The organism is Mucilaginibacter sp. CSA2-8R, from assembly GCF_038806765.1.
Taxonomy (GTDB): Bacteria; Bacteroidota; Bacteroidia; order Sphingobacteriales; family Sphingobacteriaceae; genus Mucilaginibacter.
Window position 1 is genome coordinate 3,111,112 of the sequence record NZ_CP152389.1, and the last position, 56,871, is coordinate 3,167,982.

At 45.2% G+C, this 56,871-nt stretch carries 63 protein-coding genes (1 of these 63 only partly in view); 33 read left to right on the plus strand and 30 right to left on the minus strand.

The features are described 5' to 3' along the window. The 5 genes from AAGR14_RS13170 to AAGR14_RS13190 all read left to right on the plus strand — a co-directional run. Nucleotides 1–586, plus strand: the 3' portion of a protein-coding gene (locus tag AAGR14_RS13170) for a hypothetical protein (protein ID WP_342644682.1). Its footprint begins 20 nt before the window's first position; 586 of the gene's 606 nt are visible here — the last part of the coding sequence; the start codon falls outside the window, past its left edge; the stop codon is at nt 584–586. Nucleotides 587–909: 323 nt separating this feature from the next. Continuing rightward, nucleotides 910–2,103, plus strand: coding sequence for a hypothetical protein (locus tag AAGR14_RS13175; protein ID WP_342644683.1), 1,194 nt, complete (start codon nt 910–912; stop codon nt 2,101–2,103). A 563-nt stretch (nt 2,104–2,666) separates the two neighbouring features. Then, nucleotides 2,667–3,620, plus strand: a complete 954-nt coding sequence (locus AAGR14_RS13180) for a hypothetical protein (protein WP_342644684.1) — start codon at nt 2,667–2,669, stop codon at nt 3,618–3,620. Further along, nucleotides 3,554–4,192, plus strand: coding sequence for a hypothetical protein (locus tag AAGR14_RS13185; RefSeq protein ID WP_342644685.1), 639 nt, complete (start codon nt 3,554–3,556; stop codon nt 4,190–4,192). Before AAGR14_RS13180 ends, AAGR14_RS13185 begins: the two co-directional genes overlap by 67 nt. Nucleotides 4,193–4,371: 179 nt before the next feature. Continuing rightward, a complete protein-coding gene (locus tag AAGR14_RS13190; protein WP_342644686.1) occupies nt 4,372–4,599 on the plus strand; it encodes a hypothetical protein in 228 nt (75 codons plus the stop codon). Nucleotides 4,600–4,629: 30 nt separating this feature from the next. Here AAGR14_RS13190 and AAGR14_RS13195 read toward each other — a convergent pair whose 3' ends face one another. Next, nucleotides 4,630–4,788 (minus strand): hypothetical protein, encoded by a 159-nt coding sequence (locus tag AAGR14_RS13195; RefSeq protein WP_342644687.1) that lies wholly within the window; start codon nt 4,786–4,788, stop codon nt 4,630–4,632. A 78-nt stretch (nt 4,789–4,866) separates the two neighbouring features. Here AAGR14_RS13195 and tcmP point away from each other — a divergent pair, with 78 nt between their 5' ends. Together tcmP and AAGR14_RS13205 are read left to right on the plus strand one after the other, a co-directional pair. Beyond that, nucleotides 4,867–5,985: a three-Cys-motif partner protein TcmP gene (gene tcmP / locus AAGR14_RS13200; protein ID WP_342644688.1), complete on the plus strand. Its 1,119-nt coding sequence runs from the start codon at nt 4,867–4,869 to the stop codon at nt 5,983–5,985. 49 nt (nt 5,986–6,034) lie between these two features. Beyond that, on the plus strand, nt 6,035–6,814 hold the full coding sequence (locus AAGR14_RS13205; protein WP_342644689.1) for a phage Gp37/Gp68 family protein: 780 nt from the start codon (nt 6,035–6,037) through the stop codon (nt 6,812–6,814). 447 nt (nt 6,815–7,261) lie between these two features. Here the strand turns inward: AAGR14_RS13205 and AAGR14_RS13210 are convergent, their stop codons facing one another. The 4 genes from AAGR14_RS13210 to AAGR14_RS13225 all read right to left on the minus strand — a co-directional run bounded on the left by AAGR14_RS13210 (nt 7,262) and on the right by AAGR14_RS13225 (nt 9,623). Beyond that, complete coding sequence (locus tag AAGR14_RS13210) at nt 7,262–7,447, minus strand: hypothetical protein (protein ID WP_342644690.1); 186 nt, start codon at nt 7,445–7,447, stop codon at nt 7,262–7,264. Between the two features lie 200 nt (nt 7,448–7,647). Then, nucleotides 7,648–8,064, minus strand: a complete 417-nt coding sequence (locus AAGR14_RS13215) for a hypothetical protein (protein WP_342644691.1) — start codon at nt 8,062–8,064, stop codon at nt 7,648–7,650. A 439-nt stretch (nt 8,065–8,503) separates the two neighbouring features. Further along, nucleotides 8,504–8,971 (minus strand): hypothetical protein, encoded by a 468-nt coding sequence (locus AAGR14_RS13220; RefSeq protein ID WP_342644692.1) that lies wholly within the window; start codon nt 8,969–8,971, stop codon nt 8,504–8,506. A gap of 244 nt (nt 8,972–9,215) precedes the next feature. Next, nucleotides 9,216–9,623 (minus strand): hypothetical protein, encoded by a 408-nt coding sequence (locus AAGR14_RS13225; RefSeq protein ID WP_342644693.1) that lies wholly within the window; start codon nt 9,621–9,623, stop codon nt 9,216–9,218. A gap of 464 nt (nt 9,624–10,087) precedes the next feature. On the opposite strand from AAGR14_RS13225, the gene AAGR14_RS13230 reads away from it, so the two are divergent. From AAGR14_RS13230 to AAGR14_RS13275, 10 genes are all read left to right on the plus strand, one after another. Continuing rightward, nucleotides 10,088–10,924, plus strand: coding sequence for a hypothetical protein (locus AAGR14_RS13230; protein ID WP_342644694.1), 837 nt, complete (start codon nt 10,088–10,090; stop codon nt 10,922–10,924). Nucleotides 10,925–11,295: 371 nt separating this feature from the next. Beyond that, nucleotides 11,296–11,706 (plus strand): nuclear transport factor 2 family protein, encoded by a 411-nt coding sequence (locus AAGR14_RS13235; RefSeq protein WP_342644695.1) that lies wholly within the window; start codon nt 11,296–11,298, stop codon nt 11,704–11,706. Between the two features lie 384 nt (nt 11,707–12,090). After that, nucleotides 12,091–12,519 (plus strand): helix-turn-helix domain-containing protein, encoded by a 429-nt coding sequence (locus AAGR14_RS13240; RefSeq protein WP_342644696.1) that lies wholly within the window; start codon nt 12,091–12,093, stop codon nt 12,517–12,519. Between the two features lie 16 nt (nt 12,520–12,535). Next, complete coding sequence (locus AAGR14_RS13245) at nt 12,536–13,411, plus strand: aldo/keto reductase (protein ID WP_342644697.1); 876 nt, start codon at nt 12,536–12,538, stop codon at nt 13,409–13,411. Nucleotides 13,412–14,063: 652 nt separating this feature from the next. Then, nucleotides 14,064–14,510, plus strand: coding sequence for a hypothetical protein (locus AAGR14_RS13250; protein WP_342644698.1), 447 nt, complete (start codon nt 14,064–14,066; stop codon nt 14,508–14,510). Nucleotides 14,511–14,564: 54 nt separating this feature from the next. Next, nucleotides 14,565–14,714: a hypothetical protein gene (locus AAGR14_RS13255; RefSeq protein WP_342644699.1), complete on the plus strand. Its 150-nt coding sequence runs from the start codon at nt 14,565–14,567 to the stop codon at nt 14,712–14,714. Between the two features lie 214 nt (nt 14,715–14,928). Then, nucleotides 14,929–15,369 carry a hypothetical protein gene (locus AAGR14_RS13260; protein WP_342644700.1) on the plus strand — a complete coding sequence of 147 codons (441 nt, stop codon included), beginning with the start codon at nt 14,929–14,931 and terminating at the stop codon, nt 15,367–15,369. A gap of 254 nt (nt 15,370–15,623) precedes the next feature. Beyond that, nucleotides 15,624–15,797 (plus strand): hypothetical protein, encoded by a 174-nt coding sequence (locus AAGR14_RS13265; protein WP_342644701.1) that lies wholly within the window; start codon nt 15,624–15,626, stop codon nt 15,795–15,797. Nucleotides 15,798–16,028: 231 nt separating this feature from the next. Beyond that, a complete protein-coding gene (locus AAGR14_RS13270; RefSeq protein WP_342644702.1) occupies nt 16,029–16,457 on the plus strand; it encodes a hypothetical protein in 429 nt (142 codons plus the stop codon). Between the two features lie 35 nt (nt 16,458–16,492). Beyond that, nucleotides 16,493–16,729, plus strand: a complete 237-nt coding sequence (locus AAGR14_RS13275; RefSeq protein WP_342648699.1) for an SMI1/KNR4 family protein — start codon at nt 16,493–16,495, stop codon at nt 16,727–16,729. 284 nt (nt 16,730–17,013) lie between these two features. On the opposite strand, the gene AAGR14_RS13280 is transcribed toward AAGR14_RS13275, so the two are convergent. The 3 genes from AAGR14_RS13280 to AAGR14_RS13290 form a co-directional block, all read right to left on the minus strand. Then, entirely contained in the window at nt 17,014–17,418 is a 405-nt protein-coding gene (locus tag AAGR14_RS13280; protein ID WP_342644703.1) for a hypothetical protein, read from the minus strand. 239 nt (nt 17,419–17,657) lie between these two features. Next, entirely contained in the window at nt 17,658–17,966 is a 309-nt protein-coding gene (locus tag AAGR14_RS13285; protein WP_342644704.1) for a hypothetical protein, read from the minus strand. Nucleotides 17,967–18,275: 309 nt separating this feature from the next. Further along, nucleotides 18,276–18,926, minus strand: coding sequence for a hypothetical protein (locus AAGR14_RS13290; protein WP_342644705.1), 651 nt, complete (start codon nt 18,924–18,926; stop codon nt 18,276–18,278). 786 nt (nt 18,927–19,712) lie between these two features. Between AAGR14_RS13290 and AAGR14_RS13295 the strand changes: the two genes are divergently transcribed. The 5 genes from AAGR14_RS13295 (at nt 19,713) to AAGR14_RS13315 (ending at nt 23,917) form a co-directional block, all read left to right on the plus strand. After that, complete coding sequence (locus AAGR14_RS13295; RefSeq protein WP_342644706.1) at nt 19,713–20,585, plus strand: hypothetical protein; 873 nt, start codon at nt 19,713–19,715, stop codon at nt 20,583–20,585. A gap of 3 nt (nt 20,586–20,588) precedes the next feature. Further along, nucleotides 20,589–21,263 (plus strand): hypothetical protein, encoded by a 675-nt coding sequence (locus AAGR14_RS13300; RefSeq protein ID WP_342644707.1) that lies wholly within the window; start codon nt 20,589–20,591, stop codon nt 21,261–21,263. Nucleotides 21,264–21,353: 90 nt separating this feature from the next. After that, nucleotides 21,354–21,953: a carboxypeptidase-like regulatory domain-containing protein gene (locus AAGR14_RS13305; protein WP_342644708.1), complete on the plus strand. Its 600-nt coding sequence runs from the start codon at nt 21,354–21,356 to the stop codon at nt 21,951–21,953. 194 nt (nt 21,954–22,147) lie between these two features. Further along, the gene (locus AAGR14_RS13310; protein WP_342644709.1) at nt 22,148–22,348 is read left to right on the plus strand and encodes a hypothetical protein; all 201 of its coding nucleotides are present in this window, start codon (nt 22,148–22,150) and stop codon (nt 22,346–22,348) included. 240 nt (nt 22,349–22,588) lie between these two features. Beyond that, complete coding sequence (locus tag AAGR14_RS13315) at nt 22,589–23,917, plus strand: alpha/beta hydrolase-fold protein (protein WP_342644710.1); 1,329 nt, start codon at nt 22,589–22,591, stop codon at nt 23,915–23,917. 203 nt (nt 23,918–24,120) lie between these two features. Here the strand turns inward: AAGR14_RS13315 and AAGR14_RS13320 are convergent, their stop codons facing one another. Together AAGR14_RS13320 and AAGR14_RS13325 are read right to left on the minus strand one after the other, a co-directional pair. Further along, the gene (locus tag AAGR14_RS13320; protein WP_342644711.1) at nt 24,121–24,468 is read right to left on the minus strand and encodes a hypothetical protein; all 348 of its coding nucleotides are present in this window, start codon (nt 24,466–24,468) and stop codon (nt 24,121–24,123) included. 296 nt (nt 24,469–24,764) lie between these two features. Next, complete coding sequence (locus AAGR14_RS13325) at nt 24,765–25,217, minus strand: macro domain-containing protein (RefSeq protein ID WP_342644712.1); 453 nt, start codon at nt 25,215–25,217, stop codon at nt 24,765–24,767. A 463-nt stretch (nt 25,218–25,680) separates the two neighbouring features. Here AAGR14_RS13325 and AAGR14_RS13330 point away from each other — a divergent pair, with 463 nt between their 5' ends. Beyond that, on the plus strand, nt 25,681–26,592 hold the full coding sequence (locus AAGR14_RS13330) for a hypothetical protein (protein ID WP_342644713.1): 912 nt from the start codon (nt 25,681–25,683) through the stop codon (nt 26,590–26,592). Nucleotides 26,593–26,605: 13 nt separating this feature from the next. Here the strand turns inward: AAGR14_RS13330 and AAGR14_RS13335 are convergent, their stop codons facing one another. Then, the gene (locus tag AAGR14_RS13335; RefSeq protein WP_342644714.1) at nt 26,606–26,743 is read right to left on the minus strand and encodes a hypothetical protein; all 138 of its coding nucleotides are present in this window, start codon (nt 26,741–26,743) and stop codon (nt 26,606–26,608) included. 115 nt (nt 26,744–26,858) lie between these two features. Between AAGR14_RS13335 and AAGR14_RS13340 the strand changes: the two genes are divergently transcribed. Beyond that, nucleotides 26,859–27,299: a hypothetical protein gene (locus tag AAGR14_RS13340; protein WP_342644715.1), complete on the plus strand. Its 441-nt coding sequence runs from the start codon at nt 26,859–26,861 to the stop codon at nt 27,297–27,299. Nucleotides 27,300–27,676: 377 nt separating this feature from the next. On the opposite strand, the gene AAGR14_RS13345 is transcribed toward AAGR14_RS13340, so the two are convergent. Continuing rightward, entirely contained in the window at nt 27,677–28,066 is a 390-nt protein-coding gene (locus AAGR14_RS13345) for a hypothetical protein (RefSeq protein WP_342644716.1), read from the minus strand. A 180-nt stretch (nt 28,067–28,246) separates the two neighbouring features. Next, entirely contained in the window at nt 28,247–28,750 is a 504-nt protein-coding gene (locus AAGR14_RS13350; RefSeq protein ID WP_342644717.1) for a hypothetical protein, read from the minus strand. Nucleotides 28,751–28,815: 65 nt separating this feature from the next. On the opposite strand from AAGR14_RS13350, the gene AAGR14_RS13355 reads away from it, so the two are divergent. Beyond that, entirely contained in the window at nt 28,816–28,995 is a 180-nt protein-coding gene (locus AAGR14_RS13355) for a hypothetical protein (protein ID WP_342644718.1), read from the plus strand. A 22-nt stretch (nt 28,996–29,017) separates the two neighbouring features. On the opposite strand, the gene AAGR14_RS13360 is transcribed toward AAGR14_RS13355, so the two are convergent. Further along, on the minus strand, nt 29,018–29,578 hold the full coding sequence (locus AAGR14_RS13360; protein WP_342644719.1) for a transposase: 561 nt from the start codon (nt 29,576–29,578) through the stop codon (nt 29,018–29,020). Between the two features lie 323 nt (nt 29,579–29,901). Next, on the minus strand, nt 29,902–30,276 hold the full coding sequence (locus tag AAGR14_RS13365; protein WP_342644720.1) for a hypothetical protein: 375 nt from the start codon (nt 30,274–30,276) through the stop codon (nt 29,902–29,904). Between the two features lie 395 nt (nt 30,277–30,671). Between AAGR14_RS13365 and AAGR14_RS13370 the strand changes: the two genes are divergently transcribed. Then, the gene (locus tag AAGR14_RS13370) at nt 30,672–32,216 is read left to right on the plus strand and encodes an RNA-directed DNA polymerase (protein WP_342644721.1); all 1,545 of its coding nucleotides are present in this window, start codon (nt 30,672–30,674) and stop codon (nt 32,214–32,216) included. A gap of 509 nt (nt 32,217–32,725) precedes the next feature. Here the strand turns inward: AAGR14_RS13370 and AAGR14_RS13375 are convergent. From AAGR14_RS13375 to AAGR14_RS13400, 6 genes are all read right to left on the minus strand, one after another. Next, nucleotides 32,726–33,649: an ATP-binding protein gene (locus tag AAGR14_RS13375; protein WP_342644722.1), complete on the minus strand. Its 924-nt coding sequence runs from the start codon at nt 33,647–33,649 to the stop codon at nt 32,726–32,728. A 77-nt stretch (nt 33,650–33,726) separates the two neighbouring features. Further along, the gene (locus AAGR14_RS13380) at nt 33,727–35,457 is read right to left on the minus strand and encodes a bifunctional DNA primase/helicase (protein ID WP_342644723.1); all 1,731 of its coding nucleotides are present in this window, start codon (nt 35,455–35,457) and stop codon (nt 33,727–33,729) included. After that, on the minus strand, nt 35,454–36,755 hold the full coding sequence (locus AAGR14_RS13385) for a hypothetical protein (protein WP_342644724.1): 1,302 nt from the start codon (nt 36,753–36,755) through the stop codon (nt 35,454–35,456). Before AAGR14_RS13385 ends, AAGR14_RS13380 begins: the two co-directional genes overlap by 4 nt. A gap of 1,677 nt (nt 36,756–38,432) precedes the next feature. Next, a complete protein-coding gene (locus tag AAGR14_RS13390; protein WP_342644725.1) occupies nt 38,433–38,660 on the minus strand; it encodes a hypothetical protein in 228 nt (75 codons plus the stop codon). A 4-nt stretch (nt 38,661–38,664) separates the two neighbouring features. Beyond that, nucleotides 38,665–38,883, minus strand: coding sequence for a hypothetical protein (locus AAGR14_RS13395; RefSeq protein ID WP_342644726.1), 219 nt, complete (start codon nt 38,881–38,883; stop codon nt 38,665–38,667). Nucleotides 38,884–39,364: 481 nt separating this feature from the next. Beyond that, nucleotides 39,365–39,640 (minus strand): hypothetical protein, encoded by a 276-nt coding sequence (locus tag AAGR14_RS13400; RefSeq protein ID WP_342644727.1) that lies wholly within the window; start codon nt 39,638–39,640, stop codon nt 39,365–39,367. 469 nt (nt 39,641–40,109) lie between these two features. Here AAGR14_RS13400 and AAGR14_RS13405 point away from each other — a divergent pair, with 469 nt between their 5' ends. Together AAGR14_RS13405 and AAGR14_RS13410 are read left to right on the plus strand one after the other, a co-directional pair. Further along, on the plus strand, nt 40,110–40,850 hold the full coding sequence (locus tag AAGR14_RS13405) for a hypothetical protein (protein WP_342644728.1): 741 nt from the start codon (nt 40,110–40,112) through the stop codon (nt 40,848–40,850). Nucleotides 40,851–41,590: 740 nt separating this feature from the next. Beyond that, entirely contained in the window at nt 41,591–42,148 is a 558-nt protein-coding gene (locus AAGR14_RS13410; protein WP_342644729.1) for a PPC domain-containing DNA-binding protein, read from the plus strand. Nucleotides 42,149–42,452: 304 nt separating this feature from the next. Here AAGR14_RS13410 and AAGR14_RS13415 read toward each other — a convergent pair whose 3' ends face one another. The 4 genes from AAGR14_RS13415 to AAGR14_RS13430 all read right to left on the minus strand — a co-directional run bounded on the left by AAGR14_RS13415 (nt 42,453) and on the right by AAGR14_RS13430 (nt 46,386). Next, on the minus strand, nt 42,453–43,220 hold the full coding sequence (locus AAGR14_RS13415) for a hypothetical protein (protein WP_342644730.1): 768 nt from the start codon (nt 43,218–43,220) through the stop codon (nt 42,453–42,455). Between the two features lie 710 nt (nt 43,221–43,930). Beyond that, on the minus strand, nt 43,931–44,440 hold the full coding sequence (locus AAGR14_RS13420; protein ID WP_342644731.1) for a hypothetical protein: 510 nt from the start codon (nt 44,438–44,440) through the stop codon (nt 43,931–43,933). A 31-nt stretch (nt 44,441–44,471) separates the two neighbouring features. Next, nucleotides 44,472–44,795: a hypothetical protein gene (locus AAGR14_RS13425; protein ID WP_342644732.1), complete on the minus strand. Its 324-nt coding sequence runs from the start codon at nt 44,793–44,795 to the stop codon at nt 44,472–44,474. Between the two features lie 244 nt (nt 44,796–45,039). After that, on the minus strand, nt 45,040–46,386 hold the full coding sequence (locus tag AAGR14_RS13430) for a putative sensor domain DACNV-containing protein (protein ID WP_342644733.1): 1,347 nt from the start codon (nt 46,384–46,386) through the stop codon (nt 45,040–45,042). A gap of 854 nt (nt 46,387–47,240) precedes the next feature. Here AAGR14_RS13430 and AAGR14_RS13435 point away from each other — a divergent pair. Both AAGR14_RS13435 and AAGR14_RS13440 read left to right on the plus strand, forming a co-directional pair. Beyond that, on the plus strand, nt 47,241–48,644 hold the full coding sequence (locus tag AAGR14_RS13435) for a TlpA disulfide reductase family protein (RefSeq protein ID WP_342644734.1): 1,404 nt from the start codon (nt 47,241–47,243) through the stop codon (nt 48,642–48,644). Nucleotides 48,645–48,833: 189 nt separating this feature from the next. Next, nucleotides 48,834–49,988, plus strand: coding sequence for a Gfo/Idh/MocA family oxidoreductase (locus tag AAGR14_RS13440; RefSeq protein WP_342644735.1), 1,155 nt, complete (start codon nt 48,834–48,836; stop codon nt 49,986–49,988). Nucleotides 49,989–50,274: 286 nt separating this feature from the next. Here the strand turns inward: AAGR14_RS13440 and AAGR14_RS13445 are convergent, their stop codons facing one another. The 3 genes from AAGR14_RS13445 to AAGR14_RS13455 form a co-directional block, all read right to left on the minus strand. After that, complete coding sequence (locus AAGR14_RS13445; protein WP_342644736.1) at nt 50,275–51,741, minus strand: TlpA disulfide reductase family protein; 1,467 nt, start codon at nt 51,739–51,741, stop codon at nt 50,275–50,277. Nucleotides 51,742–52,061: 320 nt separating this feature from the next. Continuing rightward, the gene (locus AAGR14_RS13450; protein ID WP_342644737.1) at nt 52,062–52,856 is read right to left on the minus strand and encodes an SDR family oxidoreductase; all 795 of its coding nucleotides are present in this window, start codon (nt 52,854–52,856) and stop codon (nt 52,062–52,064) included. Between the two features lie 116 nt (nt 52,857–52,972). Then, nucleotides 52,973–53,551 carry a TetR/AcrR family transcriptional regulator gene (locus AAGR14_RS13455; RefSeq protein ID WP_342644738.1) on the minus strand — a complete coding sequence of 193 codons (579 nt, stop codon included), beginning with the start codon at nt 53,549–53,551 and terminating at the stop codon, nt 52,973–52,975. 444 nt (nt 53,552–53,995) lie between these two features. Between AAGR14_RS13455 and AAGR14_RS13460 the strand changes: the two genes are divergently transcribed. The 3 genes from AAGR14_RS13460 (at nt 53,996) to AAGR14_RS13470 (ending at nt 56,050) form a co-directional block, all read left to right on the plus strand. Next, on the plus strand, nt 53,996–54,349 hold the full coding sequence (locus AAGR14_RS13460) for a hypothetical protein (RefSeq protein ID WP_342644739.1): 354 nt from the start codon (nt 53,996–53,998) through the stop codon (nt 54,347–54,349). A gap of 104 nt (nt 54,350–54,453) precedes the next feature. Continuing rightward, a complete protein-coding gene (locus tag AAGR14_RS13465) occupies nt 54,454–54,861 on the plus strand; it encodes a hypothetical protein (protein WP_342644740.1) in 408 nt (135 codons plus the stop codon). A 559-nt stretch (nt 54,862–55,420) separates the two neighbouring features. After that, on the plus strand, nt 55,421–56,050 hold the full coding sequence (locus tag AAGR14_RS13470; RefSeq protein ID WP_342644741.1) for a hypothetical protein: 630 nt from the start codon (nt 55,421–55,423) through the stop codon (nt 56,048–56,050). 15 nt (nt 56,051–56,065) lie between these two features. Here AAGR14_RS13470 and AAGR14_RS13475 read toward each other — a convergent pair whose 3' ends face one another. Next, a complete protein-coding gene (locus AAGR14_RS13475; protein WP_342644742.1) occupies nt 56,066–56,365 on the minus strand; it encodes a HigA family addiction module antitoxin in 300 nt (99 codons plus the stop codon). 12 nt (nt 56,366–56,377) lie between these two features. Further along, complete coding sequence (locus AAGR14_RS13480; protein WP_342644743.1) at nt 56,378–56,656, minus strand: type II toxin-antitoxin system RelE/ParE family toxin; 279 nt, start codon at nt 56,654–56,656, stop codon at nt 56,378–56,380. Nucleotides 56,657–56,871: the final 215 nt, after the last annotated feature.

Below are 56,871 nucleotides of genomic sequence, written 5' to 3' on the forward strand. Positions count from 1 at the left end.
CACCTTAGTCATTATCGCCATAACTTTTAGCCACCTGGCCTGGGGGCAGCAGGTTTACCGGCAAGAACGGTCTACTTTGGATATTACCTCGTCGGTGGGCTTTGCCGACAAACAAACGCGCGACCATTTTGGTACTGCGTTTGCCGCCGGGTTGCGTAAAGAATGGTCGCTCGGTAAGTTGGTTTCGTTAAATGCAGCGGCCGATTATCAAACGCTGTCGGGCAAAAACAGTGCGCCCTCGCTTAACCTGGTAAGCCTTGGTGGTGGTATTACCTTTTACCCCAACTACCTGGTAGCGCTGATACTGAAACAGAATTACGACGAAGAAACCGCCCGCAAGGACGGCTTTTATCTCGACGAAACTTTTTTGTGGAACCTGAACAGCAACGCCTACGGCAGAGGCGGCAACATGCCTACCTTTAAAATTATGGCCAACTTTGACCGTTACCGGCTAAACGACGGGCTGGCCATATCGCCCAAACTGGGTGCGCAGTCGGTATTTTTAAACCGGATCGGCTCGGCCCACAACAGCTTTAGTTACCTTTTAGTGGGTGTTGGTCTGAATTTTGGTCGGTTTAAAAGGTAACGTCGCACGGCGCCCTCCTACTGTCTATTGAGCTAAGCATTGCGGTTATTTAGTGCACCATGATTTTGCGTGACACTGCTTAACCAAGCTTTTTCGCTACAAACTGCCAACAACTCTAAACACCGGTGCAACTCTGCTGCAAGCCTTTGGCTTGTGGTGTGGCCGTTGGGTTAATTTATAAGTAGCCATGTAAATTAACAACCCAACCTATGATCTTACATGTTCAAATACTTTAAAATAAAATAAATTATAAATCATTAATAGCCCGTAACATTAGCTTAACATTTACGTAACAGGCCATAATTTAAACTATTAATTGATTTATGAAATTAACTTTACGTATTAAGTCGTATGCAATGATCTGTGCTGTTGCGGCTATTAGTTTTACTTCTTGCCAAAAAGGCGACATCGGAATGCAGGGTATCCCGGGTACTGCTGGTGTGCAGGGCATACAGGGAGTGGCTGGCCTAGATGGCAAAACCATTTTGTCGGGTACTTCGGGTGCACCTTCAAGTGCAGTAGGTAGTGCAGGCGACTTTTACATGGACTTAAGCACTTCAAATTTTTACGGTCCTAAAACCAGTGCAGGCTGGGGACAGCCCATCAGCATTAAAGGCATGACCGGCGCTACAGGCGCAACCGGTGCTACAGGCGCAACTGGTGCTACAGGTGCCACAGGCGCAACCGGTGCTACAGGAGCAACAGGTGCTACGGGTGCTACAGGTGCAACCGGAGCGCAAGGTGCACAAGGTGTTCAGGGTGCAACAGGTGCTACGGGCGCTACAGGTGCAACCGGAGCCACAGGTGCACAGGGTGCCACAGGAGCGCAGGGCGCACAAGGTGTTCAGGGTGCTACCGGAGCTACAGGTGCTACAGGAGCAACCGGCGCTGCTGGTGCAAACGGCTCGCAATTGTTAAGCGGTACAGGTGTACCAAGCAACGGTTTAGGGGCAGCTGGCGATTATTACATCAATACAGCTACAGCCGAAATGTATGGCCCTAAAAATGTAAATGGTTGGGGTGCTGCCATTAGCTTTGCTGGTTCATTGTCATCTACGGCACAAACTTACTTAGTTAAAGGCCTAAAGTTTAATGACATTTCCGACCAGGGAGAAGCCAACTATTATTTTTTCACGGGCAATGTTACCTTGGGTGCGAAATTCTCTCAAATGGATGATGACAAAGTTGTACTTTACTACATCAGAGCGGCAAACAACACTGAAGCTACCTGGCGTACACTTAACGAAAACTCTTGGGGTGGATATCCAACCTTATTGTTAGGCGACCCTAATTACAACAACGGCAACCAGGTTTTCACTTATCTTTATTCAGTGATCATCAATAAAGACAACATTAAGTTTAATGGCCAGTCTTACAATACCGATAAAAGCGTTCTTGACAATGGTTATGACATCCGTGTGGTAGTAATTACCTCATCCGTGGTGAAATCGTTAGCCTCAAGACACGTTGATACTAAAGATTTTGCAGCTGTGCAACAAGCGCTTAGCATCAAGTAATTAAGTTTTTATATTATTTAAACGCCCATTTACGCTGGTAAATGGGCGTTTTGTTTTTAAGCGAAACTCATAAAGCCATCAAAACTTACAAATACCGTTGTAAAAAAAGTGCGGTCGGCCCTGCCCTAAAGGGATCGCATTTTGGTGAGTTTCCTTTTCTGCTTAGCTGGCTCATTTTCGCAACTCCACTTATGATGCCTCGCAGCAACATCACAACGGTTTTTTGCATGGCAGCCTAAAAGCCACACAACAGCATTGAAGTAGCTTAATAAAACAGTTTGCCCGTAAGGTTGGCCATAACTGGTAGATTTTTACTGCACTTACCTGATTACTATTTTCACCACCCGGCGCCAGTACATTTAAAATGGCATCGGAGGGGAAGGCTTTTAAGGGGTAAGCTTTAGGCAAGCTATTGATGGCAGTAGTATCTAACGCTCCCGTTACTTAACGCAATTAGTATATTTAAACCGGACCGGCGCTGCCCACAACAGCTTCAATTACTTTTTAGCGGGGGTGGGTTTAAACTTTGGCCGGTTTAAAAAGTAACAGTGCCACTATCAATCATGAAATTTAATATTACCCATGGCACGGGCCAGATTACGGTGGCCGTGAGCAGTGTGGGGTGTTACCTCAAAATTAACAGGCCGGTGTCCATGGTTTGGCCGGACCATGGCGGCTCGGTGGCCGAGTTTCTTTGCATGATGCCAATCTCGTGGGCCGAACGCGAGGAACTGCATGCCCGGATTACGGCTAATTTGTATAACGATTTTACCGACCGCGAACAGGACTTGTACGAGTTATTGAAGCCGCTGCTGGGTTTGTTTGCCAACGGCGAGTACGAGCTGCACTTTAGGGCCAGCAAAACCAGCGAAGAGCTGGGCTTAATTCTCCCGGATGGCCGCCTGATTAAGTATGCCTGGTGTGCCCAATACCCGCAGCCTGTTGAACTGGCCCGCGCAGACCAGCTTAAGCGCGAGTATATGGCTTTATGCCAAACTCATCAAAGGGGCGAAAGTAACGCCGGACTGGTAGAATTTACCTCATCGTGGGACTATTTGGGTGGGGCCGACCGCTATGTGGCCACCCGTCCGCACAACGAAATTGATGAGGCCAGGGTGCAGTATTTTGAACAGCAGATAGCCGGCGGGGCGCGGCCCTGGGTGCTGGCGCTGCGTGCCCAATACGCACCGTATTATGACCTGTCGGACAATTTTATACTGGACGGGCACCATAAAATGGAGGCTTATAACCGTGCACGCCTCAACCCTCCGCTGGCGCTGATCACCCAGCACGTCCCGACTGAGCACGATTCGCAGTTTGATGCCGAAGCCTTGGCCACGCAGCTTTACCCCTGGCAAATGCGCCACCTGCTCAACCACTGGGCCGACCGCGATAAAGACCGACAGGTGATAGCGAAACTCAACAACCCCAACAGCCCCTGCACCAGCATGTGCGCAACGGCCGGGTGCAGGAGTTCGATGACCATCAAATACCGCGCAGCGAAGGGTTTTATATAAACGACAAACCCGACGGGCCATTGCGCGAGTGGCACAACAATGGCCAGCTTAAGGCCGAAAAGTTTTACAACAAGGGTAAACAAGTGGGCACCTGGAAAGAGTACTTCCCATCCGGTAATTGGGAGGGTACACACATGTACAACACTGAAGGCCATCTCCATGGACAGGCGATTTGGTATTACGAAAATGGTCAGAAAAAAAGCTTTGACGAATATGAAAACGGCTTAACCAAACCCGACCGCCAGAGCTTGGTCTGGTATGCCGACGGCTCTCCCGAATACGAAGCTACCTACCGGGCAGGCCGCCAGGTAGAAGTAAAACGCTGGAACCAAGACGGCAAAATATATGAGCATAAAGTATATGATGCCGAAACCCAGTCGTACCGAGAGGTTGACCACTCCGCCCCTGCCGATACCACTCGCCCCTATGTATCGCCACCCTATACCGGCCCGACGGATTTTACAGACGATGGCATCCGCGGCAACTGGCAAGACTTAAAATACTACCTGTTTGGGTTTATGGTGCTGTTGCTGTTAGGATATTTGTTTTGGTGGATGTGGCAACCGTTGTGATGGGAATTGTGAATGATTAGTGCTTTGAGTATTTAGCAAGCGGTGTAATACCATCAACCCTGATACATCAGACGCTGGCAACCCCATTTGGGCAAGCGTGCTATGCACGACAAGCGAAAAAAGCACTGTAATACCAAACGCCTAATTAATAAATAATAATTTTATAAGATATCTACCTCATGTTATTATTTAGTGGTGCATTGGCGATTTACGTCATGGAGTTTTTCGGCGCAGCCATGGCCATTGTTGGCTTTATCATTATGGTGTTGATAGCTAAAGCGCTATATAATCTATCGAATTTTAAAAAGAGACAAGCAGCGCAACTGGAATTACAGGATTTTATGGCTATAAAACTAGGCGTTAGCGAATTAGAAGTAAATGCGATACTTCGCCGTGTAAAAGTATAAGCAAGCTATCACAAAAGGTATTATGTCTTGCTAACCCGAGTTTGATGGCCGGATGGCCGGCGCAAATTGCGAGAGAGTATAACGCGCACGAGTAGCCGGTGCTTTAGCATGGCCGACATACTCGCGCCAGTAAGAGGGCTGCGGAACAGGACTTTTAGCAGTACGGAATCTTTTATTAAAAATTGTCAATCGTTACTCTAACGTTGCTAAACATTTATTTGATCATAATAATTACATTTACATTGAACGTAACCTAAACCTTAAATAATGGCATCAATCAATTTACATGACAAACCTTTCACTGAGGAAACAATAACTAAGCTAGAGATTTTCGAAGATTATGCGCAAGCATGGCTGCCGACCTTTGTAATGCAAAAAACGCCTTTGTTGTGTGTCTTTGATTTTTTTGCGGGTACCGGATATGATAAATCGGGCGTAGCCGGTAGCCCAATACGATTATTGGAAAAAACAAATGAACAACTAGGAATTTTTTTCGCAAATAAAGTGAAAGTACAAGTCTACTTGAACGAATTCGAACCTAATAAAAAAAAGCAGGAAAAGTTTGATCTACTTAAGTTATCTTGCGAAGAGTATTTAAATAAGTTTCCGCGCCTAAGACATATTGTAAAAATAGAGTATAGGAATGAGGATTTTGAAACTCTATTCCCTAAGCTCTTACCAACGATAAAAAAATATCCCGCTCTAGTATATTTAGACCAAAATGGCATCAAATTTACTTCTGATAAATATTTTCTGGAATTAGAAAAAACATCTCAAACGGACTTTCTTTATTTTATTTCCTCATCTTATTTTTGGCGTTTTGGTGATCAAGAAGAATTCAAGACGAATCTTGATATAAACATGGCGGAGGCAAAGAAAAATCCATATAAATTTATTCATAATAGCATAATTGAACAACTGAGAAAAAGATTACCTCTAAATTCTAAATTACGCCTTTATCCTTTTTCACTGAAAAAAAGTAACAATATACACGGAATCATATTTGGCGCGTCGCACCCAAGAGCTGTTGACAAGTTTTTGACGATCGCATGGGATAGAAACGACACAAACGGGCAAGCAAATTTCGATATATTTGACCATGCATTAGTAAACCAAATAGATTTGTTTTCAGGCACTCGAGGTAAAAGCCGTATCGAGGTTTTCCAAGAAGATGTCAAAAACAAGATTTTGAAAGGCGAAATAACAGACAATTTCCAACTATACGACTATTCAATAAATGAAGGCTTTTTGGGCCGTCATTCGATGGAGGTTGTTAAAAAGTTAAAAAAAGATAAGTTGATTGATTATATCGGCTCGTGGCCATTGATAAACTACCAGAATGTGTACAAGCAACCCAAACGACTTATATTTACTATAACCAAATAGTTGTTTTTATATAAAATACTAACTATTTTAGTATTTAAAAATTGATAAAATGGCACAATCCAGTATTGAGTGGACCGAATTGACTTGGAATCCTGTAACTGGTTGCAACAAAATAAGTCCAGGGTGTAAGTTTTGTTATGCCGAGGTTATGTCAAAACGCTTACGGGCAATGGGTATTGAGAAATACAGTGATGGCTTCAACATTCGCGTTCATCCAAATGCATTGAACATCCCATTCACATGGAAAAGACCGAAAGTTGTTTTTGTAAACTCAATGAGTGATTTGTTTCATCCAGACGTTCCTCTAGAATTTATCAAGTCTGTTTTTGCGGTGATGAATCAGACGCCAAACCATGTCTACCAAGTTCTTACAAAACGGTCCGAACGTTTATTTGAACTGTCTCCTTTATTAAATTGGACACCAAACATTTGGATGGGTGTTTCAGTTGAAAGTCAAGAATATACCTATAGAATAAGAGACCTCCAAGCAACGGGCGCAAACGTTAAATTTCTTTCAATAGAACCATTAATAGGACCTATTGACTCACTCGAGCTTTTTGGAATTGATTGGGTTATTGTAGGTGGTGAATCTGGGGCAAAAGCCAGGCCTATTAAAAAGAATTGGATAAACTATATTAAAGAGGTTTGCAATTCTAATCAGGTACCTTTTTTCTTCAAACAGTGGGGTAAGCCTAAATTCAACGTTGATCCTAACGACCCAACTATAGCATCAGAACATCCCAATCATGCAAAGGGTGGCTGTCAACTAGACGGAGCTGTTTTTAGAGAAATGCCATCTCTAGAAAGAACTAGATTTTTATCTCATTGAGATAAAACCTCCGTAGTTTCAGAATAAAATTCCAGTTTGATACACCCCAACTGGCGCTAGTATGCAGAAATGGCTTATGGGTTACTATTCGATACTTGCACGTTTTGGCACGAGTAAACAAGACTCTACTCTGCCCGCACACTCGCGTCAATTTGAGGAATTAGAATCTTATTATACTCCAGCAACTATACAAATGAGAGGTAGTAAAGATATAAAAGCTATTGAACTCTCATATAAAATTACTAATAGGAGAAGAAAAGTTAAATGACCACTTTATGCAATTAGATGAGATTAAGTTACTGTGTGAATGTGTATTAGACAGGAATATTAAGTAAATACGTATCACATGGTATTTAGCTATATCTGTAACCACTAGTAATATTCTTCCGAAAACAGTTATGCCAGGGAATAAAAATCAAGACGGCAAAATCCACATTTATCTTATTTTCAATAAGTTAGAATTTTTAAATTTGGGAGTGCAGAGGTAAGAATTAATTTCCGTTTTTTAAAATAAAGTATTACTTCATCAGCGATTTTTTTCAAAAAGGAAGCGCAAGTATAAAGTCCACCTACAATGCCAAAACCATTGATGATTGTGGTGGATAAATCATTATATACCTGCAAGTCTGCCATTACACGAATATAGTAAATTAAGTTGAACATCGACAAGTTTGGATTGAATAAATGCGATTTACCAACGTTATAACTCCCCCTTCCCCGGCGCGAGTATGTAGCAACAGTACGTGTTAATGGTTACTCGTGACTTAAACACGGGGCACGAGTAGCCAAGGCTCTACCCTGCCCTACATACTCACGCCAGTACGATGGTTGATTCACTCCCTTCTATAGTCTGTATCAAAAAAGCTTATACTCTCCCGGTTTTTATCAAAAGGATATTCTCTAATAATTAGCGCAGCAGCAGTCAGCTTTTTTATTACATGCAATTCAGGCTTGTAGGCTCCGACTGAAATTTTAAGAATAGAATCTTTCACAAGACTATACTTGAACTTGTACGTTGTTTGATTTGAATCCACTCGCCTTAAACCGGAGCCATCTCCGTAAAACACCATCACAACATCGCCAACCTCCTTGCTTTTATGAATCCACTTTCCGAAAATAAGCTTTTTGTAGGTCTTGTATATAGGCTGTTTTTGTTGTTGGAATGAACTGCTTATTAAATAAATAATTAACAACAAGGGAATAAAAAGCGATTGATTATACTGTTGTTGTAAATTTAGTTTTAGCATCATCTATTTTACTTTTTGGCGCAGCCATGCCCCCCCATCAAAACTCATCCCCGTTCTTAACCTTTTAAAATCAGGCGCGTTAACCACCACGCAATTACGGTGGGTGTCTATTTGATAACTCCAGGTTTCGTGGTCGTTTTCGGCGGTGTTTGTATCAGAGCAGCCGTAAAACCGTTATATGGTATATTTAATTTTTACATTGCCGGACAAGGTTGCTGTATTTAAAGTGGCCCTCCATTTAGCGCAAGTCTTAGTGCTTGGGGATTGAGCGCTGGTTGACTTATGCTTTACGGTAACCGTGTACAACTCAGCCCCCCAGCTAGCGCGAGTATGTAGCAGCGGTGCGGGTGGCTACTCGTGAATTAAACGCCTGGGCACGAATAGCAATCCGCATTCTCCGGCCCGACATACCCGCGCCAAAATGGGGCGATTTTTTTGTATGTTAATAAAATACCCTGTACCGTGTAATCAGTTCTGTTTCTTGTTGCGTGTAATGAACACTGTCCATGTCTAAAGCCTGCAACGCTTGAAAAGACCTTGGTGTACGTATTAACGTCCAATCTGCTTTGCCGCCATAGCCTGTTTTTCCTGATGGGCCGTTTAACAGACCGGTAATATGAATTGAAGGCTGTATTTTATAAGGGTCATCAATGGTATAAGCGAGTTTTGCAACGTCGCTGAGGTACATGATGTTCATTCGATCAGGTGATGGCGAATAAAGCTCATAATAATTTACTTGTGTTTCTGTTATAAACTCCAAAACGCGCTCGTGATGCAGACCATACTGTTCGAAGCCGCCATCTTTAAATTTGAGGCCTACCAAAGATAAGGGCTTAGCTACTTCACCTTTTTTACAAGATGACAAGCATAGTGCAGGGATTATAAAAGTCAGGAGTAATATTTTTTTCATAGGTTTTAACTTATTGATGCCAGGCGTTGTATCGAATCAAAATTACGCACGAATAACTGACTGTTAATTAAATTGTTATCGTTTAACGAAGATGTTACACGGGTTATGGGTATACCGGACAAGGGTGGTGTAATTTTCTTGGTTTTGCGTAAGTCTTAGTGTTTCGGGATGTAGCAAGGGCCTGACTTGCGCTTTTTAGTAGATCATCACATGTCAACCTTCCACTGCATCAAACCTTCCCCCCTCAAAACTCATCCCCCGTACTCAACCGTTCAAAATCAGGCGCGTTAACCACCACGCATTTACGGTCTTGGGCAATTTGGTAACGCCAGGTTTCGTGGTCGTTTTCGGCGGTGTTGAGGTCGGAGCAGCCGTAAAACCGTTGTATGGTGTATTTAATTTTTACCTTGCCGGATAGCGTCGCTTCATCTAAAGTGGCATCCAGCAGTTCAAAATCTTCAATCTGGGGCGCGGCTCCGGTGTGGTTGTGGTAAGTCACCAGTTGTGCCAGCACTAATGGCTTGTTGCGCTGGCGGGCTGCATCATCACCATCGTACTTCATTACCCGCTGTAAGAAAGCCAATGCGGTTATTTGTTCGGTGGTTAGTTGGTTAAATTCGTCTTGGGTATAGTGTAGTTCGAGTGCTGCCATAGGATTGTTGAAGGTAAGATTTTTTGAATATTTGGAGGGTAGTTATTTCTTGTCTACCCCGCCCTGTCATGCTGAATTTATTTCAGCATCCCATCAGAAAGGTTAACCACCAGGCATTCGCGCCTGCAAATCTATCACTTAGCATGTGGGATGCCGAAATAAATTCGGCATGACGGGTGGGGCGTAAAAATACCGCCCCGGCACCTCAAGCCATCATATAAAACTTTTTTGTGCAAGAGAGAGAGCAGCCGACCGAACACCAACTTGATTTGTGCTTTTCTATTACCAAGCCCAAGTCAGGCCACCACATCAAGCAGCCGTACTTAGACTTGCGCTAAATAGGGATGAAGTAAGTAGAATCTTACAGGCTTATATCAAATCCCGCACAAACCAACTTAATTATTACCCCACCCAACCATCAATCATCATCATTATGAGTAGATTTGATTTTTTGATAAAACCCAATGGCCGAAGAACTTTACTTTTTTAGATTTGATAAAGAAGCTGCCCGTGCAAATTTGCCGGCTTTGCTTACCGCAGCTGCCGATTACCGGCAGCAGATTGCCGAGTTGCCTACGTCGCGCTATGACGAGCCGGTGATTTTTGAAAACATACTGCTCAAAATTGATGAGAATGTAGAGCTGCTATCCATCGAGGAAATGTGGAGCTTGTTTAATTGGTTTTACGAGAAAGCCGAACGGGAAAATCCGGAAGAAAACTATTTTGTAATGGAAAAACGTTTGCATGAGGAGATGCGCTTTTACGGGCTGGATTTATTTGCCGAAATACCCTCAAAATCGCCGGTTCGTGCGTTTCATGCAACTACGTGGCATTATGACGTTGAAGCCCTTACCGGAAAAGACGATTTACTAGCCCGTACCACGGCCGACGATTTGCGAACTCTGCTCGATTACATGATTTGTTACAGCGGCGAGGTAAATATATACGTCAATCGTCACCACTACAACCGGGCCGACGATGATGAATACACTTTAGAAATACGGCAACTGATAAACGAAATTAACCGGCAACGCGGCCACCACATCCATCAGCTGGCCCTGGCCGAATTTGAGGAAGACAGATTGCAGTACGACATTGCCATGCAACTAAAACCCAGAGCAAAGTCATTCAGGCAGCATCACAACCATAGAAAAGTTACTACACCTCATGGCCGTTTGAGTTACCTGTATAGGTTGATGGATAAAATTTGGGACGAAACGTACGTAATCTATAGCGCCAAAGAAATCAAAGAGAAACTTGGCAACTACCAGGGGCTGGTTACCCGGCTGCATTCTTTTTAAGTCCCCCAGCCCAAGCCCCCCGGCCCCCTGAAGGGGGAGCAGAAGTTTGATTTGCGGGATGGGCCGGTTAGTAGAACTTTGATGGGCACCGTGGTCATTAATTATGCAAATTCTTACCATTCTATAAATTCCGGTTCAGACCACTCGCCTGCATGTTGCAGTGGGCGAGTATTTTTTTAAGCTATAAGTTTAAGGGTTGATTTATAGTGTACACCATAAAAGCTGCGCCCAACAGCGGGAGGATGAAGGGGTTATCTTATCTTTAAGACTATCATCGCTAAATAGTACCACAAAAGCTGTCAAAAACGCCATAAACCCGGCCCGGCTCAGTGCTACCTTTGGCGGTATTATTTACCGTTAATATATTAACTATGGAACAAAAATTTCCGTTGCCGCCTTTTACTTACGAAACGGCGCTGCAAAAAGTACAACTGGCCGAAGATGCCTGGAACACCCAAGACCCCGAAAAAGTGGCGAAAGCGTATACCATAGACAGCGAGTGGCGCAACCGGTCGGTCTTTGTAAACGGTCGCGACGAAATTGTAACGTTTTTAACTCAAAAGTGGAAAAACGAGCATCAGTACAAACTTAAAAAAGAGCTTTGGGCCTTTACAGATAACCGCATTGCCGTACGTTTTGAGTACGAGTACCATAACGCCGATGGCCAATGGTTTAGGGCCTACGGCAACGAAAACTGGGAGTTTGATGCCAACGGCCTGATGCAGAAAAGATACGCCAGCATCAACGATGTGCCCATCCGCGAGGCAGACCGCCGGTTATAGCGTTTGGACGGCAGGCCGCTCATCATCCCTTAAAATCGAGACTATCCTTAATCCGACTACTAATATCCAGGCCGGTACACAGTTGTAGCCACGCAGCCTCCCCCGCTCCGTTCTTTCTTAAGGGCATTGATTGGTTAACCGTAAAATTAACTTTCCTGATAGCAGGCAGTAAGGCTAACTACGTTTAGGGCCTTTTATTAGACACTGCAGCAAGTGAGTTGTCTCTTTATCAAGTTTAAAACTACAGGAGCAGCGATTTACTTTGCACCTCGCATGCCGCAATAAATCCAGCAATTGCAGGGATGCAGATTTTATCATTTCCTTGATACTTCACCATTTTACCAAACTGGATTTGCCTAATATTGCTTTTATAAAAAAGAGGTTATGGCGCAAAAACTTCCGGAAGAGTATGTATCGCGAAAGGCCGAAATTGTGGCCCAGTTTAAACACGTACTGGATAACCACATCAACGATTTTATGGCCGGGCGTGTGGCAGCTATGTATGAGCTTAAAGATATTGCCGACATCATCTGTTTGCATCCTGTACACCTGAGCCAGGTAATTAAGCAGGAAACAGGGCACCATGCCTGCCACTTTTACGAGCAACGCATTTTAGTGGAGGCTAAAAAGTTACTGGCCAACCCCGGGCTGCCCATTAAATCGGTAGCCCACCGGCTGGACTATGATGTTTCTAACTTCACTAAGTTTTTTAAACGGTTTACAGGTTCAACGCCATCGGCTTACCGGAGGCAGGAAGCCACCGATACTGCTGCACCCCTAAGTACCGGTGCAGAGGCCATTAGCCAACAATAACTATCAACAAAAGCATATGAGTAACAAAGAGATAATAATTGGAGCCAATACCAGCCAGCCGTTGCATGCCCGCAAACCGGGTTACGGCACCATGCGCCTAACGGGTGATGACTTTTGGGGCGAACCCAAAGACCGTGATGGCGCCATTGCGCTGTTAAGAAGAGCGATGGAATTAGGCGTTAACTTTTTTGACACTGCCGATTTTTACGGCCCCGGTGTAACCAACCGCTTGCTGGCCGAAGCCCTGTACCCTTACCCTGCCGACCTGATTATTGCCACCAAAGTTGGCGGAACCCGTGGTGCGGATAAAAGCTGGCTGCCCTTTGCACAGCCGCATGAAGTAAGAAAAAGTGTAGAAAACAATTTAAAGGAGCTTAAGCTGGAGCAGTTGCCACTGGTGCATTTCGGAAAAGCACCCGGTAGTCCGGGCGATTACGAAGAAGCCTTTGCCGAAATGTTAGCCTTGCAGCAAGAAGGTAAAGTGTTGCACATCGGCCTCTCGAACGCAAGTACCGAGCAGTTTAGTAAGGCAATAAATATGGGCAAAATTGCCAGCGTTGAGAACATGTATAGTTACACCCAAAGAGTAACCGACCCCGATAGTGCCTATGGTTTTCAGGGTGGCGAGTTACTGCCCTTGTGCGAGGAGCATCAAGTGGTGTTTATACCCTTCTTTTCGCTCCAAACCTCGTTGCCGGCCGATCAGCAAAAAATGAAAACTGTAGCCGATGCCAAAGGCATAACCGTTGCCCAGCTCAATATAGCCTGGCTGCTGCACCGCTCGTCCTGGATGCTACCCATCCCCGGTACCACCTCCATTAACCATCTGCAAGAAAACATCCAGGCCGCCAACATCTCCCTCACGCCTGATGATATAACATTTTTAGGCTAATTAACCTGAGCCATTAACAGGTGAACGCCCTGTAACCAGATGATGCCGTTAATTACGATGCCTCATGAAGGTCTGCTACCGCAAGCCTCCGGCTTGTGGCAGCTATAGCCTTTACGGCATCTTCGCAACACCACAGGCAAGAAGCTTGCGGCAGCGCCCCATTTTAACGTCACTATGCCCGTCAAAAGCTCCCCCTTTAGGGGGCTGGGGGGCAAAAAGCGCAAAGGCCCGCTGTTGCGCCCGGGCCAGCGAGGGCCTTGTGCGGTGGTGAGGTAATCGCAACAGCTAGGCCGTTATTCACCTATTGTTTGTTTTCTACAGGTGTTCATGAGACCGCTACGCTAAGTCTTGTTTCTTTTGTGGCTATGACAAAAGAAATAGCCTCTCCGGCAATGAGGAGACTACATTAAGCAAACACTCACCGCCTCAAGTCCAAAAGTGCAGAAACAGCGAATTACTTAGCACATGGAACCAATGCGCTTACTGCAATGCTTACACGTATCAAGATCTCTCACTATCGTTCGAGATAACAAATTGCTTTACCCTCACATCACTCCCCAAAACGCCTCTATCACCAAAAAATATTTGCAAACGCCCTCATTGTTAGCTATGTTTAACCAAACAATCCTAAAACCATTACACACCTATACTTATGAATATCCGTCAACAACCTTATCACCTGCTGGCTTTCACCGGACTAACTGCTGTACTGCTATCGTTACTGCCGATTCGCCAATTACTAAGCATCAATTTACACGACACTTATATCGTAATCCCATATGTACCTTTTTTAAGGTGTTGGGCGGTTCTGCTGCTGGTGCTTTGGGGTGTAAACGTGGTGGGATCGGGCGTGCTTAAATCGGCCCGGTTAAAGTGGGTGCATACGGTGTCCGTTTTACTGGCCTTTTTAAGCTGTCATAGTTTACTGCTTAACCCAGAACCCGTGTTCCATTACAATGTATCGCGCTGGGCAAGCTTGGGACGTTATCTGATGATGGTGCTACCGTTTGTTGTCATCATAGCCGCGCTGTTTGTTGGGTTAATAGCATTACTGGCTAACTTCATCACCTCATTTCGCCCGGTAACCGGCAACTCATAAACAAAAGGCCGATACCGCGCTAAACAAAAACCATCCCTATGGGTTTACCCAAACATGGATCCGAAAGAACTACCTATACCAGCCGACGAGGCCGAAAAATTAGCCGAACAAGCCCGCCAACCCGAACGCCAGCAAGAAGCTGAGCAAGCCGAAGAAGAAACCGAGGTAAACCCGATGGACACCAACCTGGAGCGCAACGAGTAAGGTTCATTATTTTACTGTACTGCCGTAGGTTAACCACCCCAAAAAGCTCAAAGCATGGAGCCGGGGTATGGGGGCGCATGCCCTGGCGGTGGCATTTGCCAGAAAGTTAATAAATATTATCGCCGCGCTGTCACAAACCGCAACAAATAGCGTTAGGGGGTTAAAGCTTTTATTTTATAGCCCGCATTTAACCCGTGCAACAACTGCTTAACGCATGCTTAACCTCTATTTTCTGTTTTTAATATACGGCCTGTTTATATTTTACTGTACCTTATTGGTATGGAGTTATGCCGACGGGGCGCTTTCTATATATCCGTTTTTATGCCTGGCCGGTGCGGCGGTGCTATTTGTCATAGCCTCGGCCCTGGCGCTGTATCAAATTAAACCTGCAGCCTGGCTGGGGGTAATTTGTCTGGCCGTTACGTCGCCCATGTTTTTTGGGTTGCTGATGGATACAGGCCTGCAGTCGGGCCTACTCACTGCGGTAATGGGGGTAGCCTCGGTTATATTTTACTTGGGCATGTTTACCTCCGTTAAAGTGATCCGCACCGGCTCGCCGGCCATCACCCTAACCTCGCCCCTGCGGGTAGCACTAACCCTCGTTCCGGCCGGACTATTTATATGGTGGCTGCTGGCGGTGTTTGCTTTGAAATAATGATTGAATGAAAGCTAATGTGTGATTTTTGAATGAGTGAATGAGTGTTGATGTGCGGATATGTAGATGTGCAAATGATTAAAAAAATGCATCCCTTTTCGTAGATATTGATGAATTTTCCTTTTTCATCTGCACATTCGCACATCTGAAATCTGCACATCAACAACCATCCGCACATCAAAAGCCCTTTCATTGTCTTCCCAATGTAACCTTGAAGGTGTCGGTTTCGTACAAAACGGCACCTTCGCAAAACTATGAGCTATACTGTTGACGACCTGATTGCCTTAAAAAAAACCGTAGATGACGCCCTGGAGGCCAATCATAACCTCAGCAAAAAAATTGTGCAGCGCAAAACAGACCCTATACTGCAAAACCGTATAGCCCGCTTAAGCCGCTGGAGCACGTATCGCAAGTTACTGAGCAAATAGGCAGCACTAATCACGTTGCACTGATGCAAAGCCGGTAACGTTACTGGGTTACCAATGCGCAAAAAGATGAAAATGGCTGGTGCTTTCAGCCTGATTTGCTCGGAGCCTGTGGTTACAAATTCTGTAGGTTAACGGCTTTGCACATATTCATACATTTGTATACAGGCACAACCCGGTCGTTTAAAATTTGGGGTAGCTTTTATCTGCCGAAATTTTTATTAATTAGCATAGGTGCTGCCGAAACTAACCGGTCACCATTTGCAGATGTTTTCATTCTTTAAATCACTTATCGGCTCATTTTCCCGGTCAGCGGCTATCCCGCAATCGGGCAGCAATGCTACGGTGCAGCAATACTTGTCGGGCCTGCAACAGGCCTATGCGCAAAACAACGGCCAGGCGCTGTGGCATCATTTTGAACAAATTAAACAAGGCGCCGCCCCGGCCAATTTGAAAAAGCTGAGGCAGTTGTATAACGATGTACCAGATGCGCTGCTGAGTTTACTTAGTTATGCAGATGGCACATATCACCGCGAGTACGCCGGCGAAAAAATAGCCTTTTACCTATTAGGATCGGACGTGGAGGAATACCCCTACTACCTGCTATCCTCCGGCCAGATAAGGCAGGTAAACAGATTTCCAAGCGTTTTTGGCACTATGTAACGCGGGAATATAGCGATGTAGAGATAGATGAACGGATTACCGATAATGCGCACACCCTTAACTGGCTGCATTTTGCTGACTGTATGAATAACGGGGGCACCTCGGAGCTGATGATTGATTTCAGCCCATCGCCCACCGGAACCCATGGCCAGGTGATCCGCTATTTGCACGACCCGGACGAGATCACGGTTATAGCTGAAAGTTTTGAAGCATACCTGCAAATGCTGATCAATAAGGATTATGATTTTATACAGGAAGATACGCTGGGGTGATGGTTAAGTGAAAGTGAGCTGCATCAGCAGGTGTAACAGCAGTAGGGTGACAACGCCTCGCTGCCGCAAGCGTCCCGCTTGTGGTATGGCCAAAGGATGAATTTATTGATAAACCGGCTAAAAAACCACCAGCCACAGGCTTGCGGCAGCGATGACGCTTAGCCCGGCCAAACATATCTAATAGCATAGGTCAGCGACTATCTAACCCGAACTCTCACGTGCCGATAGATTAGCCTTTCAGACCCTGGTGTTTCGAAAATAAAAAACTTACTTAAAAACCCAAATTAATCGCGGTACCTGCGCAGACTCACGTTGTACACCAACAATATAACTATAGCCATCAACGATAAATCACTGCTGGTGATGCCCATACGTTGCGGAGACAGCCCCGTTACCAGGGCAACGGCAATGAGTAAACTCATGGCAAAAACCAGTGTAAAGCTAGCGGCTTGGGCCTTATGCTTTTTAATTAAGGCCGACTGCTGATGGCTGTTCCCAAACGCGGTTAAATATAAACCCACGGCCAAACCCACCTGGCTTACATTAATGGTGACCCTTGTACCCTCCGCACTCATCCCGAAAGAGAACAACCCGAATGAGCATACCAAAAGCACTAAGGCCGATAAACCGATAATAGCGTACCCCAACCTGGAGGTATTAGCAGATGTTAATTTGACAACGTTGTACATGTTTTGGTTTGGTAGATATAAAGCTAAGTATAATTACAGCGTTGTGTACGTATTTTTCTTGGGTAAGTTTTGTTTCGTTGATAGTACGCCGGGGCTATAAATTAGCAATCCATTTCTCGCTAGCACCAGTATCCTGGCTTGTGGTTCAGTCGTCGGAATGGCCTGTTGATAAACCTATTCAAAACCACAAGCAAGGAGGCTTACGGCAGCGGAATAACCAATCAAACAGACGCTGGACCTTAGTCCTCCCCGTCGTAATAGGCAAATATCAGGTAATCATGCTTTTCGTTTTCCTGGTGCTCACTGGTTAGCTTGTAATTATAACTCACCGAAAAGTCGGGTAGCGGTGCGCTGCTGTTGGTGGCAATGTCGTCCAGCAGTTCAAGTTCTACCTCGGTAGGTTCGGTAGCAAAGTAAGCGGTGAGCATCATGTCGTGCTCTTCCATATCGATGTCTAAATACAAAAACCTCATGTTCTCGGTAATGTTTTTGACTAATTGCCGGTAAACCTGGGTAGATAAATCATATTTTCTTTCTTCGATAGTCATAATGGTGAAGGTATAACTTTTATCGCTCAAAAATTATCTCAGCTCAGCCTAAACTCGTTCCATTCAGTTAATAAACCCTTCCTATCGGCCAGAGGGATCATGCCTATTTTTGAGCGTAAATCTTAGTGCCATGGGGCGGTGCGCGAGGGCCTAACTTGTGCTTGCCCATCAAGTCCGTTACAAAGTCACGCCTTATCGATGAAGCACACGTCAGGCTTTCCCACATGGCAGCCGCAATAGGGCTTGCGTTGAAGGGGTATTTTCTAATCGTGTTGCAGTATAATCACATCAGATAAAGAAAAGATTATTTTACAACAAGTTGGGGTTCTTTGGTGCGTGAATATATATTGTTGGATTTTTGCCCAACAGCATATCTTTTGTGATGGTGCTGAGTTCAGTTTTAATTTTATCCCTGTCCTTTTCTGATGATGAATAGACAAATTTAGTAGCTTCTTTTTCAAAGTAGGTCAAGGCGTCTGTTCTATCAGAAACAAGAAACTTTGCAATGGCAACCCGCTCAAGTGGCCCAAGAGCCGGATGAGCATTATAAAACTTGGTGAAGATACTTTCTACTTTTTTATATGTTTTTTTTGCAAGCCTAATTTGACCTGTTTTCTCAAGTAAAATCCCCTTGTAAATTAATATTCCAACATCCTGTTTAATAGCTAATGAAGCGTTGGCTGCGCTGATAGCCTCACTATATCTATCAAGGGCTATTAAGTCTTGAATTTTGTTTTGATACGAAGCTGTTACCTTAGGGTCAAGCTTTATTGCACTATCCAAAAGCTGAATCGCCTGTCGGAAAAGATCATCTCTCTTTCCTGCACTGAAAATTGTTTTAACAGCCTTGTTATTAAGCTCTACAGCTCTTTTTCGCTTAACTTCTTTGTCATCTTTGACTTGCGAAAATGTTTGGATGCTTCCTAATGCTAACAGGAGAAAAATTAATCTGATCTTCATTTAAATATGGTTTAGCTGCTTTGGCAACAAAGTTAATTGGTATAGAAAAAGAGAGAATTATGAATTTAATTTTGCACTTACACAATGGTTTACTGACTGCACACCCTATCTCCAAATTAATTGCCAACCACAAAGAGTCTTACAATTATACCAAAAGAAAGGAGCTTTCAATTACCCCGAACTGGCTGCACTTGAGTTATATCTTATGTTTAGGAAATAGATAGCTATTTATACATGACAAAAGTACCTCCATTTTGCTCATAGTTATTACAATACTTACAGTTTATGCCGGTTTACATTGCCTCGCTCCCGAACAGGAAGCGAGTATACTTTTGGAGTTAGCTTATCTTACTTTTTTGCAGCTATTTTAGCCTGTGGTTTATGTTGTCACCAACCATCCGCCACGCAGGTGAAGCGGATAACAAAACCTGTCTGCGGGTGGTGTGGTGATAACACCAACCACAGGCTGCACGGAAGCCAAATCAAGAGTACAGACTTGGTGAAAAGGTTTTCATTTCCGCGAGTATCAAGATCTTTCGCTATCGCTCAAGATGACACGCTGCGTTTGAGTCACTCATTGGCATCCATCTGCAGATTTGCACAACCACACATTAAAATCATTCGCTCATTTACTGCTCACTCATTCACTCTTTGTTATTTCAGCCGGTGATGTGTTATCACCAACTACTCTCCATTTAAGCAACGGCTTCATTACTTGAAGATAACGAAAGATTGCTAAATTGCCCTGCAAAAACAACCTCAAAACCTTAACTGACAATTCAGACAATGAACGATACCCCCTCTGCACAAGACTTGGTAAAGCAAGAAATTGCACCTGAAGAACAGGATGGGCAGAACGATGCCCTTAGCTCATACCTTCAGGCCATTATAGATGCGCCCGAATCGGCAACGGCGCACTATAACCTTGCATTGCATTACAAGTACAAAGGCAACTGGCAACTGTCTTATCAGCACAACAAAAAAGCGGCGGAGCTTGATGCTGAGAGCGAGGCTACCTGGTGGAACCTGGGTATTGCAGCAACTGCACTTAAAGACTGGCGCATGGCCAAAACGGCATGGATTAAGTGCGGCTTATCGCTCGAGGTAAATGATAGCGAGCCATCGATGAACATCGGAAATACCCCCATCAGATTAAATCCTGATGGAGCGGCTGAGGTGGTATGGTGTAAGCGGATTGACCCGGCCAGGGCTGTTATTTTAAACATTCCCTTTGCAGCCAGCGGTCGCAGGTACGGAGATTTGGTACTTAACGACGGCGCACCGGTAGGCACCCGCATCAGCAATGGAGTGGAATACCCGGTACTCAATGAGCTGCAGTTGCTGAGTGCATCTCAATACCATACCTATTCGGCCACCATTTATACGGGCACACAAACCGATATTGACCAATTAGATGAGCTTTGCCAGGCGGCCGAAATTGAAATGGAAGACTGGTCGACTATCCGGTATTTATGTAAACAGTGCAGCGAAGGTGTACCGCACGAACATCATGACCAGGACATCCAGGAGCGCGAGGCGCCGTCTGAGCGTTATATTGGCTTTGCGGCCACCAATAAAACGGCACTAATCAGGGTACTGTCCAGTTGGAGCGTTATAACCTTGTGTGAGTACTCGGACGTTGTTCTTGAACTCGAATAAGCGATGAGGCGACACCATTCGGCAAAAAAGAAGATAAGAGGCTGGAAGCGCAGAGTAAGGCACCTAAACCGTTGGGGCGAGCAAATTAAACAGCCGTATACCGAGTACTTTGTCAGCAACAACGGTCGTCACACTTACGAGCGCTACACGGTATCGCCGTTTTACAATGCCGCTAAACGCAACCCTCCTTTGTGGTTCTACAAACTTATAATTGCAAAACTGGTTACGGCTTATAATGCCTGGACGGCAACATTCGAGCAGTTAGGCATTCCGTTCGATTTACAATTATGGCTGTACGACCCGGCTTACATCCGGTCAGAAATCATTTGCTATAAGATGGCGCAACAAGGCGAACGCAGGCGTTTTAGTTGGGAATCGGATTTAAACAAACCATTTCCGTATAACAAGTTAGGCGGCCTTAACTACAATCTGCACGAGTATGATTGGATTTTAGCTGATGACGAGCAGGTGTATTTTGAAGACGACTTTGAAGATGCCGACTTTACTGCGGATGACCTGCTATCTGACGGTTATGTGAGAAAAAAACAGCCGGACGGTACCGTTTATTACGCAAAGCGATTGGGCGATATTTGGATAGGCAGACATCAAAACGCGACGAAACACCAAAGCAGGGATGTGATTCAAGGATACTTTGCCCCTCCCAAAAGTATGGATTGATGCGATTTAAATGGTGGAGATAGCTTTACGAAAAGAGGTAAACGCCTACACTTTTAAACGGAAAGATGACTACATTGCCTTAAGTAAAGTATGAACCTATCATCTTCAGCCTGCAAAAGTTTAGTTGCAATATGGTGCTTATTTTGTTGCTTGGTGGTATCTACACCAGGCTTTGGCCAAAACAACTTTTACAACGTAAGAGGCACCGTGGTTAATGGCTTGTTTTTAAAGACGATACCGTTAACCATTTTTAACGGAAATAACAAGGCTTTAATGACCACCAACAGCGATAGCCTGGGCCGGTTTACATTTCGGGGTTTAGCAAACGGCAAGTATCGGTTACAAAATAAACACTTTCGTATTGACACTGCAGTCACCGTTCAGGATGGCCCGGTTGATAGCTTCGATATAATACTCAACGTTTGCGAAGTGGACGCATTACAAGCACAGCAGGACATCCAGGCAGGTAAAGCAAAATTGTTACTCGCGGGCGGCTATGCCCCTGTTTACTACCAGGGGCAGGAACTTTTTGAACGAAAGTACAAAGTGAGTTATCACGATTATGGCTGCACCCCACCCAACAGAAAGTGCATCAAAGAATACAACAAAACAGTTTTTACTTATCTCGACCTCAAATATGGCAAACAATGGCGCACTCAGGTGCGAAAGGATGTAGTAGGCTTCAGATAAGCTTCAGCCTATGGTTTGCGCTGACAGCAACTGTGCGCCGTGATCTGTGCAGCGTGTACGAACACTTATCCGCGGGTGGTGCGGTGATGATAGCAGGCACAGGCTGCAAATAGCATAGCCAAGTGAGCCATAACATTAAATGAGGTTTGTTAACTAATCTTTTTAAAGCTAAATTTGAAATAAACCCATACATAATGAGCAAAGCAGAACAAGTGATACGGTTTATAATATTGCCAGCGCTGAGTTTCTGCTTTTTAGCTTATTCAATTTATGCGACATTGCGCAAAGGTCCTGTTAAAGAAGATGATGAGCCGGGTAAATTCCGGGATTATTATGAAGAACAGGGTAAATGGTTAAGACGGCTCTTTTACGGCTTATTTCCTAAACGCAGGTAACGGACGTCTTTGCAACTTCAGTTACTGCTTTTTTGTTAGTGCAATTATGTATTCACATAGTTTAAGCTGGCTGCTCGTAACCTATCTACGCAGGCATAATTAGCCACTTTGCTAAACCCGCCCCGCATACTCACACCAGTGAAGACGACTTTTAGGTCAACGTTAAATATCTTACAGATATTTTTAGCATACCATTCATTACTTTTACGTAAAACAAATTATCAACCTAAACCCTATAGCATGCCCCAAACTATTTTCTTACATCACTGCAGATGGCTTCTGATGTTGAGCCTTGCGTTGCTGCTTACTCGGCCTGTGGCCCATGCGCAGGTGACCGATTTTGACCAGATGCCCCGGTGTTACGCCAACACCAAACAGGCTCCGTCTCCGGTAAACATAGCCGATTTTAAGTACCCGCCGTTAACCAGCTACCGTGGCCAAAAGGTTTATAAGATCAGCGATGCCAAAGTCGGGAAGGTTCCGTTCAGGCTGCACATCCCCCCAAATTACGACCCCGCCAAACCGGTGCCTTTAATCTTACTGCTGCATGGCGCGGTGGGTGCCTCTCATTTTTCTGATGCGCTTCATCCAGATGTAAAGAATGAAGCCACCGATGACCCTTTTTACAACAAGCTATGCCAAAGCGGTTACCTGGTGATCATGCCTTATGGTGACCGCGACAAAGGCTTCAACTGGGCGGCCAACAAATATGGCGCTACCGAAAACTTTACGTTCGACGCGTTAATATCCATTATCAATGCCGTCAAAAAAGTAGTGAATATCGATGACAACAAGGTGTTTGCGTTCGGGCATTCGGATGGGGCCGATGGAGCTTTTGCGTTGGATGTTTACCGCCCCACTTTATTTGCGGGCTTTGTAAGCTACAATTCCATGCTCGCAAATCTCTTTGTTCATGATTTTTACATTCACAATGCTGTTAACCGGCCGCTTTATTTAGTTCACTCAGACAAGGATGATTTGCGGCCCATTCAGCAGGCCCGTGTCATTGTACAATATCTCGACTCGCTGAAGGCGCCGGTGCAGTACCATGAATATTTGGGTTACAAGCACTTTGACCTGCACCTGGACAAAGATTTTACCAGTGCTCTAACTTTTGTAAACACCGCTAAACGCAACCCCTACCCTCAAAGCGTATATTGGGAAACCGGCAATCGTTTAAATAACAGCTGCGATTGGCTGGAAGTAGACGATTGGGGCTTGAAATTACCCATAGCTGCCTGGGCCGAACCCAATGACATACGATTTTACAATAAAACTACTCACGCCCGGATGAACATAAAATATTACGACAATGGCCCGGCGGCGGCGGTAAAAGGCACTTTTAAAAACAACGTGTTTGACCTTCAAACGTCCAGGATTAAGCAATTTAAAGTACTCATTAGCCCTCAAATGGTTGACCTTACCCAAAACGTTAAAATTGTAGTAAACGGAAAGCTGAAACACGACGCCAAAATAACGCCCGACGATTCCTTTTTTGCCAACCGGTTTAAAGCCGACCATGACCGAAAAGCCATCTGGGTAAATGCCATAACGATTGTTTGCGATTAACCTATGCATGGTGTTGTCACCAACCATCTGCCACGCTACGCCGCGGGTAATAAAAACTGTCTGCGAGCGGTGTGGCGATAACACCAACCGCAGGCTGCAGTTATAAGAGTAAGCATTCGTTTATTCTCGACTTGCTAACCACAAGTCTTACCCTGCCTGAAAGACTTATGCCGGTTAATTTGCATTAACAGGCGTTTAAACCATTACAATAAGTCTGCAGCATTTTTTTTCTGCTTGATAGAGATGAGTTGCCCCTGATGATATTTATACTTTCTAAAAATGCTCGAGTTTAACTGGTTAATAAAATCAACATCAAGGCCATGATACTTCTTAAGGCTATTTTGATTGATAACGGACGACTCTTTGATAAAAATGACTTCATAATTTTGGTACTGATTGGTGCTCACGGTAGCAAGCTCTGCAACATACTTATCTAATTGCTCATTGTGGGTGCTATCATTTACATAATGCTGAACCAAAATACATTCCTGCTTCCGCTCGTTATCGTTGGTAGATATATATCCTAAGTCAGGTATGGTTACGTACACCATCTTTGATTTGCATGCGCTCAAGCCGCACACTATTAAACAAATTACGATTTTGATGCAGGTTTTCATTAATTGGATAGTGAGTCGTATTTAAAGCATTAGGCGTCGGCAAGTTGCTTTTTGTGCAGGCAAGTCCGATAAACGTACGAAAAAAAACAAGCTTGTTAATTGAAGTCTTACGGCGAGAGTTAAGCTACTGGCAAGACTTGGGCTTTGTGCTGATTGATGCACCAACCAGACTTACCCGTACGGCAATTGCACCCAGCCTTTCGCGAAAATGGGCATTGATACTAAACATTTTAATGAGGTTCATACACCTGTACAACGGCATCCAAGTCTTGCAGGGCATTTACCATTAATGGCTTTACCTCCGCCCAGTTTAACCCGCCGTTGCCAGCGCCCAGCGGTGGGATGGCGATGCTGCGGATGTTTTCGTCAATAATCAACTGGCGCAGGGCCACCAAACCATCCTGGATGTATTCCAGTTTTGATGGGTTGCGCCAGTGTACTTTTGTGGGGAAGTTAACAATCAGCTTTTCGCCGTAAACCGGGTTATGGTCTTTTACGGCCAGCATTTTGCCCGGCTGCAGTTCCTTATTTTTGCACGCGACCGCATATACATTGAAGTTGTGGATGAATGCCTGTTTAAACTGCAGCGCAATGCCCTTACCCATCACCCCCACAGTATTCACGGCGTTCACCAGCGCGTCAGCGTCAGACTGGAGCAAATCGCCGGTTACATAGCTAATCATAAATTTTTTATTGGCTGTAATTTATTATGAGCTACCTAAGTTAGTGAAATTTGGACAGTTTCAGCCTTTGGTTTCGTATTGTCTTCAGCCACAAGCTGCAATGATAGTCGAAGAGTTAATTTTGAATGAGTGCATAAGCATTGTTCATTGGCTCACTAACTTCAAAGAGAGAACCCTCACTACCAACTCCCGCGACGAGCATTCGCTCATTCACTCATTCAAAAATCACTCATTGGTTTCCATTCCCCGCAATCACAAACCCGGTGCTTGCGGCAGCATACAAGGCACTTACTGCACAAAAGCGGCACGGCTACTACCCTGCCCGCACTGGTAAACTGTTTTGGCAAATATGCTTTAAAGTATACGGTCGTCTTTAAAAAATACGGTAGCTTTAACGCAACAAAACTTAAACTGTCATACCTTGCCCAGCATTAACTTTTTCATATTTATATTTATTTTTTTAGTGGCTTTCTACATCCTGGCCCGGGCTGTAGAAAATTACCGGCGCCGGTCGCGCCGGCCTGATATGGCCGAGATACGCAAAACGCTTGACGGAGCCGTTGACCGCCAGTTAGCAGAACTGCAGACAATTATCGACGAGATGTCTGTTTACACGGTTGCCAACGACTACCTAACGCAGCAAAACCCGCCTGCCGCCCCAAGCCCAAGCCCCGCAACCATCACCGAAAAAGAGCCAGGCATCCTGGAGCAGGTTAAAAGGGTTTTTATTGAAACCGACGAGGACATCAAAGCGCAGGAAGAACATAATGCCCACCTGCAAAAGGAAGCACAGGCCAACCAGATTACGGAAAACGTACCCGTACTTTCGATAAAAGGCTACAGCGTGAGCGACGGAAGCCGCAACGACGGCTGGTGCCTAAACGCAGGTTATTATTTTGTATTGAAGCTTATTAATACCAGGCCCGAGCCTATTAAACATATCCTGGTAAGTTTCGGGTCTGATTTTGTTATAGACCAGCTAACCGATACCGAGCAGCCACATATGTACACGCCGGGCAGCACAACGTTTAAATACACGTTGCATGATGCAAAAGTGCGCAAAGATTTGATGAGAAACACCGATTTTAAAATCTGGGAACTGCCCGGAATGTCTGAAAAGGTGATTTGTGCATTTCCGGTAACCACGCGTTTTAATGGGCACTTAAATGCAGACAAGGACGGTCAGAGCACCTTGTATTTGTCGTGCTTTTTGAACTGGCAGGGTGGCCATAATGCGTTTTATTTTATCTCCTACCGGTATGAGCAACCCGGCGACTTAAAGGTTTTTCATGCCCGCGTTACTGTAGATGACCAGCGGGTACCCATCATCGGCAGATACCTTAAAAACAATACTGAAGTTAAAGACCTGGTGTAAAGGGTAACAAGCGCTAACCATTGATGCGTATTTGATATTTAAGCGTATGATTGGGGTGGCCGCCAACCATACGCCATGCTATTTGGTGAGTAATTAAAACCTGCCCGCGGTTAGTATGGTGATAACACCAGCGATATACTGCAAATGACATGAAGCCTACCGCACAGAGAAGTGTTATTGACAGGGTATTTAACGCACTAAATCCTGTGGGTTCTGCTATAGCAACAGGTACAATTTACAGAATTAATAGATTTTAGATTTATATAATGAGGTATTTTCTATATGCTATTTTGCTGATAGGTTTTTTTTATTCGGTTCTTTACTATAATCAAAAATCAGGTGAAGAGACAATAAAACTAAATGATTCCTTGAATAATAATGTATTATTTGAGGGAGTGGTCGTGAAAATACAAAGATCAACTAATCATGCTTTCGGTATCATTACTTTAAAGCATGTGAGATCAAGTGTTGATGAATTTAATAAACAGATTAAAGGAGGTATTTATCCTTATCGGGTTACTGGGGATTCGGCTGAATTATATTGTACAGTTTCAGTTGATAGAAAATTGGGAGATTCAGTAAAAGTTGTTTCTAAAGATCTTACAATTTATTATAATCCCCAAAAAAGCAAAGAAGAAGGGAGTCTGTATGTTATAACTGATCCGTATAATATAGCGTATGTGAAAGAAAATACAGTATTTAAGTAACATTAGTAACGAAAGTCTGTAAATCCAAAACTTAGCCAATAGGCGGCATACCTGTTTATGCATCCTATTAGGTTTTTTATACCCGTAAGTTTTTGATGTTGTTAAAGAAGTGCCTGTAGCTTATTTCAGCAAAGAAAGCCTATAGTGGCGAACGGTGTGAACGTCCATCCGGTGGCAGCTTTTCAATTAGTTTCAGACTGTCTTAAGCGCAAGTATTAGTTCCCGGGGCAAAGTACAAGCGCCTGACTTGTGCTTGCCGACCACGTTTGATACAAAACCGCTTCCTACCTCCGAAGCACAAGTCAAGCTTTCGCACATGGCAGCTGCACTAAGACTTGCGCTAAAGGGGGCGCTGTAGGACTATGTACTATCCTTAATTAATGGTGAAGCACCTCTCTATCTATAATAAGAAGCGCTACCACGGCAAATGCAGTTAATCCCCATACAACCCAAGCTAATGTCCGGTTGCGCATGGTGTTAATCTCACTATTTTTAAATTCATCGTATATACGCTCGGCTTTCCCGTTTTTAACGAACGACAGATAGATAAAAGTGAACATTAATGCGCTAAAAATTGCAGCATTGATGCGGTTTATGAATATGTAGCCTGTACAAAATTTGATGATGAGCAAAAGCGTGAGGAAAATAAAAAACAGACTTAAAGCCATTACCAGCATCGCCCTATACCATAAAGGGCTGTGGTTTTTATAGTTTTTCTCTTTAAAATGATGGTAAAAAGTAAAGAAGTAAAATTTAAGCCACATCATTCACAAAGTAATCAATTTAAGAATGTGAACTACCATATAACAAGTAAAAAAGGGAATATGATGCACTGAAATATCAAACCATTTCAGCCTGTGGTTTGCGTTGTCACAAACCATCCGCAAATGCACGAGTAGCCATTGCTGTGCCCTACCCGGCATACTCGCGCCAGTGGAGCGGAGAATCTAAAATTCGAAGAAGCCTATCATTTCCTGTCCGGTATCAACTGATTGTTGAAGTAAGGCTTTAAATCTTTCCAAATTATAAATTAAACTTTCAGGATCGTCATTGTACACCTCATCCTCAAATATTGATAGGTGACCTAAAAACCCTTCCTCATTATCAAAATTTGTTTGAAAAAGTTTTACTCCTCCGTATTTCTCTATTAAAGGAATTGTTTCAGCGTCTAAGGCAGGGACAACTTGCTCGTCTATAAACGCAATGACGCGCATAATTTCACTAGCGTCAAAATGTACTGATTCATCATCACTATCGTAACCTTCTGTCGACAAATTATGATATAATCTATAGCAATACTCAGTTAAAGTTGTATTAAATAATTCTTCCGCTTTCGATTCGTCTATTTGCTTGGCATAAAAAAGCGTCAATGCATAAGCTCCGAATTGGAACCGTACATCGGTATCATTCGATTGATTTTCATCAAGCGTGAAGTAGATTGATCTGGCCATGTTTTTAGCGTTAAGTTTGTGTATTGGTTTAGCTTATGATTTTTGTTGTCGCGGCTATGTAGTGCATGTATAATCCTGCTAAGCTAACACGTTTTGCTCAAATTTGCATGCGGCCGGGCGCAAGCGAGGGACTGATTGGTGCTTGCCGATTAGACCCGGTACAAAAATATCACTTCCGGCAAAATGCGCCTGTCAACTGGCGCGAGTATGCAGCGGGGCCGATGTGGATGCTACTCGTGACCTGAACGCAAACTTAAAAGCAACCCATCAAACTAACAAAGGGTCAATCAACGTTACATCCAACAGTGCAAGTAAGCCGTAGTAGTTCCGGGCACTGCTGTATAGACAGTCCTGGGGGGGTTCTACCAGTCCGGCCACCACCGGGTTTTGATGTAGGTAATCCAGTTTTTGATGCAGGATGGCGTGCGTGGTACATTCGATAGGATGATTATCTTGCTGCCATAACTGGAAACCGGTATTTTGCGAATTTTTACGACCGGCACGTTCCATCATCCACAGCATCCATTCGCGCCGGCTTTCCTGCGGATGGGTTTGGATAGCTTGCCTCAGCTGTTGCGAGGTATGTCGTTTCATATCGCGTAAAATATCGGGCATATCATTTTTTACCGTGCCAATAATCATATGCACATGGCTGCTCATGATGCACCAACCGTAGGTTTCGAGTCCTTTATGCCTGCGGCAATACTGCCAGCTATCAAGCATCACGTGTACATACCCGGGCCTTACAAATAAATCTATCCAGTGTACCACCGCGAAACTTACAAAGTAGCGTTTATCCTGGTTGCCTATTTTATATTTAGTACTCATGGCAGGCTAAGATAAAACTTATGGGTTAGGCACCAACGGCCTGTGCTTGCTTCGTTACTCCGATTTTCTGGCGCGGGTATGCAGTTTCGGCTCGTAGCTTAGCTACCCGTGACCTGAACGCGAAGGCAAGTTTTTACTGGCGCAAGTATGTAGCGGGGCATGCGGGCCGTTACTCGTGACTTGAACGCGAAGGCAAGTTTTTACTGGCGCGAGTATGTAGCGTTGGCATGCGGGCTGCTACTTGTGACTTGAACTCGAAGGCACGTGTAGCCATTACGCTGCCCTGCCCGATATACTCGCGGCAGAGGAGGTCTCTGATAGCCTCATACCCAATCCTGTAATTTATTGGCAACTACCCACTGTGTCCATTGAGCAATAATTTCTCGCAGGTCGGTAGTGGAGACGGAAATATCGGCACGGGCCTCATCGATTCCTGAAAACGTACTTTGTACCGGGCCGATCGTGAGGAAACTTAACGTACCTCCGGCGTCGCTGTCAAAAGGCTGGCCGGCTAAAGCTTTATCCAACTCGGGCAAAACGTCGTTAGTCAAATAATCGATGGGCTGATTAAGCAGGTAGTAACTTAGGTGGTAGTTAAACAATTCATCATCAAGAACAGCCATTGATACACTCTTGTGACCGCCGCCTACCGCTTGCGCAAAAAACTGGAGCTTGTATTTGAATGGGCTTGATGGCATAGCTTTAAATGGTTAAACAATATACACAGTTAATTCACAAGATCACCGCTTTGTACGGCCGGTGTCACACCCTTTCTCTGTACAAATATAGGTGTGGCCGGGTGGAAGCAAGCACCTGACGTAAGTATATTGATCAAAAATACAACGCATCTCATTTTCTGGCGCGAGTATGTCGCCGAGGTTCGTGGTTTGGCTACTCGTGACCTGAACGCGCAGGCATATTTTTTTCTGGCGCGAGTATGTAGCGTTGGCATGTGGGCTGCTACTCGTAACATGAACGCAGAGGCACGAGTAGCTGTTGCCACTGCTCTGCCCGACATACTCGCGCCAGTGGAGGTGGCGAATTTCGATTTTTAAACGATTATCTATACATTTAGCTTTATAACTAAACCTTTATGTACAATTTATCAGATACCTCGTTAGAATGGTCACTTCTTCATTTAACCAATTATTACGACAGTGACTTTTTTCCCAGATTATTTGAATTTGATGCAATTAAACGCGATTGGACTAACGTTAAGAAACATATAGCGGAGATAGACCTTGAAAAGTACGCTCCTAAAAGCCCGATCATTTCTCTGGCTCCTAAAGCAAATGGAACATTTAGGGTAATTCATCAGCTAGACCCTATTGATAGTATAATTTATGCAGCTCTACTTTTTGAGAATGCAATGTTGATAGAGTCCTATCGAATTCCAGAAATTAGGAAAATTGCATGTTCCTATCGCATTAAGCCAGACACAACCGGGTCCTTCTTTCTAAAAGATACAAATGGTTATCCAGATTTTATGGAAAAAGCTGCCGACTTAACGGCCAAGTATCCATCTGGAGTTGTACTGATTTGTGATATAGTCGATTTTTATAATCAGATATATTTGCACCGGGTAAACAATATTCTTAGTGAAGCAGGTTCGAAAGCGAATCAGGTAATAGAATCTTTTTTGGGAGGATTAAATACAAATATTTCTCGTGGTATACCAGTTGGCCCTGCTCCAAGTATCTTGATTGCTGAAGCAATTATGGGAGATATAAATCGAAAAATATTAAATTACACAGACTCTTTTGCTCAATATGTCGACGACTTATTTATCTTTTTTGAGTCAGAGTACGACGCAAAGATATTTTTACATGAACTCACGAGATATCTTTATTCTATACACCGACTCGTTTTATCTCCAGATAAGACTCAAATAAAAACTGTATCTCATTTCAAAAAATTTTTTCTTAAAGAAGAAGCGAGATTAGAGAAAGAAGCAATCCACGAAAAATTGGAGGAATTGGATGAAGGATATGCTTTGCTAGATGCAATAACGGAATTTGAGGAGCTAGATGGAGCCAAAAAATTTGAAATCCGATCAGAAACTTACCCTATGCTTTTTTACGAAGCTTTAAAATACGGCAAAATCGAATTGGGATTAATGCGACACATTTTAAGGCAAGCTGGGAAGTATAAAGTAAAAAGCATCATTCCACAAATTTTTTCCGAATTCGATAAACTTCTCCCCGTTATAAGAGAAATAGTGATATACTTTGAGAAAGTATTAAATGAAAAAACAGTAATCCATTATGAAAAGGAGTTCTCTCAATTATTATGTAATCCTTTTATAAAGATCGCCTATGTAAACATGTGGATTTTTACACTATTTCAAAATAAGTATTTTAATGCTATAACGTTGAAAATTAATTATAATCAGATAATTCGTGTACGAGAAAAAGCATTAATAGCAAGACGAGAAAACAATCTCACTTATATTAAAGACATCAAAGATGGATTAGATACTCTTGGAAATTGGGATAGAAGAGCCGTATTATATTCTTCACATATACTTTCAGAGGACGAAGCAAAACATTGGTTAGGACTAGAATCATCAAAAGGAGATATTTTAAATAAAGCTATTTGCTCAATGATAATAAGTGACAAAAAATCATCGAGGAAATAGAATCTCGAAACTTTAAACTTTCAGTTTAACACTCATAAAATCAACAACCAAAAGTTAGATTGACGAACATCTATTATTTCTATTTTAAGGAAACGAGATTGCGACCATTAAATTTCATGTTGAAACTCGTTAAACAACTTAACTACTTTCAAACTGCTTCTAAAAACTCGAATAAGCTAATGATAAACTGTCAAGCGTTTCAGAAATTTTAATGTGTGATTTGAACTAACCTCTGTTTAAAAGCAAAAGAAATTATCCGTTTACTATTATCGTCAATATTCTTAAAAGTACTTAGACTCTTAATCTTATCTAAATCAAAATTCAGAAGAAGCTTACCAAAACATTCGTCAGCGAAAGAATTAGAAATAACGTTTATACCAGCAAAATCAAAAATTAAGAAATTTCCAGACTCGATATTGGAAACAATTTCACTACGAATTTTTGTTCCAAGGTTTCTAGTGCTCAAGTTAGAACTTAAGGTTTTAAAATGGATCGTTTTCATAATGTGTTTACCATAAACCGTTTATACCGCCTTCTTCGTATCGCTCTTTAAAAGAGTCTATGAAATCAGTGTAACCGTCAGTTACAAGTTCTGGCTGTACACTAATATCGGTATTTATTTCTAAATATACAAATGTACCTTGCCATTTGTTTCCGCTTGACACCTTTATACCATGTCGATTAGAAGTCAAACAATTATCACCTGAATAAATTAACAACTCTCCTTTGTTGAGCTTAGCAAAATTGGCGGTAGCATATAGGCCAAACCCCATACCTTTTCCGTTAGTCACTTTGTTTTCAATACATTTTTCTAGAGCTTCCGCTTCCGTCCATGCGGCATATTTTTGATTTGTCTTTAATGAATGATGCACCCCACAACCAGTATCACAAACAACTATTCTTATTTTATTATGCTTAGCATAATATTGAGCAGTAATCCAACCACCATTTTTACTCTCAGCATGAAAAAAAATATTTCCAACTACCTCTCCCAAACAAAAAGATATAAGGTACATTACAGATTGATCAATGGAAGTATAACGCTGTAACATTTGAACAACTTTGTCAACCATAAGATAATCGCTTTCTCCATCAAAATTCGTTATCTCAATAAATCTACCATTGTTATCCTGCCTTTGAAATTGCTCCTCAAATTTAACATTCAAATTTTGAAAAAAATTCATTCTACTTATGTATCCAGATGTCTTATCATCTATTTCAATTTCGCCATCAGGTGTTACATTTATTTCATCTAACTTTCTTAAAGCCGCTGTTACCAAAACAAGAAAATCTGGATAAGTAAATTTTGTTACGGTTAATTTAATCTTCACTGAATCACCTGCCAGAACAGAAAACAGTGGGGACAACTGACTTACGACTTCTTCGTGTCTTCTACATTTGTCTAAATTTATATCAATAGTATGCTCAGCCATTAAATTTTTGAAAATTACGAAGCCAAAATTAAGTTAATTAATTAGGCAATCGAAAACTTCCGTTGACAGATCCCCCCTCACCCTACCCAAAACCGATCCCGCTCATCCGCCACGCCCGGAATCCAGCTGGCGGTGTCTGAGGGCAAACATTCGCCGGGTGCTAACAACCGCGTATTTTCGGGGCAGTAGCGGTATTCGAGGAGGCCTTTGCGGCCCAAGTGTTCCCACTTTACTTTCTGGATGTGTATTTCGGTGACGTCGTGGCCGTTAACGCGGTTGCGGTATACGGTAAAGCCGTTTTGGGTGATGTTAAAAAAGTGGGCCGACCCGCTGATGCTGTACAGGTTGGGCACCTCGAAGTTGCCGTCGGCCTGCTTGGGCATTTTGGTGGGGTGGGCTACCAAAAAGGTGTGTACGCCGTTGTGCTGGTTAAATTTTACAATTTTAATGAGCTGCTCGGCCGTAAACTTGCTTTCGTTGTAACCGGCGGGCATGGTGTTTTCGATGCGGTTCCAGGGGTCTAAAATCAGTCCGTTGATGCCGTAGCGCAGCACCAGCCGGCGGGCTTTTTCCAGCAGTATGTCCAGACTAAAGCCCTCCTCTTCGGGGTAAATAATGTGGAAACGGCTTTGCAGCCAGTCGCGCATTTTTTCCATGTCGGCCTCGGTAATGTTGGCCTTGGTGGCGGGTTTGCCGATTACTTTTTTAATGAGGCGCATCAAAAACATTTCGCGCGGGTAGGTTTCGGGCGCAAAGATGGCAAACTTCCAGCCGGCGTTGAGGCAGAGCTGCAAACTCAATTGTTCCAGAAAAACGGACTTGCCGTGCGAGGGCACGCCGGTTACGGTGGTAAGTTCGCCAGGCATAAAGCGCAGGTGCTGGTCAAAGCGGTCATCGCCGGTGGCAGCGCCCTGGGGCAGGCCGTTGTGGTAAATGTCCATCACGCCGGGCCAAAGCTCATCCACCGTATACACCCCCGCAATGGGGAACGCCCGGGCCGCCGCCAGCCTGCCGCGCAGCCGCTCCTCGCCGTAGGCCATTAGGTACTCGTTGGCATCCTTGAGGCCCTCAAAATCAACCTTCAGGCAGCGCTCCACACCCAGGCGGCGGGCCAGCTCGTCGCGCAGGGCATGGCCGGGGGCATCGTCATCACAACTCAAATAAATGGTAGTCATACCCTCAAAATGGCCGAAACAGGCATCCAGGTACTCCATCCGGGCATTGGCACTTGCGCCGTTAGGCACGCTCACCACCGCCGGGTAGCCGGACTGGTGCCAGCTGAGCGCGTCGGGTTCGCCCTCGCAAATAATGCACTCGGTCTGCCCCGCCAGGCTATCGAGGTTGTAAAAAATCAGTTCGGCATCCTTGCTCAGCTTAAAATGCTTTAGGGCGTCGCGGTATTTAATGTTGATGAGCTCGCCACCCCTCAGGTAGTTAAACTGCACGGTGCTCACGGTGCCGCCCGCGCCCGGCATCCACTCGGGGCCCTCGGTAACACCTAGATCAATCAGCGTTTGCTGGCGGATGCCCCGCGCGGCAAACCAATCTACCCAGGGCTTGCTGAGCGGCGTACGATTCACAAACGTGGGCCGAACGTAGGTTTTACGCTCAAAGGCCGCCATATCCAGCGCACGGCCCTTCCAGCCGCAATGGTGGCAGTGGTAGGTACCGTCGGGGATGTTCACGCTCAGGCAGGGGTCGTTTTTGTGGCGACGCTGGTGCGAGCACTTGGGGCAAAGCGTTTTGCCGGTGGTGGTAATGCGCTTAAGGTCGATGCCCAGGGCCTGCAATTTTTCTTTCTGACTCATTGTACAAAACGGGTTTGGGTGGTGGGTATGCGGTTTTCGGGCGTAAACCAGATGGTGCGGCACTTTTGCTGCCAGTTGAGCACCGGGCGGCCCTGCACATCGTGCCAGTTGGCCTGCCGGTAATGCGCCCAGGCTTTTTCGGCAGCGCTGGCGGTATAGCCATGCTCGGTAAAAAAGCTGCTCACCTCGCTCAATTCCGGCTCATCCATCACTCCCAAACCCATACGCGCCCCGTTTACACCGTTTTTTTGGTTTGGATAGTTTAACCCTTTATAAGAGTGGGCAAGCGCCGGGGAAGCGGTGTTTCCGCGCTGTTTAGGCGGCGGGGCGTTTCTTGCCTTCTTGTTAGTAGCAGTGGCGGTAGCAGTTTTTATTGCAGCTTTTTTAGGGGTGGCAGGTTTTGGAGTAGCAGGATTTAGAATAGCAGTAGCAGGACCAAAATCTGTCTGTTTTAGGGTTGATTTGGGGTTGACCGATGCCGGCCTTTTTACATCTATGGTCACCTTAGCAACAGCGCCATTTTCGACAACACCTTTAGCAAGCGCATCAACATTAATATTCCCAGATGCAGGTTCAGCAATTCGAGTTTCCGTTCTGCCAATCAAAAGTCCTCCCTCCCGGGGAGGATTTAGATGGGGCTGTTTTGGGTTGGACTGCCTTGCATAATCAACACCTTCCGATACACTAAGCCTATCTTCTATCAAGGCATCACAACCGCCAGCCAGCTTACCACCGATTACCTCAACCCCGCCATTCGCAGCCGGATTTAATGACTGCCAACGGCGCAATTTTTCCGCCTGATTTTGCCCGCAACAGACACCATCTCCCGACTGCACGCCACCAAAAAAACTGCTCTCATCCCGCGCCTCAACACCATCATCTCCCAAAGCTTCCGACTGATTCCAAGAACTGCCACTATCACCCAAAGAACTGCCACCCTCTTCAAAACTCTCACCCCCATACCAGCAACTGCTACCGCCACTGCCACCGCTACTTTCTAAAGAACTTTCTAAACAAAGCGACAACACCGACGGACGCTCCTGGTTGTTGGATTTGTAGACCACCCGTACCAGCTGGGCCGCCTCCAGTTGCACCAGGTATTTCCACACTGTTTTGCGGCTTTGCATACCGCAGGCGTAGCCGGCATCTTCGGCGTTAAAGAAAAAGTTTTGGGTAAACCGGCTGCGGTTGTTCACCTCCACGAGCCACATAAAAAGGGCGCACATCCCCGGCGTGGTTGCCCCCGGATTTGCCGCCGCAAAAGCGAAATATTGTTTAGTTAATTGGTAACCGTTCATGGTATCGGATGTTGAGTTATTGGGTTATTAGGTTAATAAGCTATTAGGTTTTTGGAGCGTGGTGTTGTTGATTTTGGGGAGTGATTTCGCTGATTTTGGAAGTAATTTCATCAATAGGATTAGACTGTTTTTTTTACTAAGTAAATTAGCATAAGCACCCACTGTCATTTCGAGTGATAACGAGAAATCTTGCTCAGAGCGATGCGTAGATTTGGGCGGCTGAACGCATTAAAATCGCCCCTCAACAACCCCTTATTTTTCACTTTTTGTCTATCTCATCATTGTTAATTTAACGCCTCCCGCCCGGCTAAAAGGCTACTGCTGCTTTCTGCTCCAAAATTCCAAACTATGAAAATAGTTTAATTTTACTCATCGTAGTAAGGTACTGGTGCCTTCTACTAATCACAGGCAGCAGCCAGAATACTAACGATGATATTATCTTAAACCACATAGCTATAAGCATATTTTAAGCCTCTATTTTCTATTCATGTAAACAATATAAACATCTGTATTTAAGCCGAATAACATTACACAACTAAACACTTACTGATTTAAAATTGACTGGGTTAATATTGTATAATTTAGTATGGTGCTTCGTGATGAAGATTGTGATTTAAGGGCTACATAGCACTGCCGATATCCTCCCTGTAAACTACTACACGCTTGACTGATTCATTTGTCAGAATCAGAATTTCAAACCCCAACCCCCTAAAGGGGAGTTATTGAATGACGACTCAGCCTGAACAATATGCAACTAAAAGCTATACTGCCCAGGCAAAATTTAGGCGCGGCAACTCCCCCTTCAGGGGGCCGGGGGCTTTCATCAATTTACTAAATATTGCCATCAGTTTTGGTGACAGTGTTTTGTCAGTACTCTTGCTTTTTTGTTATTGGCGATAGTCAGCAAGGCGGGCTAAAAGCCCGCGCCCAATAAGGTCAATTCGTTAAACCCCTCCCTGCCCTCCCAAGGTAACAATGTGCTGCACTTCCAGCACCCAATGGCACTACTCAAACCTGCCCCAACAGGGAGGACTTTTGTCTGAACCGGAATTTTCAGGATTTGAAGAATTTATAGAATTGCCTGTCGCTTTGCTGTTGTTAGAATCTGAATTTGCTGAATTAATGAATGAGCTAAATTGCCTGTCGCCTTGCTGTTGTTTGAATCTAAATGTACCAAGTTGACGACCTCCACGTCATTTAAAAGCTCCCACCTTTAGGATGCCGGGGGCCCGGGCTTCTCGTCTATCTCCCCAGCTTCGGCCGAAAGGCGGGCAGCACAATACGGCCAAGCGCGTTGACAAAGGCCTTTTAGATTTTGCAGATCCATCCTCCATATTCCACAAGCCGGAGACTTGCGGCAGCGGCAAAAAAAGTGCAAAGGCCTGCTGTTGCGCCCGGGCCGGCGAGGGCCTTGTGCGGGTGTGAGGTGATCGCAACAGCTAGGCCTTTTTGGTTACTTTTGTGGCTATGACAAAAGTAACTGGCCTCTGCGGCCAAGAGCAGACGAAGTAAGTGAACCATCACTAACAGACGTTAAAAACTCATATCACTCGCTACACTAAGCACCATCAACCGCAACCATCAAGATCCCTCACTATCGTTCGAAATAACAAGGTAGAGTTCACTCACTCACTCACTCACTCACTCACTCACTCACTCACTCACTCACTCACTCACTCACTCATTGGCTTCCTCATCTAACATCTCCCTTACCTCATCCAACAACTCTTCCATCACCATAAACTCCTGCCAGCGGCGGTTGGTGCCGTAAAGGCGATCAGTATGGTAGATGACGTGCATGCGCCACATCTCGTAACAGGTAACGCAGCCCAGCTGACCAGCCGTAGGGTAAGCAGTGCTTTGCACACGGCGGGCACGCACCTGGCCGTTGGCGTATTTCACCATTAGCTCAGGCATTCGGCACCTCCTTTACCCAAAAGGTATTGCCCTGCTCGGGGCGCTCAACCTGCAGTGGCAGCTCAAAACTGCGCACCAGAGCACGGGCCGCACTCATGCTGTCGCGCAGCTGGGTGGGCGGCACCTTGTACACCAGCATATCGGGATACTGCCGCACCCTGATTAAAGGATAATGCAGCCGGAAGGTATCTAATGCGGTTGATTGGTTCATTGGTTGGATTGGTTCATTGGTTGATTAGTTGGTTGGTTCATAGGTGATGGTTGATAGTTCAGGGTTCATGGATGATGGCTTTGGGTTCAGTTGCTGACCGGTTCTTGGCTCTTGCTTCTTGTTTCTTGACTCCTGGCTCTTGACTCTCTCCCACCGCTGTCATTTCGATTGATAGTGAGAAATCTTGATACTGGCGACGGGCCGACTTACAGGTTTTTAGTTTAGAAATTGTAAAACATCATGAATGATATACAGGCCTTTTTACGCGTGAAGACGGAGATTCAATCACATAGGTGAGCGTAGCCTATCCATCCACTTTTCGCGATTATCAAGATTTCTTACAATCACTCAAGATGACAGAGTGGACAAAAAGAACCAAGCACCTAATAACAAGAGCCAAGAATTAAAAATTCACTCATTCACAACTCACTCATTCACTCATTGGCTTTCATCTCACGGACTCCCCGACTCAACCAAACCCTCAATTCAAGAACCGCACGTGGGTATACACTTCGTATTTAAAGTCCTGACTCAGGTTCCAGATGTGGTCGTAGCGGGCCTGCAGGTCGGCTTCGTCATGGCAGCAATAACAGGCTACCAGGCGGGCGGCGCGCAGCTGCAGGTCAAGCTCGTCGAGCTGCTGGTTGTAGCTCTTTACTTTCACCATGGCAAGCGGCAATTCAAACAAGCGCTGTTCGCGCAGTTGCAGCACCTTTTCAGGCGTGTGCATTAGTTTTATTTTTTTAGCAGTACTCATATTTAATTTTCTTTTAATTGATTTTGGAAGCCAATAATTGATTGATAGAAAAGCAATGAGTGGATTTTTAATGAGCGAATGAGTGAATAAACCCTCCACCTACGCACGCTATCGCGAGGTACGGGCGCCATCTCTTCAAGCTGAGCCAGCCTTTAGATATCACGTTTAACCTTAACCGGCGCTTGCCTATTGGCGAGTTACCAACCCCTCATTTACCTGTCCGGCGGCGAACCTACCCCTGTATTTCGCAATGACGCAGTTGGCTTTATAAGCTCATTCACTCGTTTAAAACTCCTCTTTGGTTGTCATCTGCAAATCATTCACTCATTTACATCCATTCACTCATTGACTTCTTGCTTTACGTAAATATTTACACTATTTTTGTTGCGTAAACATCATATACAAATGTAAATACAATATTTACATAAATACTAAAAACATTAGCATTAATTTTTTGTTCATTATACACATGACTGATTATCAGGGTATAAAATTTAAGGAATACTTACACCGAAACAGCATCAAGGTGGTTGATGCTGCCAAGCAATTAGGTGTGAGCAGGCAGAACTTGTACCAATATTTTAGGTCGGATACACTTTCGCGAGAGACAGTAAATAACTTATTAACAGTGTTTAAAACATCAGAACAAGAAATTTTTGGTACCCCGCCCGAGGCCGGTAACGGAAAATCTATGGGCGAGGTTAATTACCCGCTCGACCCTAATGAAACGCCTTTTGTGGATATTGGCGGCGGCCAGTACCTCATGATTGTGCCTCTGGTTAATGAGTATGCCTACGCGGGTTACCTGTCGGGCTATAAGGACAATGAGTACATTGAGGATTTGCCCAAGCACACTATTGTAGTGCAAAAACAGCACCGCGGCCACTACCGCGCCTTCGAGGTCATCGGCGAGAGTATGGAGAACCCCGAACTACCGCGCGAGAGTATTTACGACGGCTCGATTGTAACGGGCCGGGAGGTGCAGCCCCACCTGTGGCGCAGCCGCCTGCACACCCACCGCTGGAAAGATTTTGTGATTGTGCATAAAGAAGGGATCCTCATTAAGCGCATTGCCAGCCACAGTGTAGACGATGGTATGGTCGAGCTCGAATCGCTCAACCCCAATAAGACCCAGTATCCCAACCGCACCGTGCACCTGGATGATGTTGACCAGATTTATAATATTGTGAATGTAACGCAGTACAGGTAATGCAATGAGTAAATGAGTGAGTGAAACCAATGAATATCTGTACTCTTGACTCTATACTCTTGGTTCTTGGCTCTTAATTCTCATCTCACTCCTCTCGCTGTCATTTTGAACGATAGTGAGAAATTTTGTTCGGCCTTGCGTGTAAATGGTGTTTATTATAATTAATGTTCCGTCATGCCGAATTTATTTCGGCATCCCACGCGCTAAGTAACGAATGTTTCTGCAGTTTTGAAGTTGAGTTGATGGTTGTTAACTTACTGTAGTCTGCTCTATGCCGCAGTGGCATGTTACTTTTGTCTTGATACAAAAGTAACCAAAAAATCAAGTCACCTCCCGCTTGCTTCTTTGCCGCACAGGGCCATTGCCCTGCAAAGCCCGGCAGCACCACAGGCTGTTTATATTTTGCCCCGTTGCCCGCTTGGGCCCATGCTTCTGCAAAATCTAAAAGGCCTTTGCAACCGCACAGGCCCGCTCGTGCTGCCCGCCTTTCGGCCTAAGCTGGGGAGGATGACGAGAAGGAAGCCAAGCCCCCCCAAAGCCCCCCAGCCCCTGAAGGGGGAGCTTTTGAAGCGCATGATGGAATGATATGTTGTAAAAAAGTTAAGTTTTTGATTGATGTTTTTTGCATTTAGGTCTGTGTAATATGATAATCCGTCCAGCTAATCAAAAGCTCCCCCTTTAGGTGGCTGGGGGTAAACCATTTTTGTTTCCGCAGGTTACTCTACCAAACAAATACCACCATGATTAGAAAGTTATTTACCGCCGCGGCATTTTTAGGTGCCTTTACCTTGAACACTGCCCGGGCGCAAGAATATGTATCGCCTACTAATCCGGCTAAAACGGGTAACTCGCCGGGGGTTAAGGTCAAGTTGCTGAGCGAGTCGCAGAACATCAAAACTTACATCTTGATATTTGCTAAAGGCGACGAGGTAATGTCGGGCTTAACCGAGTTTGCACAAAAATACAAAGTAACCAGCGCCAGCTTTACCGCCATTGGCGATGCCACCGATGCGCGCGTGGGCTGGTACGAGCAAAGCCGCAAAATGTTTAAAGTAACTCCCATTACCGAGCCTGCCGAAATTACTTCGCTCATTGGCGACATCGCGATGTACAACGGCAAACCGGTAGTGCACGGCCACATTAACCTGGCCACCAGCGACGGCCTCGTGCACGGCGGCCACCTGCTCGAAGCTCACATTTTCCCTACCTTGGAGGTGGTGGTAACCGTACAACCCACCACGATGTACAAAAAGCTATATACCGAAGCCGGAGCGACAATTATTGATGCAGAGAAGTAGTTATTAGGTTATTGAGTTTATTAGAGGGGCGAAAGCCAATGAGTGATTGAGTGAGTTGTGAATAAGTGAATTTTGGATGTGCAGGTGTGCGGATGGGGAGTCAATAGGGTCTGTATTCTTGACTCCATACTCTTGATTCTACACTCTTGGCTCTCCCCCCTCCTCCTGTCATCTTGAGCGGCAGCGAAATATCTTGATACACGCGACAAGTAAACACGCGATTTGTCTTTATTCTTGGCTCTTTACTCTTGATTCTTGGCTCTTCGTTCTTGTCTCTTAGCTCCTGGCTCTCCCAACCCACTTCTTAACAATCCCAAATAAATATACTTCCTTTATAATTCTGCACTTTTTGCTGCACTTCTTTAAGATCAATAAATAAAAACGGCGCTACAATATACTCGTAAGAATCTTTTCCCGGGCTTTTGGCTTGCAAACTCAGAAACTCTTCGTCAGCCTGCTGTTCAAGGTGATCATTTTTAACATGGTCGGTAGCTAAAGCTAATCTATCAGAGGAATAATAGCTCATGTCATTTTTGTCGTCGCCATCTTGCCAAAGCTTGCGTAATAGGATCAGCAGGTAACTGAGGGCTTCTTTAAAAAAATGGTTCTCATAGAGGTATATACTACCTGAATCATTATGATAAAGACAAGACTTCACATAGTCGTCTTCCATACCGTTAAACCATGTATGATTTCCTAATTGATTGCCATACACCCAGCATTTATCTCTTTGGTTAAGCTCATAAAGCACATCATAACCATAATCTGACCAGGTTTGTTCGTAGCCGTCCGTATCGCAATCATATAAATCCAATAACCAATCGAATGGTATATTTATGCATAAAATATCGGCTCGTTTGGGTTCGGTCCGCAAAACATTAATAATTTCCCTTGCGGTTACCGGGCCTGTCCGGTTGTAGGTTTGCCAATCAAAGCGGGGTAACTTAAACACGGCATCTTCAACATATTTATCAAACGGCAACCGGCCATGCAACTCTGCCTCCAATTTATCAGCCAGGGTGGTTGATAGTTTTTGGTGATTGAGCGTAAAGGTAAATGTTGATCTGCCCATGGGTTTGATGTAGAGGTTTTACTTTGCTTTAAAGATGAGATTTTAGGTCGAAATCAGGAAGAACTTATAAAGGTCTGCCTTTCACCCTGTTTTATCTAACATTATTATTCATTAAATCATCATAAATCACATGTTATAAGCGCCTTATAATTTCCATCAAAGTTATTGTAGAGATATTCAGTACCTGCCTGTTTTTGAATGAACACCCGCCCTTACAGCACAAAGAACTTGCAGGGCTGGTAAGATAGTCGCTATACCTCTTTACTACTGCTTCACAACTCCCCTACTCTACTACTTTGTTTTTTCCGGCGCATGCTTACTCGCAACAGTAAGTTGGCGGCCAGGCGTATGGAGGAGTATAGAACCGGGATTACAGAATACTGGCGCGTTGCATCACATTCGGTAGTCGCGAGTATCAGGATCTATCGCTGTCGCTTAAGATGATAGTTGGAGAGAGACAAGAACTAAGAGACAAGAGCCAGGAACCAAGATTAAAAGTTCGACCTGACTATTCACTCAGTCTATCAGTCACACGTTGGCTTATTAGCTATCTTCGGTACCGGCGCGGATTTAGAGCGCTTGAACCGAGTTACTATCACTCGTGTTCGGCGATGCAGGCATTGGTAAACATTGTGCTGTCCGGCCCAGCAAACTTGCGCCGGTGGGTATAGCTTAAGGCTGTTAACCATAGCAAATTAATACTGTCCATGTTAGTTATGAATTGCTTTTTTCAAAGAGCTCATGATGGGTGTTTCGAAAAACTCTTCAATCACATATAGCTTTTTTATGCCAGCATTATCAGCTTCTAACATCCAAACATTATTTCCTTTAAAAAATGAATCCCCTTTTAGTGGTGTGAGGATGACTAAACTTGAATGCATTGAAACATCAATGGATTTATACCTAAACCAGCTAAATGTTTTTATTTTAATTATCTGATTATCAATTATCAAATTACTCAATAAACCATTCATGTAACGTCCTCTTACAATTAATGGCGTGTACACGAAAGCCTTAACTATCAATATTAAAGGCAATAGTAAAATAAAAAGTAATTTAATGGTGATGCCAACAATCAGCGTAAACCATAACACGCATATCATTACGGATAAGGGTGCGAAAAGGTAAATGCCTCGCATGGTATCTGTTTTCCAATTATTGTAAAAAGCAAGAGCGTTGGCATTGGCAACAAACACCATATTATTATTAGGTTCGGTCATAAATTCCCTTGTTACCTGCCTGAAGCCTAAATTAAATATTAGCACTGTAAAAGGCAATCATAACCAAAATTAAAACCGGAGATACAAAACAGGCGCCCATCAGCAGGTAAAACCGCGCTTGTATCCTGTTTACCGCAGCTGCAAGTAGGGCGATCACCGTAATAATCAGGCTAAATATCGAAAGTAAAACCATCAAATTACCCAGTCCGTCCTGATAACCCAGTCCGTAAAATGCAGCATCCTGTTGGTTGTGATGATAAAACTGCCATAAACTGTACCCGTACATCAGCCAGCCAAAAACGAACAACACCAGCAAAATAGCAAATGCCGGGTGAGATTTAAATAGTTTAAGCATCGGGGAGTTGGTTGATGGTTTAGTGTTAATCCCGAACATCGGCAAAGGTAACCTGGTATGCAGAGGTAAAACAGCAACTGGGAGCCAAAAACCGAGAGAAGAAGTTTAACCAGCCAATTCACTCATCGCGAGTAGCAAGATTTCTTATTAGCATTCGAAATGACAGGATAGAGTTTTATTTGCTCCTTCACTTAGTCTATCATTCACTCATTCAAAATTCACACATTGGGCGTCACTCACTCACTCATTGGCTTCCCCCTCCTCCTGTCCGTTTGATTTTGCGGCTTTTGAGGAATTGCTGGGTTTTGATGTTTTCCCACATGATGAGTTTTTCTTCCACGCGGTGAAAGGCGCGGATGTCGCCGTCTTGCGATACCACCAGGCCCAGGGCTTCGGGGTGGTTCCAGCAGTAGGCAATCATGGAGCGGTGGCGGGTGCCAAAGTGCATAGGGTCGGCCGCTTTGAGCGATTTGGGTGCGGCGGTTGAAGTGTGGGCCACGTATATTTTGCGGGGCATTTTGCGGCTCTTGAGTACTACGCCAAAGCCCCTGGAGGTCATGTCGCGGTCAAACAGCAGTACGCCATCGACGCAGGTTTGCGAGGCCAGAAACGAGATGGCACCTTTAATTTCGTCGCCAATTTCTTCTTTTGCCACCAGCGAGCGGCCCTCTTCCTGGTACCAATCCTTTAAAATAACGCGCTTGCCGCGGTCCAGCTCATCATCAATCATCGACTCGACCATGTAATTGCGAATCATCTCTTTGGCATAACGGGCCATGGCCATTTTGAGGCGGTTGTACCTGATGCTGTACTTGATGTCAGCATCAGGATGGCTATCGGTTATCAGCATAGCGCCGCCGTGCCGGTAGTTCTGGATGCGCAGCAGCAGGCGCGAAATGGTTTGTATCCACAGTTCGTCAATAAACGTTTCCCACTCTTCCGGGGGCTCGCCGGGGTAGTTTTCTTTTAAAAAATCGTTCAGCTCTTCTTTCAACCCAACGGCATTATCTTTTAGTATTTTAGATACGGGGCCAATGGTAAACACATCCAGGTAGCGCGATACCAGCACGTTTTGCTTAAGGGTAGCCAGCAATTCGTAATCAAACAGCACATTTAGGGTACCCACATTGCTGATGGATACCTGGAACAGTCCAGGCTGCTCGGAGCCTGAGTCCGACTCGTAATTCAGGAAGCTTTGGTAATGGATGGCCTGATCAATCATCCCCCAAATAAAGAGCTTACCCGCCGCATTGTAATACACCGCCAGCGAGGTGGTAGATGGGTCGGCCGCGTTTGATAACTTAGTGAGCGTGCGGATGTTATACTCCAGTGGCGCATCAAAAGGTACTACGCTCCAGCGTTCGGCCACGATGCGTTTAGGAGGTTTAGGGTCGGGGTTATCCGGGTCGATTAGGGTAACCGTTACCTTTACCAGGTGGCTCTCTTCGGTTTGCATGCTGGTATAAAACAGCACCTCAAACAAACCCTCGAGCACGGCCAAAGGCGGTATAGGCAACAGCAGCTTTACGTGCTTAAGCTTATCGAGCACATGCAGGGCCAAGTCCTGCTGGTTTGAATTTAGCTTCGACATCCGGAATTTATTAATTTCGATATATGACAAACAGGAAGGCAAAGTGTTTAATCCTGACGCGAGCCCAAGCCCCCGGCCCCCCAAAGGGAAAGCAGAAGTACTAAGTTGGTTGAGTATTTGCTGGAAAGGAAAGACTTAAAGTTAAAACGGCGATAGTTAATGTTGTAAATCTCTTAAATTCCAAAAAATTCCTGTTCAGACTATTCCCGCTGCCACAAGCCTCCTGGCTTGTGGCAGCGGGAGGCGGATAGAACGCCGGATATTCTTGTCAGCGGGCCACAAGCCAGGAGGCTTGCGGCAGCAACTGCACCACCCTGCTATTCTAAAGCTCCCCCTTAAGGGGGCTTGGGGGCATGTGATCCTCGCCAGCTTCGGATGAAAGGCGGGCAGCACAGGTTGGCCTCTGCGGTGGCAAAGGCCTTTTAGATTTTGCAGAAGCGCTGGCCTTAAGCAGCGAATCAAGGGCAAAATATAAACAGCCTGTGGTGCAGCCCGGCTTTGCAGGGTAAAGGCCCTGTGCGCAAAGAAGCAAGCGGGAGGTGACTTGAATTATTCACTTATTGTTTGCCTTTATAGGTGTTCATGAGGTCGCTACGCTTAGTTTTTGCTTCTTTTGTTTCAAGACAAAAGAAGTAGCCGCTCCGGCAATGAGGAGACGAAGTACGTAAACAACCACTGTTTCACAGTCCAAAATTATAGAACAGCGAGTTACTCAGCATAACCGTAGTTTTAAAACCGGCGTTAGCAGATACGCCTTAAACATCAGCTATAAAAAACTTCCCCCATCACCTTGCATCTCAATAACTAAATATTTAGTTTTGATAATGAACCGATTGCTCCTTATCTTATTCATCATGCTTCAAATACACATTGCGTCAGCACAAACACCCAGGCTGCGGCCCAAAACTAACGCTGACGGACTGGATACCACGATGGTAAATTTACGTGGCCAAACGGTGACGACCATCATCATCAACCACACGGCCGACACCCTTAAACTTAATGCCACCATCTCCCACTACCTGCCGGTGGGCGAGCAAAGTGTGGCCGTGGTGGTAGCGCCTGGCGAGCGTAAGGCTTTTAACTTAACCTTTTACTACCCCGACTTTATCCGGCTGGATGCCTTTCCGTTTAGTATTTATAATGCGCCGGGTAAAACGGTGGAGTGCAGTATCGAAAACACTAAAACCGGTTCGGTTATTTTTACCGGAGATTTAAAAGACGAAAACGCCTACTACCAAGCTTACCATAAAGCCGAACGCAGCAACCAGTGGTATTACCAGGCCGGTACTAACTTGCGCAATTTTAATAACTTTCCGCACCTGGCCGATTCCATTACCCACATCAACCTTAACTTTCTGTTAGCCTACCAAGGCGCATTATCACAGCACTTTAAACAGCAGGAACAGCAGCGGCTTAACTACAATAATGCCTTTTTAAAATACCATGTATTGTTTGATAGGTCGGCAAAGGCCGCGCAGCCGGTAGCGGTTAATCAGGCGTATTATGATTTCGAAAAAACGACATCTTTAGCGGGCAAGAACGTGATGTTGAGTACCGAATATTTATGGTATGCCGTTTTTTACCTGCGCAGGCAGGCCTTGCTCAAAAATCCCGACGAAACACAGCTCACAGCAAACATGCTGCGCGAAGCCGAGAGCGCCTACCCCAACCAAGAGCTTGGCGATGTGCTGAAGATGCGCCTGCTGTACGATGTGTACCGGCATTCGGCAGGCCAATACCGAGGCTACCTGACCACCACCCGTTTTGTTAACCCGGTTAACCGGCTCATTACCGACTCGGTAGCTACGGCCCGGCTTGGGTTTCCGAAAGTTGGCAAACCGGCACCCAAGTTCAAGCTGTTAAGCAGCACAGGCGACAGTGTTTCGTTGCAGGATTTTGCCGGCCGCCCTGTTATCCTTAATTTTTGGGCGCCCTGGTGTGCACCCTGTGTAGAGGAGTTTCCGGCCGAAAACCGCCTGGCCGAAAAATACAGCAGGCCCGGTGGTTTAGTGGTTATTAATGTTTGTGTAGATGCCACCCTGCCCGGCTGGCAACACCTCTCGGCCGCCCACGGCTTAAAAATGATAAACCTTTACGCCGATGCTGCCACCTCTGCCAAGCTTAAACAGCAGTACGATCTCTCAGCCCTGCCCAAAAGCGTCGCCATCGGCAAAAACCTAACCGTTACCAATAATTACCTCAAAAGGGCAAGCCAGTTAACCGATGAGGATGTACGGCAGTTAATGAGTTGGTGAGTACAGAGATATTTGCCTGTACTGCAAGCACCCCGGCTTATGGCGCGGCGGATTGGCTCATACGGCGCTGTAACCGCTTGGCAAACCACAAGCCAGGAGGCTTGCGGTAGCGGCTAGTTTCCAATCACGCTAATCAAAAACTCCCCCTTCAGGGGGTCTGGAGGTCTTTTTTTATTACCTTGCCACCCCATGCAAGACCTATCCCGCAGAATATTTTTAGAGAAACTGGGCCTCGGTGCCGGAACCGCAGTTTTGGCTTCGGCCCTGCCCTATCCTTTGCTGGCAGCAACGCCCGAGGCACCCCTACCGGCCGACCGTAAACTGAACGTGGCGCTGTGCGGGCTGGGCAATTATGCCAGTGCGCTGGCCGATGGCTTGCAGGCATCGCTATACTGCCGTTTGGCGGGGGTGGTTACCGGGCATCCCGAAAAGGCGCGCGAATGGAAGCAGAAGTACAACCTGCCCGACAAAAACATTTACAACTACCAGAATTTTGATACCATTGCCGCCAATAAAGATATTGACTTGGTTTACGTGGTGCTGCCCAATGCCCTGCATAAAGAATATACCGTAAGAGCCGCCCGTGCCGGCAAGCACATCATCTGCGAAAAACCCATGGCCACCTCGGTGCAGGATTGCCGCGAAATGATTGCCGCCTGCCAAAAAGCCGGTGTGCAACTGGCCATTGGGTACCGTTTGCACTATGAGCCCACCCACCTCGAAATAAAGCGGCTGGGTCAGCAAAAGGTATTTGGGCAGGTGCGCATGATTGATGCCGGGCTGGGCTATCAAACTTATGATATTAAAGAAATTACCAATCCACCGCATATAAATACCGCCACCGAATGGCGACTTAACAAGGCACTGTCGGGCGGTGGTCCGCTGATGGATTTGGGTATTTACTGCATACAGGCGGCGCGTTACATTATGGGGCAAGAGCCCGTATCGGTAACCGGCCAGTACGGCCCGGTGGTTAATAAAGCCCGGTTTAAGGAGGTGGAAGAAAGCATTACCTGGCAAATGAATTTTCCGGGCGGCGCGGTAGCCAACTGCACCACGTCATGCGGTTACAACATCGACCGGCTTTTTGCATCGGCAGATGAGGGATATTTTGAGTTGTCGCCTGCACTGAGCTACGGGCCTTTTAAAGGCAAAACCAGTAAAGGCGTCATTGATTTCCCGGTGATTAACCAGCAAGCCAAACAACTCGACGAAATTGGCAAACTTATTTTGCAAAACCAGCCCCTGCCCAGCCATATCACCGGCGCCGAAGGCCTGAAGGATGTTAAAATTATTGAAGCCATTTATCAATCGGCCCAAACGCAGAAGAAAGTGATGGTGTAGCCACAAGCGAAGCCCCCCCAAGCCCCCTGAAGGGGGAGCAGCCTGTTAAAAGGCCTTGCTATAGGGGAAGCAGCCTCACCTAAACCCTCCCCGGAGGGGGAGGACTTTAAATACGATAGGTGATGTTATAAAACACTTGAAGTCTCTTCGCGGCCGCAAGTCGCCGGTTTGTGGCCCGCCGACAGGTAAGCTTGTAGTTAACCCGCATATAAACCATAAGCCAGGAGGCTTGCTGGAGAAGAACATCCCTTTTTTCTGAAAAGCTCCCCCTTCAGGGGGCTGGGAGTTACAGATACTTGTCAATCAATGCTTTCAATTTAGCCTCGCTTGGTCTTGGTGCATCGGCACTGATGATTTTGCCATCTTTGCCTACCAGCATATACCGCGGGATAGCGTAGATGCTGTATTTTTTTACCAGTGGCGAGCGGTCGGCGTTGAGCAGCAGGTAGCTGTTGGCTGGGCCGAGGCCTTCCTCCTGGGCTGCTTTTTGCCAATCACTGATCACACCATCGGTAGACAGGTTTACAAAAACGATATTTTTACCGGCGTACTGCTGCTGCAGCTTTACACTGGCAGGCATTTCTGACCGGCATGGCCCGCACCAGCTGGCCCAAAAATCAAGCAGGATGAGTTTGTTTTGATGCCCCGCCAGCATGGCATCAAAGCTTTGTGTGGTTTTACCGTCGCGACCCATGAGCTGGTTAGTGCCGGGCTTAAAAGCTTTGCTTTGCACTGCTCCTTTCATCAGGTTAGCCACTAATGAGTTATACCCTGCATCATAACTTTGTGCAAAAAAGGTTTGCCAGTAGCCTTTGGCTATCGGCACATTATCAAAAACAGCAGTGTAAAATGTACTGGCCCACAAAAAACTGCGGATAGTACCGGTGTATTTTTGCTCAATATAATTAAACTGCCGCCTTAACGAGGCAGTGTCAGAACGCTTGCGGCCATGAAATGCGCTACCCATCCCAAAATCAACTGCCTTTTGGCAAGCTGCGTAAAATAAAGCGTGAGGCTGGTAACCCATTGCCTCGAGGCCGGATATTTTAGCTTCGGCCAGCTGTTGGTAAACGCCTTGTTTTATAAGCCAGGGCCGGTTATAATTATAAAGCAGCAACGAATCATAAATAGCCGCAGTTTTAATATTATGAGCTGCAAGCCTGGTAAAGCCATTGCTCATTTTATAACGTGATGCATAGGTTTTTAAAAAATCCAAACGGGTGTTTTTTACCTGGTTAATGCTATTTTCCTGACCGTGCAGGGCCTGCAGGTTGGCTACCTTTTGGTGGTAAGGCATAATGGTAAACATATAATAAATGCAACCCGTTTTTTGTACCAGCTGCCTGAAAAAATCAAGCTCGCGGGTACGCCGCTCATTACCGGGAATAAACAGTTGCAGTGAATCGGTACGGGTGTAGCGCAGATGCACACGCTCGCCGGGGTAAACCCAAAAAAAAGTTTGCCTGGCATCGGCATTAATAAGCATAGCAGGTGCGTTTAACGGCAGCTTAACCTCGCTACCGGTAAGATTGGGCATATGCCCGCGGCCAAATAAATCGTGATAATACAGGTGGATGTCTTTAAAACTCTCTTTTGCATTTTTACCGGTATCTACCAATAAATACACATTACGAGGCGCAGCAACTACCAATTTTTGTTGGTGAGACGATGGCTTATCCTGCTTACAGCCGGCAACAAAAACAACGAGCAAAACAGCAATCAATGGGCGGATAACAAAGGTTAGGTTTTTCATTAGCGAATCGACTAAGGATTTAGTTTATCCAAATATAGGAGATTATCACAAAAACGCAAATCCCCAACCCCATTATGGGAAGCAACCCCAGCCTCAATGCTGCCGCAAGCCTCTGGCTTATGGTTTACCAGGCGGTCTACCTACAAGCTTACCTGTTAGCGGGCCACAAGCCGGAGGCTTGCAGCAGCGGTGAGAATTCAAAAATTATAGTATTACCTATCCTAATTAAAGTCCTCCCCTCCGGGGAGGACTTAGGTAGAGCTGTTTCTTCTATAGCGAGGCCTTGCGACAGGATACTCCCCCTTTAGGGGGCTGGGGGCTTACACCACCTGCAATGAGCCGCCATCAATCGCATAAATACTACCGGTGAGGTAGGCGGCTGATGGTGATACCAGGAAGTGTACCAGCGCGGCTACCTCGTCGGGCTCGGCCATGCGGCCCATTGGTATGCCGCCTATCTCCTTGAGCAAATGGGCATAGCCATCATCGTAACTCAGGTTTTGTGAGGTGGCAAACTGCTGGATAAAGCCTTCCATCATCGGGGTTTTGGTGGCGCCCGGGGCCACGGTTAACACGCGTACGCCTTGCGGGGCCAGCTCGGTAGCCAGGGCTTTGCTGTAGGCATTAAGTGCTGCTTTTGATACGGCATAGGCCATGTTTAAATGCCACAAGGCCTGCCTGCCCGATACCGACGACACATGTATAATGACCCCGCTTTTCTTTTGCTGCATCTGCGGTATCAGGGTGCGGTCTAACCTGATGGCCGATATTAAGTTCAACTGCAGTTCCTGCTCCCACAAGGCGTCGGTAAGTACGCTGTGGCCTCCGGGCGGCGTAGTGAGGCCGCCTACATTGTTAATCAGGATGTCGATACCGCCAAATTGCTCGTTTGCTTGCTGGGCCAGCCGGGCTACATCTTCAGCTTTGGTTAAATCGGCCGCAATGAAATGATGACCGTCTCCGCCGTCGGCAGGCTGGGTGCGGGCGCTTACAATCACAGTGGCGCCGGCCTGGGCCAGTCGTTGGGCAATAGCCTGGCCAATACCTTTGGTGCCGCCGGTTACCAGTGCGGTTTTTCCGCTTAAATCATGCCATTGATGGGTGTTAGTTTCCATGTTGTTGGTTTTTTAATTTATTATTCTGAATTGATTGTTTCAAAATTGGACAAGGTTTAGCAAAAGATATTTACATTTCTGAAACGTTTGTTTTAAATTATTGTAAAAAAAAGGCTTTACTTAGAAAGCTGCCTGATAAAGTAGCGGGCCATGCGTTTTATCTTGTCTACATCCTTATGCAAAATGTACGATTCGTTCCAGCCGGACCAAGTGCTCAGAAAATAGTCGGCCAGCAATTCGGGCGACTCATCGTTAGCTATTTGCCCCTGCTCCATCGCCAGCGCAATATGCTTGCGGATAAACTCGTATTGGTTATCACTGTCTTTTTTGAGTACCGCTTTTACACGTTCGTCGCTGGTAGCTACCTCAAAGGCCATTTTTACGGCCATACAACCATCAGTTTCGCTCACAATGTTGTACACCGAGTAGTCGATGTAGTTTTTCAGGATTTCGAGTGCCGATGTGCTTGCCGCAGCACGCTCGTCCAGGTCGCGTTTGCGCGAATCGGTATAACACTGCACGGCACGCACAAACAGTTCCTGCTTATCGCCAATGGTATTGTACAGGCTGCTGCTGTTAATTTGCATCGCCTCGGTAAGGTCGCGCATAGAGGTAGCACTATAGCCTTTCTTCCTGAAAACTTCCATCGCTTTCTGAATTGCTGCTTCCTGGTCAAACTCTACACTGCGGGCCATGAGTTACTTAATTTTCGTCGTCTCAAAGGTAACACAATTGTGAAACGTCCGTTTTAGATTTGTATTTTATGACAATGGGGAGAGAAAAGGCGAAGCGCAGGCCCCCAGGCCAAGCCCCCAGCCCCCTGAAGGGGGAGTTTTTGATTAGTTGGGTTGCCCCAATCGCTACTACAACCCTCCTGGCTGGTGGTCTTCCGAGCGATTCAAAGGCTCTCCCTTCAGGGGGTTGGGGGGGTGCTGCCTTGTGGCCCGCTGACCGGAATCTTTATGTTGTAACCTATGTAAAGAGTTACAATAGATCAGTTTACTATTGGTACCTTTATAAATTAAACTTTATCCACTCTGAAAATACTATTAAAATCTAGGCAACCATATATTCTCCTGCCTCTCCTTTTCATCGTTTTAATAGCTGTCGGATGCTATGATATCGTCATTAACAGCGACTTGACTGTTGTTAACAAACTGGATAAGACGATTTCCGTTGACTATCAGAACAGTCCAACACCGGCTCTGGAGGGAAACCTTGTTGTTTTTTACACGGGCGACGATCAACAGATACAGCCGGATTCTGCAAAAGCAATATCTAAAAACGGTGGAAAAAACGCCTGGCATGACTTTATTGAAGATGGGAAAACTAAAGTGCTTTATATTTATGTGTTTGACACCGATAGCTTGCAGACGTATGAGGAGCGACTACCAATAGCTGTATTGATTAACCAGCATAAATATATCAAGCAGCTTCGCTTTACCGAAGATGCATTGAAGAAAGCCGGCTGGAAAATTACTATAACTCCATAGCTGTCGGCACCGGCTTCTTCATCCTAACATAGCAGCTTTCAGTTTGGTTTGATTAGCTTAGTGCTCCCCTATCCGATATGAAATTACGCTACAAAATAGTCCAGGTGTCGACGCTTAAAACGGAAACCATCATCGAAAACATAGTCTCGAGGCTACGTGAGGAGAGATATGGTATTTTAGACGTTACCCCGGTAAGCATCTCGTTTGATAACGATGATGGCCGCCTACTTGTGGGTAACTGGGAATATGCGCGAAGGGTTGAAAACGGCCGGTTTGATATCATCAAAAATAACGACAGCACTATTGTTACACTCGACTTCTACCCTATTAGCTTTTCTGAATACGCTTGGGTTGGCGCAGCATGTCTCCTCTTTGGTTATTTTGGATTTACAGAGCACGAATTCTTGATAAGTGTGATGTCGTGGCCTTTTATCGGACAATTAATTTTTAAACACTACAATCTGCAGAGTAAAGCCAATGCTATGTTGGCTTATGTTACGAGTAATGGTTGATGACGGAAGTCTACATTGTAACTTGTATTTCTCTGCAGTCGATGCGGAATTCATTTTGGTGTCTCACATGCTAAGTAAGTTCGGTTGTGCATTTATAACTCAAGTTAGTGGCGCTTTAATTATTTCGTCTCCTCATTGCCGGAGCGGCTACTTCTTTGTCTTGAAACAAAGAAGCAAAATTCAAGTCACCTCCCGCTTGCTTCTCTGCGCTCAAGGCCTTTACCCTGCAAAGCCGGACATCACCACAGGCTGTTTATATTTTGCGCCGTTGCCCACTTAGGCCCCGCGCCTGCAAAATCTAAAAGGCCTTTGCAACCACACATGGCTGGCATGTGCTGCCCGCCTTTCGGCCGAAGCTGGGGAGGGTGACAAGAGGCCCCTGCATCCTAAAGGGGGTTGGGGTGCTTGAGCTTATTGTGTATCAGCAGTTGCAGGACGTCTGCATTTGTACAAGTAGTATCCGCCTGTTTAGCCGATAAATGCTTATCTTGTTGCTCAATAAGGGATAAATCGCAAAATGTTGACCAGCAAATTCATTATTAAACCTGCATTTATTCTTTTGATTACGCTTGTTTGTTCGTGTAAATCGAAAGACGGATCGCGCGACAAACCGTTGGTCTGGAACCGGAAAGCGCCGTTGGCCCATCTTTCTTACGGTTTGCCCAAGGATATGAGGACGCAGAATGTACAATCGGTGTTATCGAAAAAGTGGGGGCTCACCGATAAATCGGTTGCAGGTTGCGTGGTGACCAAGAGCCTGACGGATAGTGTTACCCGCCATAACCGCAAAGTTGATGATGCTATGGATGCCCGGTTTGGCAACAACTGGAGAAAGCAATACAAACAAGATTACAACCACGAACTGGTTGTACAAAACAAAGCGATTGCCTTATTGAATCAAGAGCCACTCATCATCAAAAAAAGAAATCAGCTCAAAAAGGAACATACCGACATCCAGATATTTTTAGATCCTACCCCTAAACCAGCGGTATATAACGCCATGGTTAGCTGCTACGAAAGCCAAAGCGAAAACCCGCGTTATGTGCAGGTTTACCAATACGAGGTAAACGTTGACAAGCCTGCAGTTAGGCTACTGAACGACCCGTTTAAACCATTGCAAAACAACATGTTACCTATATTATACAGAGGCAGACTAATGGAAAGTGCTTGCGGGACAAAAAACGGCTGATACTTTTTTATAACCTCAAGCACTAACTTTATAAAAGTGCTTGATGCGGTTGCGGTCTACCTTTTGCTCAGCATGCCACAACTCGTAGTTGTTTTGAAGGTTTACCCAAAACTGGGCTGTATTGCCGAAGGCTTCTGACAGTTTAATGGCCAACTCAGGACTAATGCCGGTATGCCCGTTAACAATGGCCGATAAGTTTGCCCTGGCCATCCCCAAACCCTCAGCCACCTCAGTAATGGTAAGTGCATGCTCAATGATAAACATCTCTTTCAGGATGATTCCGGGATGGTTTGGCGGTAATTTACGTTTCAACATACGTTTTTTGTTTTAATGATAGTCTGTGTAATCAACGTCGTAAACATTTCCATCTTCAAACCGAAAGATGATCCGGTAATTAGCAGTCACTTTTATCGACCAGAAATCTTTTAAATTACCGGTTAGTTTATGAACACCTAACCCCATTTGTTTGATATCATCTTCGGATGACACGGCATCCAGCATATCAAAAATTCGTGATATTTTGGTTAACTGACCGGCCGGCAATTTAGCTCCGCTCCCTGCAGTATAATACAACAGTAAACCTTTATGACGAATACTTTCGACCATTACACAAATGTAACGCGTTATATGACGCATTACAAGAATTTTGCCATAAACTTTTTAGCGTTTACATTTATCCGCACGTCTGTCACCGTAAGTATGCAAAGTCGAATATGGCAACCTGTTGGCGCCGCTATACAAGCCGCAGGCTTATGGCAGTATGAGCCCCACTTAAACCCTCCCTGGAAGGGAGTACTTTTAATTCAAGTGAATCAATAGCG

Coding starts and splice junctions, on each gene's coding strand:
- AAGR14_RS13175 (WP_342644683.1), top strand. CDS start 910: ATGAAATTAACTTTACGTATTAAGTCGTATGCAATGATCTGTGCTGTT.
- AAGR14_RS13180 (WP_342644684.1), top strand. CDS start 2,667: ATGAAATTTAATATTACCCATGGCACGGGCCAGATTACGGTGGCCGTG.
- AAGR14_RS13190 (WP_342644686.1), top strand. CDS start 4,372: ATGTTATTATTTAGTGGTGCATTGGCGATTTACGTCATGGAGTTTTTC.
- tcmP (WP_342644688.1), top strand. CDS start 4,867: ATGGCATCAATCAATTTACATGACAAACCTTTCACTGAGGAAACAATA.
- AAGR14_RS13205 (WP_342644689.1), top strand. CDS start 6,035: ATGGCACAATCCAGTATTGAGTGGACCGAATTGACTTGGAATCCTGTA.
- AAGR14_RS13210 (WP_342644690.1), bottom strand. CDS start 7,447: ATGGCAGACTTGCAGGTATATAATGATTTATCCACCACAATCATCAAT.
- AAGR14_RS13215 (WP_342644691.1), bottom strand. CDS start 8,064: ATGATGCTAAAACTAAATTTACAACAACAGTATAATCAATCGCTTTTT.
- AAGR14_RS13220 (WP_342644692.1), bottom strand. CDS start 8,971: ATGAAAAAAATATTACTCCTGACTTTTATAATCCCTGCACTATGCTTG.
- AAGR14_RS13225 (WP_342644693.1), bottom strand. CDS start 9,623: ATGGCAGCACTCGAACTACACTATACCCAAGACGAATTTAACCAACTA.
- AAGR14_RS13230 (WP_342644694.1), top strand. CDS start 10,088: ATGGCCGAAGAACTTTACTTTTTTAGATTTGATAAAGAAGCTGCCCGT.
- AAGR14_RS13235 (WP_342644695.1), top strand. CDS start 11,296: ATGGAACAAAAATTTCCGTTGCCGCCTTTTACTTACGAAACGGCGCTG.
- AAGR14_RS13240 (WP_342644696.1), top strand. CDS start 12,091: ATGGCGCAAAAACTTCCGGAAGAGTATGTATCGCGAAAGGCCGAAATT.
- AAGR14_RS13245 (WP_342644697.1), top strand. CDS start 12,536: ATGAGTAACAAAGAGATAATAATTGGAGCCAATACCAGCCAGCCGTTG.
- AAGR14_RS13250 (WP_342644698.1), top strand. CDS start 14,064: ATGAATATCCGTCAACAACCTTATCACCTGCTGGCTTTCACCGGACTA.
- AAGR14_RS13255 (WP_342644699.1), top strand. CDS start 14,565: ATGGATCCGAAAGAACTACCTATACCAGCCGACGAGGCCGAAAAATTA.
- AAGR14_RS13260 (WP_342644700.1), top strand. CDS start 14,929: ATGCTTAACCTCTATTTTCTGTTTTTAATATACGGCCTGTTTATATTT.
- AAGR14_RS13265 (WP_342644701.1), top strand. CDS start 15,624: ATGAGCTATACTGTTGACGACCTGATTGCCTTAAAAAAAACCGTAGAT.
- AAGR14_RS13280 (WP_342644703.1), bottom strand. CDS start 17,418: ATGTACAACGTTGTCAAATTAACATCTGCTAATACCTCCAGGTTGGGG.
- AAGR14_RS13285 (WP_342644704.1), bottom strand. CDS start 17,966: ATGACTATCGAAGAAAGAAAATATGATTTATCTACCCAGGTTTACCGG.
- AAGR14_RS13290 (WP_342644705.1), bottom strand. CDS start 18,926: ATGAAGATCAGATTAATTTTTCTCCTGTTAGCATTAGGAAGCATCCAA.
- AAGR14_RS13295 (WP_342644706.1), top strand. CDS start 19,713: ATGAACGATACCCCCTCTGCACAAGACTTGGTAAAGCAAGAAATTGCA.
- AAGR14_RS13300 (WP_342644707.1), top strand. CDS start 20,589: ATGAGGCGACACCATTCGGCAAAAAAGAAGATAAGAGGCTGGAAGCGC.
- AAGR14_RS13305 (WP_342644708.1), top strand. CDS start 21,354: ATGAACCTATCATCTTCAGCCTGCAAAAGTTTAGTTGCAATATGGTGC.
- AAGR14_RS13310 (WP_342644709.1), top strand. CDS start 22,148: ATGAGCAAAGCAGAACAAGTGATACGGTTTATAATATTGCCAGCGCTG.
- AAGR14_RS13315 (WP_342644710.1), top strand. CDS start 22,589: ATGCCCCAAACTATTTTCTTACATCACTGCAGATGGCTTCTGATGTTG.
- AAGR14_RS13320 (WP_342644711.1), bottom strand. CDS start 24,468: ATGGTGTACGTAACCATACCTGACTTAGGATATATATCTACCAACGAT.
- AAGR14_RS13325 (WP_342644712.1), bottom strand. CDS start 25,217: ATGATTAGCTATGTAACCGGCGATTTGCTCCAGTCTGACGCTGACGCG.
- AAGR14_RS13335 (WP_342644714.1), bottom strand. CDS start 26,743: ATGTCATTTGCAGTATATCGCTGGTGTTATCACCATACTAACCGCGGG.
- AAGR14_RS13340 (WP_342644715.1), top strand. CDS start 26,859: ATGAGGTATTTTCTATATGCTATTTTGCTGATAGGTTTTTTTTATTCG.
- AAGR14_RS13345 (WP_342644716.1), bottom strand. CDS start 28,066: ATGATGTGGCTTAAATTTTACTTCTTTACTTTTTACCATCATTTTAAA.
- AAGR14_RS13350 (WP_342644717.1), bottom strand. CDS start 28,750: ATGGCCAGATCAATCTACTTCACGCTTGATGAAAATCAATCGAATGAT.
- AAGR14_RS13355 (WP_342644718.1), top strand. CDS start 28,816: ATGTATAATCCTGCTAAGCTAACACGTTTTGCTCAAATTTGCATGCGG.
- AAGR14_RS13360 (WP_342644719.1), bottom strand. CDS start 29,578: ATGAGTACTAAATATAAAATAGGCAACCAGGATAAACGCTACTTTGTA.
- AAGR14_RS13365 (WP_342644720.1), bottom strand. CDS start 30,276: ATGCCATCAAGCCCATTCAAATACAAGCTCCAGTTTTTTGCGCAAGCG.
- AAGR14_RS13370 (WP_342644721.1), top strand. CDS start 30,672: ATGTACAATTTATCAGATACCTCGTTAGAATGGTCACTTCTTCATTTA.
- AAGR14_RS13375 (WP_342644722.1), bottom strand. CDS start 33,649: ATGGCTGAGCATACTATTGATATAAATTTAGACAAATGTAGAAGACAC.
- AAGR14_RS13380 (WP_342644723.1), bottom strand. CDS start 35,457: ATGAGTCAGAAAGAAAAATTGCAGGCCCTGGGCATCGACCTTAAGCGC.
- AAGR14_RS13385 (WP_342644724.1), bottom strand. CDS start 36,755: ATGAACGGTTACCAATTAACTAAACAATATTTCGCTTTTGCGGCGGCA.
- AAGR14_RS13390 (WP_342644725.1), bottom strand. CDS start 38,660: ATGGTGAAATACGCCAACGGCCAGGTGCGTGCCCGCCGTGTGCAAAGC.
- AAGR14_RS13395 (WP_342644726.1), bottom strand. CDS start 38,883: ATGAACCAATCAACCGCATTAGATACCTTCCGGCTGCATTATCCTTTA.
- AAGR14_RS13400 (WP_342644727.1), bottom strand. CDS start 39,640: ATGAGTACTGCTAAAAAAATAAAACTAATGCACACGCCTGAAAAGGTG.
- AAGR14_RS13405 (WP_342644728.1), top strand. CDS start 40,110: ATGACTGATTATCAGGGTATAAAATTTAAGGAATACTTACACCGAAAC.
- AAGR14_RS13410 (WP_342644729.1), top strand. CDS start 41,591: ATGATTAGAAAGTTATTTACCGCCGCGGCATTTTTAGGTGCCTTTACC.
- AAGR14_RS13415 (WP_342644730.1), bottom strand. CDS start 43,220: ATGGGCAGATCAACATTTACCTTTACGCTCAATCACCAAAAACTATCA.
- AAGR14_RS13420 (WP_342644731.1), bottom strand. CDS start 44,440: ATGACCGAACCTAATAATAATATGGTGTTTGTTGCCAATGCCAACGCT.
- AAGR14_RS13425 (WP_342644732.1), bottom strand. CDS start 44,795: ATGCTTAAACTATTTAAATCTCACCCGGCATTTGCTATTTTGCTGGTG.
- AAGR14_RS13430 (WP_342644733.1), bottom strand. CDS start 46,386: ATGTCGAAGCTAAATTCAAACCAGCAGGACTTGGCCCTGCATGTGCTC.
- AAGR14_RS13435 (WP_342644734.1), top strand. CDS start 47,241: ATGCTTCAAATACACATTGCGTCAGCACAAACACCCAGGCTGCGGCCC.
- AAGR14_RS13440 (WP_342644735.1), top strand. CDS start 48,834: ATGCAAGACCTATCCCGCAGAATATTTTTAGAGAAACTGGGCCTCGGT.
- AAGR14_RS13445 (WP_342644736.1), bottom strand. CDS start 51,741: ATGAAAAACCTAACCTTTGTTATCCGCCCATTGATTGCTGTTTTGCTC.
- AAGR14_RS13450 (WP_342644737.1), bottom strand. CDS start 52,856: ATGGAAACTAACACCCATCAATGGCATGATTTAAGCGGAAAAACCGCA.
- AAGR14_RS13455 (WP_342644738.1), bottom strand. CDS start 53,551: ATGGCCCGCAGTGTAGAGTTTGACCAGGAAGCAGCAATTCAGAAAGCG.
- AAGR14_RS13475 (WP_342644742.1), bottom strand. CDS start 56,365: ATGTTGAAACGTAAATTACCGCCAAACCATCCCGGAATCATCCTGAAA.
- AAGR14_RS13480 (WP_342644743.1), bottom strand. CDS start 56,656: ATGGTCGAAAGTATTCGTCATAAAGGTTTACTGTTGTATTATACTGCA.